Genomic DNA, 57671 nt, shown 5'->3' with positions numbered 1-57671 from the left:
CCGTTCTTTGCATCCCGCCAGGTCATCACGGGGTCCGGACGGGTCGGTCTCGGGCAGTCCGGCGACGAGGCCGGTTTCCAGCTGTCGCAGCGCGCCGACTACATCGAGGTCGAGGTGGGGCTCGAGACCACGCTGAAGCGCGGCATCATCAACACGCGCGACGAGCCGCACGCCGACGCGGACAAGTACCGCCGGCTGCACTGCATCATCGGCGACGCGAACCTCGCCGAGATGGCGACGTACCTGAAGGTGGGCACGACGGCTCTCGTCCTCGACATCATCGAGGCGGGCGTCGACCTGTCGGACCTGCAGCTGGCTCGTCCGGTCACGGCCGTCCATCAGATCAGCCACGACCCGACGCTGCGGCAGGCGGTTGCACTCGCCGACGGGCGGGAACTGACGGGTCTGGCCTTGCAGCGCATCTACCACCAGCGCGTCGCGAAGTTCGTGGCCAGTGAGGGCAACGACGACCCCCGTGTCGCCGACATCCTGGACAAGTGGGCCATGGTGCTCGATCTGCTCGAACGCGATCCCATGGAGTGTGCGAACCTGCTGGACTGGCCTGCGAAGCTGCGGTTGCTCGAGGGATTCCGCCAGCGCGAAGGGCTCGGCTGGTCGGCGCCCCGGCTACACCTCGTCGACCTGCAGTACTCCGACGTCCGCCTGGACAAGGGCCTGTACAACCGCCTCGTGGCGCGCGGCTCGATGGAGCGGCTCGTCACCGAACAGCAGGTTCTCGACGCCGTGTCGACGCCGCCCGCGGACACGCGCGCCTATTTCCGCGGAGAGGTTCTGCGCAAGTTCGGGGCCGACATCGCTGCTGCCAGTTGGGATTCGGTGATCTTCGACCTGGGCGGCGACTCGCTCGTCCGAATCCCGACGCTCGAGCCGCTGCGCGGCAGCAAGGCGCACGTCGGCGAACTTCTGGAGACCGCGGAAACGGCCGCCGAACTCGTCGAGCAACTGACCACCTGATCTGCGGCTGCGCCGCCGTCCCCGGTATTCGAAGTCGTCGGACGTTGTGTCTTGCCACCCCTGGCGCGTATCGAATCGGTAGGGTGAAGGTCCGAGCACATCGATGCGAATACGTAAGGAGGTCGGCGACTATGGCTACGGAGCAGACACGGCGCTCTGGCGGTGGCGACGGCGACGACGAGGTCCCAGGCGAGGCCGGTGGTGGTCAGGAACGTCGCGAGAAGCTGGCGGAGGAGACCGACGACCTTCTCGACGAGATCGACGACGTGCTCGAGGAGAACGCTGAAGATTTCGTTCGCGCCTACGTTCAGAAGGGCGGCCAGTGACGGAGGATCGCACAGCCGGACACGCCCCGCGTGATCTGTTGCCGTCGTTCGGCTCTCATCACTCGTCGTTCACCGATTACCTGCGCGACCATGCACCACATCTGCTCCCCGAGGGCCGTATGACGGCGGCCGGCCACGGTATGTCGGACGTTGCGCCGCACGGCACGACCATCGTCGCCGTGACCTTCGCCGGTGGCGTCCTCATCGCGGGAGATCGGCGCGCGACGCAGGGAAACCTGATCGCGAATCGGGACATGCAGAAGGTGTTCGTCACCGACGAGTACTCGGCGGCGGGCATCGCAGGCACAGCAGGTATCGCGATCGAACTGGTACGCCTGTTCGCGGTCGAACTGGAGCATTACGAGAAGATCGAGGGCGTTCCGCTCACGTTCAACGGCAAGGCCAACAAGCTGTCCTCGATGGTGCGCAGCAACCTGGGTGCCGCGATGCAAGGTCTGGCTGCCGTCCCGCTTCTCGTCGGTTTCGACATCGACGTCAACGAGCCGGAGAAAGCGGGCCGCATCGTCTCGTACGACATCGTGGGTGGACGGTACGAGGAGCAGTCGGGGTATCACGCAGTCGGGTCGGGCTCCCTGTTCGCCAAGGCGGCGCTCAAGAAGCTGTACACGCCCGGTGCCACCGAAGATGCAGCCCTCGCTGCCGTCGTCGAGGCATTGTTCGACGCCGCGGACGACGATTCGGCAACCGGTGGTCCCGACGTCACGCGGGGGATCTACCCCACGGCCGTGGCGGTCACCAGCGTCGGTGCCGCTCCGGTAGCGGAATCTCGCATCGCGGACGCGGCGCAGGCTGTCATCGCGCAGCGCGCGGCCGAAGCCCGAAATGCATCGCAAGGGGGGACCGCGTCATGACCATGCCGTACTACGCGTCGGCCGAGCAGATCATGCGCGATCGCTCGGAGCTCGCGCGCAAGGGCATCGCACGGGGCCGAAGCGTCATCGTTCTCACGTTCGCCGACGGCGTTCTGTTCGTTGCGGAGAACCGTTCGACGGCGCTGCACAAGGTCAGTGAGCTGTACGACCGTCTCGGTTTCGCGGCGGTCGGCAAGTACAACGAGTTCGAGAGCCTGCGCAAGGCAGGCATTCTGCACGCGGACACCAAGGGCTACACGTACGACCGGCGTGACGTCACCGGCCGCTCGCTCGCCAAGACGTATGCGCAGGCACTCGGCACGATCTTCACGGAGCAGTTGAAGCCGTACGAGGTCGAGATCTGCGTCGCCGAGGTCTCTCACTCCGACGAGGCCCCGTCGACGCAGCTGTATCGCATCACCTACGACGGGTCGATCGTCGACGAGCAGGATTTCGTCGTCATGGGCGGCACGACCGAGCCGATCGTGACGGCACTGCGCGAGTCCTACCGTCCCGGACTCGATCTCGCCTCTGCGGTGAAGATCGCCGTCGCGGCATTGTCCGACGGTGCAGGCACAGGTTCCGGAGCGACGGCAGGCGGTTCCGCCGACGGTGAGAAGAAGGTTCTCGAGGTCAGCTCGCTCGAGGTCGCCGTGCTCGATCAGGCACGCCCACGGCGTGCGTTCCGCAGGATCGCAGGCCCGGCGCTGGAAGATCTGCTTCCCGCATAACCCATCGGCAGTTCGGGCCGGCGTCGCGTCCTACCGATCGCGGTAGAGTGCGACGCCGGATCCGCTGGCGAACTCGAACACACGGCCGTCCGCGGTGACCTCGCCGTCGGTCGCGAGTGCCACCTCCGGTCCGACGACGGACACCGTCACGGACCGAACCCGTTCGCAGACGTACGTCGACGACGACCCGAGCGTGCCGGTCGCGGCCGCCAACAACAGACGCGTTCGAGACAGAAACGGCTTCGACGGCAGGTAGCGCACGTCGAGGGTTCCCGAGCCGATGGAGTCCCGCGACATCGGAACCTGGTCGGACGGTGAGTACCGACCGTTCCCGACGAACAGCATCCACACTGCCTTGCGCCGGCCGTCGATCGTGACCTCGAGCGGCTCGGCCGCGGCGAGGACGCGCGCCATGGCCACCGCTGCGGCAGGCCATTTCCCGATCCGCCCCTGCAGCTTCTCGCGGATGCGCACCGAGTCCGGGTAGCCGCCGAACGTCGAGGTGTTGACGAACGACACCGTACGCGCGTCGTCCACACGCACGGTCGCGACGTCGACCATGGCAGCACGTCCGTTCTCGATGGCCGACGCGGTCGCTTTCACGTCGACGATGCCCGCGTCGCGCGCGAAGTGGTTCAATGTTCCGCCGGGGAACACGGCCAGCGGAAGACCGTGCCGCACAGCGGAATCGGCGACTGCGACGATCGAACCGTCGCCGCCGCACACCCCGAGCGCCCGCGGCTGGGCCGCCGCGATGCGCCGTTCGAGTTGCTCACCGAAATCCAGATCGAGGTCAGGCTCGAACAGTTCGGCATCGGGGAGGTATCGACGAATGTCGTTCGTGATGCCGTCGTCGTCGGTGCCGGCCCCCGAATTCGTCAAGACCAACAACCCGCCGCCGCGGGGGAGTGCGGGAGCATCGCATTCTCCCCGTACGTCGGCAGGTTCCTCGGTACGCACCGCCCACCAACGGCGGGTGGAAAGAGCGAGCGCTGCGCCCAGTGCGGCACCGGCGACGACGTCGCTCGGCCAGTGAACGCCGGTGTGCACGCGTGAGTAGCAGACTGCCGCGGCGACCGGGGCGAGGACGGCCCCCGCCGCAGGCGATTCGAGCGCGACGCCGGTGACGAACGCCGCGGCGGACGCCGAGTGGCCGGAGGGGAACGACGACGACACCGGGGGCGACAGAAGACGACGAACGAGCGGCGTCAGTTCGGTGCCGGGACGCGTTCGCGGAAAGATCGGCTTGAGAAGTCCGTTCGCAACGGCGCTCGCCGCGCCGACGGCGAGGACGCCTCGGACGGCTCCGCGGCGTGTACGACCCGGACGCAACGCGAGAATGCCTGCGGACACTCCCCACAGGACGCTGTGGTTCGCTGCCGTGCTCAGCGCACGGAGTGCAGGATCGGCAACCGAAGCCCGCAGGGTCGCAGTTCGGTCGAACATCGCCTCGTCCCACGCGTGAACTCGGCTGGAACAGGAGTGATGCGTGCGGAACGACCCGGGTGCGAACGAAGCGGAACGGGATCTCATGCGTCGAGCCTAGGTGTGCAGGCCCGGCACTCGCCGAATGCGGTGTGTTGGGAGCCATCATCGGCGCCGTCTGCGTTGTACTGTCGAAGTGTGCAGCGACGAATTATGGGCATCGAGACCGAATTCGGTGTGACGTGTACGTTCCACGGGCACAGGCGACTCAGCCCCGACGAGGTAGCCCGCTACCTCTTCCGGCGTGTCGTGTCGTGGGGACGTAGCTCCAACGTCTTTCTCCGCAACGGCGCGCGCCTCTACCTCGACGTCGGTTCGCATCCCGAATACGCGACCGCCGAGTGCGACAGTCTGCTCCAACTCGTCACGCACGATCGTGCCGGCGAGCGCGTTCTCGAAGACCTCCTCATCGACGCCGAGCAGCGCCTCGCCGAGGAAGGCATCGGCGGCGACATCTATTTGTTCAAGAACAACACCGATTCGGCGGGCAATTCGTACGGCTGCCACGAAAACTACCTCGTGCAGCGAGCCGGTGAGTTCTCGCGCATCTCGGACGTGTTGCTGCCGTTTCTGGTCACCCGTCAGCTGATCTGCGGAGCGGGCAAGGTGCTGCAGACGCCCAAGGCCGCCACGTTCTGCCTGTCGCAGCGCGCCGAGCACATCTGGGAAGGCGTCTCGTCGGCGACGACTCGGTCGCGCCCGATCATCAACACCCGCGACGAGCCGCACGCGGACGCCGAAAAGTACCGTCGCCTGCACGTCATCGTCGGCGATTCGAACATGGCCGAGCCCACTACGATGCTCAAGGTCGGCACCGCCGCGCTCGTTCTCGAGATGATCGAAGCAGGTGTCGCGTTCCGAGACTTCGCTCTGGACAACCCGATTCGCGCGATCCGCGAAGTCAGTCACGACTTGACGGGTCGCAGGCCCGTCCGTCTGGCGGGCGGACGGCAGGCCAGTGCCCTGGAGATTCAGCGCGAGTACCACTCTCGCGCCGTCGAACATCTGAAGACCCGAGAGCACGACACCCAGGTCGAGCAGGTCGTCGACTTGTGGGGCCGCACCCTCGACGCCGTCGAAGCCCAGGACTTCGCCAAGGTGGACACCGAGATCGACTGGGTGATCAAGCGCAAGTTGTTCCAGCGCTACCAGGACCGGTATTCCATCGAACTGTCCGATCCCAAGATCGCTCAGCTGGATCTGGCCTACCACGACATCAAGCGGGGCCGAGGCGTCTTCGACGTACTGCAGCGCAAGGGTCTCGCCAAGCGCGTCACCGAGGACGATCAGATCGACGAGGCCGTCGACGTGCCGCCGCAGACGACGCGCGCGAAGCTTCGGGGCGAATTCATCACTGCCGCGCAGGAGGCAGGTCGTGACTTCACCGTGGACTGGGTGCATCTCAAGCTCAACGACCAGGCACAACGCACCGTTCTGTGCAAGGACCCGTTCCGCAGCGTCGACGAGCGTGTCGAGCGGTTGATCGCGTCGATGTAGCAGTCTTCGCTACGACCATTAGGCTTCTTCACGTGGCGATCAGCAAAGTCGAACGATTGATGAACTTGGTCATCTGTCTGTTGTCGACGCGTCAGTTCGTGACGGCGGAGCGGATCAGGGAAAGCGTCGCGGGATACGGGGATTCGGCAAGCGACGAGGCGTTCGGTCGGATGTTCGAGCGCGACAAGAACGAACTCCGCGACCTGGGCGTTCCTCTGGAGACGGGCGTGTCCGTCGGGAACAACGGTGTCGAGGGGTACCGCATCAACCGCGACGCCTACGAACTGCCCGACATCGATCTGAGTCGGGAGGAGGCAGCAGCCGTCGCCGTCGCCGTTCAGCTGTGGGAGTCGCCCGAACTCACCTCGGCTGCGCAGAGCGCTCTGCTGAAGCTTCGCGCCGCGGGCATCCAGGTGGACCAGGACGAGTCGGCTGCGTCCGTGACGGCTGTGCCCGCGCGTACACGGGGATCGGAACCTGCGCTCGGCGCGCTGCTGGCGGCCATCGACGCCGGCCGTTCGGTCAAGTTCGATCACCGGAGTTCGACGTCGGATCCGTTCACCACCCGAACGGTCGAGCCGTGGGGCGTCGTCACGTTCCGCGGGCGCTGGTACCTGGTGGGTCACGACCTCGATCGAGACGACGTTCGTACCTTCCGTCTGTCGCGCATCGGAGACGACGTGACGACGTTCGGAAGGGCGGGAAGCGTCGGAAAGCCGGACGACGTCGATCTGCAGGCGATCGTCGAGCGCGTCGCCGGGACCGCGGAGGTGAGTGGGACGGCCACCATCTGGGTCGCCGACGACCGTGCGCTCGAAATCAGACGCCTGGGCGACGTCGTCGAGCATCGCACCGTCGGCGGTCGAACGGGATCGGTGTTGCAGATTCCGGTGCGCTCGTGGGAATGGGTGACCCGGTTGGTCGCCGGACACGGTGCCGATGCGCTGGTGCTCGCACCGCTCGAACTGCGTCAGGACGTGCTCACCACGCTGCGATCCGTCGCCGGTGACGCCGGCGTCGAGTCGACCGCGAACATGACCACCGGAGTGTTCGGAATGCAACGATGAGCGCGCGTCTGTCGGTGCGGCTCGCTCGGTTGCTCAACATGGTTCCGTTCTTCCTCGCCAATCCGGGCATGAGCGCGGCCGAAGCGGCCGACGAACTCGGCGTGTCCACGAGCACTCTGATGGCCGACCTCAATCAGCTGTGGATGTGCGGACTGCCCGGCTACGGACCCGGTGATCTCATCGATCTGTCGTTCTCCGAGGAGAGCATCGAGGTGACGTTCTCGGCAGGTATCGATCGCCCGCTGCGGTTGACGTCCACGGAGGCGACCGCGTTGCTCGTGGCGCTTCGAACGTTGACGGCCATGCCGGGAATGGTGGATCCGTCGGCAGCGCAGCGTGCGATCGCGAAGATCGAGGACGCTGCCGGTACCGCGGCGGCGAACGTGCCGTCGTCCTCGGACGGTGGCGACGACGCTTCCGGAGTCGAGAACGAGGCGGCGGCGGCAGTGCGCTCCGCGTCGCGCAACCAGCACGCGCTCGATCTGACCTACTACTCGGCGTCTCGCGACGCAGTGTCCGAACGCGTCGTCGACCCGATCCGCACCGTCTTGATCGACGATCACAGTTACCTGCAGGCGTGGTGCCGTCGTGCGGAAGGTGTGCGGTTGTTCCGTTTCGACCGAATCGATCGCGCCGTGGAGCTAGACGAGCCGTCGCGGCCCCCGGAGGGTGTGCCGCAGGACGACAGTTTCGACATCTTCAACGACGACCCGACGCTGCCTCAGGCGCGGCTGCGTATCGCTCCCGGATACGCGTGGGTGATGGATTACTACCCGATGACGCAGGTCGGCGCCGACGCGGACGGCTCGCTGACGGTGACCATGCGTTTCGCGACCCTCGCCTGGATGACGCGTCTGACGTTGGGGTTCGGTGAAGGCGTGACCGTTCTCGGGCCCCCTGAGCTGCAGCGCAGCGTCGAGAACCGCGCGCGGTCGGCGCTGGCTGCGTACGCGGACCTGGAGTGACTCGGAGCCTGTTGTTTCGTTCGGCTCAATACAGATGAACGAACAGGAAACGACCGGTCCTCGGCGGCGTTCCCGCCGAAAACTCGGGTACGCTCGACACCATCTGATCTTGGGAGGTAAACATGGGAGCCATGAGCCCGTGGCACTGGGCGATCGTTGCGCTCGTTGTCGTCATTCTGTTCGGTTCGAAGAAGCTGCCCGACGCAGCTCGCGGACTCGGACGTTCGTTGCGCATCTTCAAGAGCGAAGTCAAGGAGATGCAGAACGACGGCAAGTCCGACGCTCCGGCCGCACCGACCGCAGCTCCGGCACAGCTCGATTCGACCCGTCCGGTCGACGCGCACGCTCACGTTCAGCCGGACTCCAAGTCCGCCTGACGTAACCCACACACTGGGGCAAACCGGGGTGCACGCCTGCACCCCGGTTCACTGCTGAGCGAAGACAGAGAATGCGAATCCCGTTCGATCCACGGCGAAGCAAGCGCCGCCTGAATCCCGACGGCACGATGTCGTTGGTCGATCATCTGTACGAACTGCGGACCCGACTGATGTGGTCGCTGCTGGCAATGGCGGTGACCACTGCGTTCGGGTTCTTCTGGTATTCACACACGATCGTCGGCATCGAGAGTCTCGGTGACCTGCTGCGTGGCCCGTACTGTTCGTTGGACCCGAGCTTGCGCGCGAACCTGAGCGGCGACGACGAGTGCAGGCTGCTCGCGACGGGGCCGTTCGATCAATTCCTGCTGCGATTCAAGGTTGCGTTCACCGCGGGCGTCGTGATGGCGTGCCCGGTCTGGCTGTACCAGATCTGGGCGTTCGTGACGCCCGGCCTGTACTCGCAGGAACGCAAGTACGCCATCGGTTTCGTGACGTCGGCGGCGACGCTGTTCGTCGCCGGTGCGGTGCTCGCGTACTTCATCGTCGCCAAGGGACTGCACTTCCTGCTGTCGATCGGTGACAACGTGCAGATCACCGCGCTCAGCGGTGAGCAGTATTTCGGCTTTCTCATCAATTTGCTGATCATCTTCGGAGTCAGTTTCGAGATTCCGCTGTTGGTGGTCGCGCTGAACTTCGTCGGCGTCTTGACGTACGAACGACTCAAGGCATGGCGCCGCGGACTGATCTTCGCCCTGTTCGTGTTCGCAGCCATCGCGACTCCGGGCCAGGACCCGTTCTCCATGCTGGCACTGGCTCTGGCGTTGACGCTGTTGTTCGAGATCGCGGTCCAGATCGCGCGTCTGAACGACAGGCGTAAATTGCGGAAGAGAAACGACGATTGGGGTGATGTGTCCGATGACGAGGCAACGTCGATCGACTCCGCGAGTTCCATCGAGTCTCCGGTTTCCGTCACGCCACCGGCAGCACGCGAGCAGATCGTTCGCCGCGACCAGGATTTCACCGACACGATCTGACGTGATCGAGTGACCGTCTCCACGTCGGAATTGCAAAGATTCGCCGGCGCTCTGAATTTCCCTCTCGACCGTTTCCAGGTCGACGCCTGCACCGCTCTGGAAGCCGGTCACGGCGTGCTGGTGTGTGCCCCGACGGGTGCGGGCAAGACGGTCATCGGCGAGTTCGCGGTTCATCTCGCGCTGTCCGCAGGTCGCAAGTGCTTCTACACGACGCCGATCAAGGCGCTCAGCAACCAGAAGTTCGCCGATCTGACCGCCCGCTACGGGCGCGAATCGGTCGGCTTGCTCACCGGTGATTCGAGCATCAATCCGGACGCGCCGGTCGTCGTCATGACCACCGAGGTGCTGCGGAACATGCTGTACGCGTCGTCCGACGCACTTCGCGGCTTGTCGCATGTCGTGATGGACGAGGTGCACTACCTCGCCGACCGCTTCCGCGGCGCGGTGTGGGAGGAAGTGATCCTGCACCTGTCGCAGGACGTTCGACTGGTCAGCTTGTCCGCGACGGTCAGCAACGCCGAGGAGTTCGGTGCGTGGATGGAGACGGTCCGGGGAGACACGACGGTGGTCGTGGACGAGAACCGGCCGGTTCCGCTGTCCCAGCACATCATGGTCGGTCGTCGCCTCTTCGATTTGTTCGACAGCAGGGCCAATGCAGACGGCGCATCGAAGGTCGTCGTCGACAAGGAACTCGTCCGACACGTCAAGCAGCGTCAGGCACTCGACCACGTCGATCGCTGGCAGGCCCCCCACAGTCGCGGCCGCGGCCGCTCCGGCGGCGGTGGCAGTTACAGCGGCAGCGTCAACAACCGACCGCTTCCGCGCCCCGAGGTCATCGCGCGCCTCGATCAGGAGGGACTGCTTCCGGCGATCACGTTCATCTTCTCCCGTGCGGGATGCGACGCCGCGCTGACGCAGTGTCTGCGATCGAGGTTGGCGCTGACGACCCCGGAACAGGCCGAGGAAATCCGCTACATCGTCGACAAGCACACGTCGGAGTTGCCGCGTCAGGATCTCGAGGTACTCGGGTTCTGGGAGTGGCGTGAGGCGCTCGAGCGCGGACTCGCCGCCCACCATGCCGGAATGCTGCCTGTGTTCCGGCACACCGTCGAGGAACTGTTCGTCAAGGGGCTGGTCCGCGCGGTGTTCGCGACCGAAACGCTCGCCCTCGGCATCAACATGCCCGCGCGCACCGTGGTGCTGGAGAAGCTCGTCAAGTACAACGGCGAGACGCACGCCGAGCTGACCCCTGGCGAGTACACGCAGTTGACGGGACGCGCCGGTCGGCGCGGAATCGACGTCGAGGGTCACGCCGTCGTGCTGTGGCAACCGGGAACCGAACCGACCGAGGTCGCCGGTCTCGCGTCCACGCGCACGTTCCCGCTCAGGAGTTCCTTTCGCCCCGGCTACAACATGTCGATCAACCTCGTCGAGCAGTTCGGGGCGGCGGATTCGCGCGCGCTCCTTGAGCGGTCGTTCGCCCAGTTCCAGGCCGACCGTTCGGTGGTGGGTCTCGTGCGCGGCATCGAACGGAACGAGACGACGCTGGCTCAGCTCGGTACGAAGCTGGGTGGACCCGAGGGCGAGTACTTCGAGTACGCCAGCCTCCGTGAACGGCTCAAGGCGCGTGAGAAGACGCTCGAACGCCAGGGGAGGCAGGACCGTCGCGACAAGGCCGTCGAGTCACTGCGTGCATTGAAGCGCGGCGACGTCGTCTCCATTCCGAGCGGCCGCCGCAGTGGCCTCGCCGTCGTACTGGAACCCGACGACGATCGCGGCGATCCGAGACCGCTGTTCCTCACCGAGGACAAGTGGGCCGGCCGACTCTCGGCCGCGGACTTCCCGTCGCCTGCCGACCCTCTCGGCCGTATGCGCCTGCCACGGCACGTCGACCACCGCACCGCTCGCACCCGTCGTGACTTGGCCGCGGCTCTCCGGTCCACGGGAATCACGGCCGGGTCGGACAGGCGGCGTCGCAAATCGACGGCGGCGGACGACCGCGAACTCGCGACGCTGCGGCGCAGCATCCGGTCGCATCCGGTTCACTCGCGTCCCGATCGCGACGAACTCGGGCGAGTCGGGGAGCGCTACAACCGAATTGCGCGAGAGACCGAGACGATGCGTCAGAAGGTGTCCGCGACGACCAACTCGCTCGCGCGAACTTTCGATCGCATCCTGGCCTTGCTCGCCGAGCGCGATTACATCACCACGGGCAAGTCGCCGACGGTGACCGAGAACGGCAGTCGCCTCGGCCGCATCTACTCGGAATCGGATCTTCTTGTCGCCGAATGCCTCCGGCAAGGGTTGTGGCGGGGGTTGTCGCCGGCCGAGCTCGCCGCGGTGGTGTCCGCGGTCGTCTATGAGTCACGTCAGGAAGGCGACCCGATCCCGCACGGCCCGACGGGTCCTGTTCGATTCGCACTCGGCGAAACAGTCCGCGTGTGGACGGAACTGCATGCCGACGAGATTCGCCACAAGCTGCCGCCGACGCGTGAGCCCGACATGGGATTCGTCAAGGCCGTGTACCGCTGGGCCAGCGACAATTCGCTCGTCGACGCGTTGCTCGCCGCCGGTGACCACGGAAAGGCCCTGTCGGGAGGCGATTTCGTCCGGTGGTGTCGGCAGGTCATCGATCTGCTGGATCAGGTACGCCTGGCAGCGCCCGATCCGGAGCTGTCGAAGACTGCAGCGCGGGCGATTTCGGCGCTGCGTCGTGGAGTGGTCGCCGTCGATGCCGCCTGAGTCGGCGCGGCGGGATACGGTATCGGTCGAGAAATCGAAACTCAGTGGAGGCGAGATGAGCGGCCCTTACGGTCCTGGCAATCCTGACGATCAGTGGTCCCGTACGCAGGGTGAATCGGGGAACGATGCACCCGACGCCGGGCAGTCCGGTGCGCAGGCGTGGGGCCAGTACTCGCAACAGCCGTACGGCCAGTACCCGCAGGGCCAGACTCCGCAGGCCGAGAATCCGCAGGCTCAGAATCCGCAGGGCGGCCAGTACCCGTACCCTCAGGGCCACTATCCGCAGGGTCAGTACCAGCAGGGGCAGTACCCGCAGGGCCAGTACCCACAGGGCTATCCGCAGGGGCAGTACCCGCAGGGTGGCTATCCGCAGGGCCAGTATCCCGGCCAGCAACCCGGTCAACAGCAGTACGGGCAGCAGCCCGGGCAGTACGGCCAGTATCCGCAGCAGGCCTACGGCCAGGGTCAGCCAGGTCAGGGTCAGCCGGGTCAAGGGCAGTATCCGCAGGGGCAGCAGCCGTGGAACCCGGGTCAGCAGCCGTCGCAGGGAAGCAGCTCGAAAACTCCGCTGTTCGTCATCCTCGGCCTGGTCCTGGCCATTGCCGTCATCGGTGGCGTTCTGTTCGCCACGCTCGGCGGGGGCAAGACCCTGGATCGGACGGCGGCCGAGTCCGGCGTCGAGGAAATCGTGACCGGCACCTACGGATCGTCGGGAGTGACCGACGTGTCGTGCCCGGACGGCCAGGATGTCAAGCGCGGCAACTCGTTCGACTGCTCGTTGAACGTCGACGGGATCTCGCGAACCGTGACGTTGACGTTCACCGACGACGACGGCACGTACGAGGTGTCGCGGCCGCGCTGACCGCGTTCCGATCGAGTCAGCGAGCGCCGTGAGTCGACATGGCAGTGGTCAGTCGATTCACGGCGTTGCCGATACCCAGTTCGGACGCCAACTCCGCCAGCCGTGCCCCGTCGGCCGGAACCGCGGGGATGACGTCCGAACGCGAGAACACGACGTCGGCGTCCCGGACGACGCGCACCACCGGCAGCGCGGCGTCGAGGTAGTCGCTCGCTGCGGCCAACTTTGCTCGAATGCCCTGTGCGAGATCGGATGTCGGATCGGACGCGGCCGCGCGGAGCGCCTCGATCGAGCCGAACCGCAGCATGAGCGTCGACGCGGTCTTCTCGCCCACACCCTTGACGCCCGGTAGCCCGTCGGACGCATCACCCCGAAGCAGAGCGAGTTCGGCATAGGCGTCGCCCGCACGGTGCAGGGGCACGCCGTACTTCTCGGCGACCTCGACGGGCCCGAACAATTCGGCCTTCGCGAGTCCGCGCCCCACGTACAGCACGCGTACCTCGTTGGGTTCGTCGGCGGCGACCTGGAGGAGATCTCGGTCGCCACTGACGACGACGACAGGGTCGGTGCGTTCGCGGGCAGCGAGCGTGCCCAGGACGTCGTCGGCTTCGAGTCCCTCGGCGCCCGCGGTCGCGACACCGGCCGCGGCCAGTACGTCCATGATCATGTCGACCTGGGGTGTCAACGTCTCGGGCACTTCTTCGCTGTCGGGGCTGCCGACGACTGCCTCGGCGACTCGGTGTGCCTTGTACGACGGGACCGCGTCGACGCGGAACTGCGGTCGCCAGTTCAGATCCAAGCAGACAGCCATGCGCGACGGCTCGGTGCGCGTCATCAGTGCGGCCACCATGTCGATGAAGCCGCGGACCGCGTTGACGGGTCTTCCGTCGGGAGCCGTAATCGATTCGGGCAGAGCGTAGTAGGCGCGAAACCACAGGCTGGCTCCGTCGAGAAGGAGCAAGGGCGACTTTCCCGGGGCTGTCATGGGCAACATCTTGCCAAACGCCGATAGCCTGGAGTCATGAGTTCCGATTCGACACATTCGGCTGCCCGTTTTCCGTCCGAGGTCTACGCCTCCCGCCTGTCCCGCGCCGCGGAGTACGCGCGGGAGGCCGGGCTCGCCGCACTGCTGATCACGCCCGGACCGGACCTGCAGTATCTCGTCGGCTCGAGAGCCAGTTCCTTCGAGCGACTGATCTGCCTCGTCGTGCCTGCCGACGGTGAAACGCCGACGGTCGTCGTACCCCGCTTGGAGCTGGCGGCATTGACCGACTCCGCGGTGGCGGAGCTGGGACTGCAGATCACCGACTGGGTCGACGGCGTCAGCCCCTACGATCTGGTGGCCGAGGCGCTGCACCCCGGCGCCGCAACAGCCGTCGACGACGCCATGCCCGCGCTGCACTTCGTTCCGTTGGCCGCGGCCGTCGGTCGGGTACCGGTGTTGGCAACGGACGTGCTGCGGCGCCTGCGCATGATCAAGGACGATGCGGAGATCGACGCACTTCGTCGGGCCGGTCAGGCCATCGACCGCGTACACGCACGCATGGGGGAGTTCTTGAAGGTGGGACGCACCGAGGCCGACGTCGCCACGGACATCGGCGCGGCCATCGTCGACGAAGGCCACACCGGAGCCGAGTTCATCATCGTCGGGTCCGGCCCTCACGGCGCCGACCCGCACCACGAAGTGTCCGACCGGGTCATCGAAGCAGGTGACGTCGTCGTCATCGACATCGGTGGGCCCGTCGCACCGGGCTACAACTCGGATTCGACGCGCACCTACGTGCTCGGTGAGCCGACGCCGGAGATCGCCTCGCAGTACGCGGTGCTCGAACGCGCACAGCAGGCCGCGGTCGACGCGGTGCGGCCCGGAGTGACAGCGCAGTCGATCGACGCAGCGGCTCGCGACATCCTGGCGGCCGAGGGGCTAGGAGAGGCGTTTTTGCACCGGACGGGCCACGGGATCGGACTCTCGGTGCACGAGGAGCCGTACATCGTCTCCGGCAACGACATCGAACTGACCGAAGGAATGGCCTTCAGTGTCGAACCAGGTATCTACTTCCGGGGCGAGTGGGGAGCCCGGATCGAGGACATCGTCGTCGTCACCGCCGACGGCTGCGAATCGGTCAATCTCCGTCCGCACGGCCTGACTGTTCTTCCCGTCGACTAGTCCCAGAGGGAACGAGCTGTCACCGCCCGAGCAAGGATTTTGAGCCCAGAACGCGCTGGACTGTGATTCGGATGACGACCCGTTCCGGATTCTCACGGGGGACGCGGTATCGCTCGGCGTAGCGCCGCTCGGCCTCGGCGACGTCCGGCCGCTCGGTCAGGACCTCGCTGGGGCCTTCGAGCGTCAGCCAGCGCGCCCCGTCGACCTGGCTTACTGCCGCGTATCCACCACGGGCTGCGTTGATCGCCTTCTGGGATCGACCGCTGGTGATGATGCGAGCGATGCAGGCGTCCGGATCCCAGGTGAACCCGACGGCGACGACGTGGGGTGTGGAATCCGGTCGCAGTGTCGCCAGCGTCGCGAGATGGCGGTCGGTGAGGAACTGCAGTGCCTCTTCGGTCAGGGACGAAGGGTCGGCGGGGGTGGTAGCCATGTACGAAACGTTAATCGGACAGACTGTGTGACGTGACGACCACTTACGACCACGAGACACTTCTGTTGCTCGGCGGCCGCAGCGAGATCGGCGTCGAGCTGGCCGTTCGGCTCGCGCAGGGACGAACCGTCGTACTGGCAGCGCGGCGGAAGGACGATCTGTCCGAGCAGGTGTCGCGGGTACGCGCTGCGGGCGCGCGAGACGTCGTCACCGTCGAGTTCGACGCCGACGACCTGAGTTCCCACCGCCCCTTGCTCGAAGCGGTGGCGAACGAACACGGGCCGCTCGGCACCGTCGTCCTCGCCTTCGGGATCCTCGGTGATCAAGCACGTGCCGAGGTCGACGCCGAGCATGCGGTGGCCGTCGTGCACACGGACTACGTGGCGCAGGTGTCCGTGCTGACGCACGCCGCGAACCTGCTGCGGGCGCAGGGACGCGGACAGCTCGTCGTGTTCTCCTCGATCGCGGGCAAGCGTGTGCGCAAGGCCAACTACGTCTACGGTTCCGCCAAGGCCGGCTTGGATGGATTCGCATCCGGCTTGACCGATGCGTTGCACGGATCCGGTGTGTCGTTGCTCCTGGTGCGCCCAGGGTTCGTCATCGGTTCGATGACCGAGGGCATGACTCCCGCGCCGTTCTCGAGCACGCCGGGGCAGGTCGCCGACGCGACCGCGCGGGCAGTAAAGGCCGGTAAGGCCCGCGTGTGGATTCCCGGAATCCTCGCGCCGATCAACATCGTCATGAATCTGCTTCCGGCGTGGATCTGGCGAAGGATGCCGCGCTGATGCCGGCCTCCGTGGACGTACCGATCGACGTCGTCGGTATCGGCGCCGACGGTTGGGACGGACTGTCCGATGCGACGCGTGCGATCGTGGAACGGGCCGACGTCGTGTTCGGGTCGGCCCGACAGTTGGATTCGGTGCCGGTGCCGGACGCGCGAAAACGGCAGTGGGCCAGTCCGATGCTGCCGACGCTGCGCGGTGCGATCGACGAGTTCGACGGCCGTTCGGTCTGCGTGCTGGGGAGCGGCGACCCGATGTTCCATGGGATCGGCGTCACGCTGGCGCGGGTGTTCGGCGCCGACCGACTGCACGTGACACCCGCCCCGTCCTCGCTGTCGTTGGCCTGCGCGCGGATGGGATGGGCAGTCCACACCACGACGACGGTCAGCCTGGTGAACACTCCAGTCGGGGCGCTCGGTCCTGCCCTCGCCGACGGAGTGAACGTGCTGGTGCTCTCGCGCGACGGCACCACTCCGGGCGCCGTCGCAGAGTTGTTGCGACAGAACGGGTTCGGCGAGTCGCGTGTCACCGTCCTGGAACAGCTGGGCGGCCCTGCGGAGCGCTCCGTTCGTTCCACCGCGAACACGTGGACCGAGGGGGTGACCGATGCGCTGAACGTCGTCGCGATCGAATGCATCTTCTCCGGAACGACCAGGCTCACGCGCGTTCCCGGTCTGCCCGACACCGCGTACGCCGGAGACGGGCAGCTGACCAAAGCGGAAGTGCGCGCGCTCACTCTCGGCGCACTCGCACCGTCACCGGGCGAGACGCTGTGGGACGTCGGCGGCGGCTCGGGATCCATTGCCATCGAATGGATGCGCACCGATCCGCGATGCCGTGCGGTCGTCTTCGAATCGGCGCCGCACAGGCGAACTCAGATCACGCAGAACGCGTCGACGCTCGGGGTGCCTGCGTTGCGATGCGTCGGAGCCGCACCGTCTGCGTTCGATGACCTGGCGGACGACGGCCCGGTCGACGCACTCTTCATCGGCGGTGGGCTCACCCAGGACGGCATGCTCGACGCGTGCTGGGCACGGGTGCGATCCGGTGGCCGCGTCGTCGCCAACGCCGTCACTGCCGAGTCGGAAGCGCTGTTGCTGCAGTGCGTTTCGCGTTACGGCGGGTCGCTGCGAAAGTTCCAGATCTATCGCGGTGAACCGTTGGGGTCGTTCACGAGCTGGCGTCCGCAACTGCCCGTCGCGCAGTGGGTTTCGGTCAAGCCGTGAAGGTTCTGATTCTGGGAGGCACGTCCGACGCGCGCGCCCTCGCGCAGTCTCTCGACGGCGACGGTCGATTCGATGTCGTGACGTCGCTGGCGGGCCGTGTGCGAGATCCGTTGCTGCCCGCCGGACGTGTCCGCGTCGGCGGTTTCGGTGGCGTCGACGGTCTCGCGTCCTGGATTCGAGAACACGACATCGGTGCCGTGGTCGACGCGACTCACCCGTTCGCCGCGCAGATCTCGGAGAACGCGGTCGCCGCCGGCGCCACGACGTCGATTCCCGTTGCGTCGCTGCGTCGTCGGGCGTGGGTTCCCGGACCCGGCGACCGCTGGACGGCCGCGGCGTCGGTGGAGGACGCGGCAACGATCGTCGGCGACAGACCTCGGCGGGTGTTTCTGACGATCGGACGTCAGGGCGTCGGCGCGTTCGGTGGCGATGCGGCATCGTGGTTCCTCGTCCGAAGCATCGATCCGCCCGACGCCGACTTGCCCCCGCAACACGAGTTGCTGCTGGCGCGTGGCCCGTTCACCGTCGACGCCGAACGTGACCTGATGCGGAGTCGACGCATCGACCTGATCGTGTCGAAGAACAGCGGGGGAGCGATGACCGAAGCCAAGCTGGTTGCCGCACGTGAACTCGGGCTGCCTGTCGTCATGATCGAACGACCGCGGCCTCCGCACGGCGACCTCGAGACGGATTCGGTCGCCGACGTCGTGACCTGGTTGGACGACCACCTATGACGGGTTGGCCGCCACCTCGGGATAACGCCGCGGCGTGAATATCCGCGCGCCGCTGCCGGTCTCGACGACCGTGGTCTGCGACGAGCCGATGATGAGCAGACACCGCATGTCGACGTCCGCGGGATCGAGGTCCGCGAGGCGCACCGTCCGCACCGTCTCGTCGTCGCTGCCGACCGCACGACCGATGATCACCGGTGTGTCCGGCCCACGATGCTCGAGCAGGAGATCGCGCATCGCCGCCACCTGCCAGGTGCGCGACTTCGACGCAGGGTTGTAGATCGCGATCGCCATGTCGGCGGCTGCCACGGCGGACAGCCTCTGCGCGACGACGTCCCACGGCTTCAGGCGATCCGACAACGAGATGACGGCGTAGTCGTGGCCGAGCGGTGCGCCGACTCGACTCGCCACGGCGTTCGCCGCGGTCATTCCCGGAACGACTCGGACGGGCACGCCGCACCACTGGGGTTCCGCTGCGACCTCGACGACGGCGGACGCCATCGCGAACACACCTGGATCGCCGGACGAGACGACGGCGACACGCTTGCCGCGCTTGGCCAGGTCGAGCGCGAACGCGGCACGCTCGGACTCGACCTTGTTGTCGCTGATGTGGCGAGTCTGCCCGGGGCGCACCGGCACTCGATCCACGTAGGTGACGTACCCGACCAGATCGGTCGCGGCCGCCAGTTCCCGGCGCACCTCGTCGGTGGTCCACCGATCCGCGCCAGGACCGAGTCCGACGACGACCACTTCACCGGTCGTGCTCCCGCTGCGTGCCGCCACCGGGTTGTTTACGGGGCTCGGAACGATCGCGATCGAGAAGTACGGCACCTCGGATGGGTCGACCTCGGCCGCGGCGAGAACACGCTGCGCGGGTGTGCTCGCCCGCTCGACGTATTTCGCCTCGTCCAAGCGTCCCGATTCCCGCAGCGCACGAACGACATTGGGGTAGGTGCGGCCCAGCTTCATGATCGCGGCCGCGTCGGTGGTGCGGAGGCGACGCGTCAGCTCCTCGACGGGCAGGGTTCCCGGCAGGACCGTGAAGACCTCGTCGCGTTCGACGAGCGGTGTGGCCAGTGCCGCCGACGCCGCGCTCACCGACGTCACGCCAGGAACGACCTCGACGTCGAACCGATCGCACAACCGCTTGTGCATGTGCATGTAGGAGCTGTAGAACAGCGGATCGCCCTCTGCCAGAAGAACTACCGACCGACCTGCGGACAGGTGGGCAGCGAGTCGGTCCGCGGATTCCTCGTAGAACTCGTCGATCGCGCCCTGGTATCCACCCGGGTGGTCCGTCGCCTCCGTCGTGACGGGGTAGACGAGGTGTTCCTCGATCTGGCCGTCGCGCATGTAGGTAGCAGCGACGCCCCGCGAGATGCTTCGGCCGTGCCGCGCACTGTGGAAGGCGACGACGTCGGCCTCGCCGATGACGCGGGCGGCCTTGACGGTCACCAGTTCCGGATCGCCCGGGCCGAGCCCGACGCCCCACAATTTCCCGTGTTGCACGCTCATTCTTTCTCGCTCGCAATGGCGTTGACGGCGGCCGCTGTGATGGCGCTTCCACCGCGCCGACCGCGGACGACGATGTAGTCGAGCCCGAGCTCGGACGCGATCAGGTCTTCCTTCGACTCGGCTGCACCGATGAATCCGACAGGGCCGCCGACGATCGCGGCCGGTCGGGGAGCACCTGCGGCGAGCATCTCGATCAGATGGAACAGAGCTGTCGGAGCGTTACCGATCGCGACGACCGCGCCGTCCAGCTTCTCGCCCCACAGCTCGAGCGCCGCCGCGGTGCGCGTGGTGCCGAGCTTCTCGGCGAGAGAGGGAACCGCTGGATCGGACAACGTGCAGAGCACGTCGTTGTCGGCAGGCAATCTCCGACGCGTGACGCCTGCGGCCACCATGTTGGCGTCGCACAGAATCGGCGCGCCTGCCCTCAGCGCGGCGCGGGCCTTCGAGACGACGTCGTCGGTGGCGGCGACGACCTCGGTCAGATCGACTTCACCGCATGCGTGGATCATCCGGACGACCACCTGCGCGACGTCGGGTGCGAACGCCGACAGGTCGGCCTCCGCCCGAATGGTCGCGAAGGACTGCCGGTAGATCTCCGCACCGTCGCGGATGTAGTCGTACATGAAGTTCACGATAGGGGAGTGCTACGAGGCGTCAGGACACCCGGTAGCCGGTGGGTCCGGCGACGACGTCGACGACGTCGCCTTTCGGTTTACCGCATCGCCGCTCGCATCCGGACCAGTGCTGGCGACGTCCGGCCTCGACGGCGCCTCTCTCGACCGCCTGCGTGAGGTCGCCGCGCACATCGGCGTGGGACTTCTCGCACCCCGGTGATCCGGTACATGCACTGACCTGCGCCCACGGCGAGGACGCGTCGAAGATCAATCCCATCGGTGCGAGCACTCGGACGACGGTGTCGGCGGCACCTTCGTCGAGATCGCACACGACGATGCCGCGCCAGGGCGTCACGACGAGCGGCCGTTCGATCGCGGCCAGGAACTCCCCGAGACGGGCGTCGAGCACCCCCATCGCGAGCACGCCGCCGAGCGCGACACGGCCGTCGTCCTGCGTCATCCAACCGATCGGCGCCTCGTCCGCCCCGGACGAGTCGAGTTCTCGGGGTTCTCCGGCACCGAGCCCCAGCTGGTCGAGCACTAGGGCCGGTCCGTCGGACAGCTCGGACAGCCGCCATTGCGTGTCCCGAAGGTCGACGAATACCTGTGCGGCGTCGAGCAGGACGTCCACCACGTCCTCCGCATCGATGCGCACACCGGTGTCGGCCCCCGCGAGTATCAGCGCGAACTCCTCGGGCGTGATCGCCTGGACGCCGAAGTCGGGCTGCAAGGCGGTGACGTCTCCTCGGCCGTCGTCGAGCGCGAACTGCGTCCGACCAGGCAGCTCCGCCAACGTATCGCGGGAGCACAGCGACTCGTCGAGACGCCGGACGAGAGCCCGCACGTCTGCGAGTCCGCCGACACGGCCGGACAGTGGTGACGCGAGGATGTTGCGCACGCGCTCGTGCGTCGCGGACGGAAGCAGTCCCGCCGACGCGAGACGCTCCGCCAGCGCGTCGCCGTCGGCGATGCCGCGGAACTGCACGTTCGCGCGTGACGTGAGTTCGAGCTTGCCGTCGCCGAGCTCGGAGGCCGCATGCGCGAGCTGCACCATCGCATCGGGCGTGAGCCGGCCACCGGGCAGGCGGACACGCGCGAGGCCGCCGTCGGCAGCCTGATGCATCGTCAGCGCACCGGGGCAGCGGTCCGGGTGCTCACGCGGGTCGGTCGAACTCATGTCGTCGAGGCTACAAGCGGTATCGACGGCGTCCACGTCGGCATCGAACACACCCGGGTAGCATTCCGTCCCGACAAGGCTTCGTCCGAGAGGAAACCCGGTGCAATCCCGGTGCGGTCGCGCCACTGTGAAAGCCAGACCCTCTCGGATCGCAGCACGAGACTCTCGTTCGACACTCTCGTTCGACGCTGTCGATCGACGTAGAAGGGCGCGAAACCCTTCAGGAGGGCTTTACCCGTGATCTTGCTGCTGTCGACGTCCGACACCGATCTGCTCAGTGCGCGCGCCAGCGGCGCCGACTACCGGTGGGGCAACCCGTCCCGACTGCTCGCCGACGACGTTCCCGCGCTGGCCGACGGCGTCGATCTGATCGTCCTGCGCATCCTCGGTTCGAGGCGATCCTGGGAAGAGGGCGCCGACGCCGTCCTCGCATCCGGACTTCCCGTCGTCGTGCTGGGTGGCGAACAGGCACCGGACGCCGAGTTGATGCAGCTGTCGACGGTTCCGGCCAACGTCGCGGCCCAGGCGCACAACTACCTCGCCGAGGGCGGCCCCGAGAACCTGGTGCAGCTGCACGCGTTCCTGTCCGACACGGTCCTGCTGACCGGCAACGGATTCTCGGCACCACTGCACACCCCGACGTGGGGGATTCTGGAGCGCCAACCGACTCGAACCACCGATTCCGCCCCTGTGCCATCGGGTCACTCCGCAGGCTCCGCTCCTGTCGTCGCCGTTTTGTATTACCGTGCCCAGCACCTCGCCGGAAACACGACCTACATCGATGCGCTGTGCACGGCCGTGGAAAATGCAGGGGGACAAGCGCTTCCGATCTTCTGTGCGTCGTTGCGCACCGCGGAGCCCGAACTTCTCGAGACCCTGAAACAAGCCGACGCGATGGTCGTGACGGTCCTGGCCGCCGGTGGTACCAAGCCGGCGAGCGCATCGGCAGGCGGTGACGACGAGGCATGGGACGTCGCCGAACTCGCCGCGCTCGACGTGCCCATACTGCAGGGTCTGTGCTTGACCAGCAGCCGCGAGACCTGGGAAGCCAACGACGACGGACTCTCTCCGCTCGATGTGGCAACCCAGGTCGCGGTCCCGGAGTTCGACGGCCGCCTGATCACGGTTCCGTTCTCGTTCAAGGAGATCGACGGCGACGGACTGACCACCTACGTGCCCGATCACGAGCGGGCAGCCCGCGTCGCGGGAATCGCCGTGCGGCACGCGAAACTTCGTCGCATCCCGACGCCGGAACGCCGCATCGCGTTGATGTTCTCGGCGTACCCGACCAAGCACGCGCGCATCGGCAATGCCGTCGGACTCGATACGCCTGCCAGTGCGATCGCATTGATGACCGAGATGCGTTCCGCTGGATACGATCTCGGACCCGTCGACGGACCGGACGCCATTCCGGGGCTGGCGGCCCGTGACGGTGACGCGCTGATCCACGCCCTGATCGCACGCGGCGGTCAGGACCCGGACTGGCTCACCGACGAGCAACTCGAGGGTAATCCGATTCGCATCTCGGCAGCGCGGTACCGATCGTGGTTCGCCCAGCTGCCCGATGAGCTGACCTCGGCCGTCGAGGAGCACTGGGGCCCGGCACCCGGCGACATGTACGTCGACCGATCGTCCGACAAGGACGGCGAAATCGTCATCGCAGCAATGCAATTCGGCAACGTCGTGATCATGGTTCAGCCTCCGCGCGGGTTCGGCGAGAAGCCCGTCGCGATCTACCACGATCCCGATCTCCCGCCGAGTCACCACTACCTCGCCGCGTACCGCTGGATTCAAGCGTCGCAGGACGACGGTGGATTCGGCGCCGACGCGATGGTGCATCTCGGCAAGCACGGCAACCTCGAATGGCTGCCGGGTAAGACCCTCGGTATGTCCGCCTCGTGCGGCACCGACGCGGCACTCGGCGACCTCCCGCTGATCTACCCCTTCCTCGTCAACGACCCCGGCGAGGGCACCCAGGCAAAGCGTCGTGCGCACGCGACCCTCGTCGACCATCTCATCCCGCCGATGGCGCGAGCGGAAAGCTACGGCGACATCTCGCGCCTCGAACAACTGCTCGACGAACACGCGAACATCTCGGCACTCGACCCCGCGAAGCTCCCGGCGATCCGCCAGCAGATCTGGACGCTGATGACGGCGGCGCAGATGCACCACGATCTCGGTCTCGAAGAACGCCCCGACGAGGACGTGTTCGACGACATGCTGCTGCACGTCGACGGGTGGTTGTGCGAGATCAAGGACGTTCAGATCCGCGACGGACTCCACGTTCTCGGGCAGGCGCCCGCCGGTGACAGTGAGGTCGAACTGGTGCTCGCGATGCTGCGCGCGCGGCAGATGTGGGGTGGTGAACAGTCGGTTCCCGGTCTGCGCGAGGCGCTCGGTCTGAGCGAGGACGGCGACGAGGCGCGCACACGCGTCGACGACATCGAGTCCGTCGCGCACGGTCTCGTCGCGGCGATGCAAGCGGCAGGATGGGATCCGGCAGCAGCGGACACGGTTGCCGGGGAGCACGGATCCGTCGTCGCCGACATTCTTCGGTTCGCCGCGTCCGAGGTCGTTCCGCGACTGCGCGGTACGTCCGAAGAGATCGAGCAGGTTCTGCACGCCCTCGACGGCGGTTTCGTCTCCGCGGGGCCGAGCGGTTCGCCGCTGCGCGGACTGATCAACGTTTTGCCCACCGGCCGCAACTTCTACTCCGTCGATCCCAAGGCCGTCCCGTCGAAGCTCGCGTGGGAGACCGGGCAGGCGATGGCCGACTCTCTGCTCGAGCGGTATCGGAAGGATCACGGTGAGTGGCCGAAATCGGTCGGCCTGTCCGTGTGGGGCACGTCCGCGATGCGCACGTCCGGTGACGACGTCGCGGAAGTGTTCGCGCTGCTCGGAGTCCGGCCGGTGTGGGACGAGGCGTCGCGGCGCGTCACGACGCTCGAGGTCATCGACCTGGGAGAACTGGGACGCCCGCGCATCGACGTCACCGTGCGCATCAGCGGATTCTTCCGAGACGCGTTCCCGCACGTCCTCGCGTTGCTCGACGACGCGGTGCGTCTGGTCGCCGCGCTCGACGAGCCTGCGGACCGAAACTTCGTCCGCGCGCACGCGCAGGCCGATCTCGCCGAGCACGGCGACGAACGACGCTCCACGACGCGTATTTTCGGGTCCAAACCAGGAACGTACGGGGCCGGCCTGCTGCAGCTGATCGACAGCAAGACCTGGCGTAGCGACGAGGATCTCGCGCAGGTCTACACGACGTGGGGCGGTTTCGCATACGGCCGCGGCCTGGACGGTGTGCCCGCGTCGGACGACATGCGCACGGCGTACCGCCGAATTGCCGTGGCGGCCAAGAACACCGACACGCGCGAGCACGACATCGCCGACTCGGACGACTACTTCCAGTTCCACGGCGGCATGATCGCTACGGTGCGCGCGCTGACGGGCACGTCACCGGAGGCCTACATCGGTGACAGTACGAGGCCGGACACCGTCCGCACCCGTACGTTGTCGGAGGAGACCACCCGGGTGTTCCGCGCCCGCGTCGTCAATCCGCGTTGGCTGGAGGCGATGCGCAGGCACGGGTACAAGGGCGCGTTCGAGATGGCGGCCACCGTCGACTATCTGTTCGGGTACGACGCGACGACCGACGTCGTCGCCGACTGGATGTACGAGAAGCTGGCCGAGACATACGTTCTCGACGAGCAGAACCAGAAGTTCATGCAACAGTCGAACCCCTGGGCACTGCACGGCATCGCCGAACGGCTGCTCGAGGCGACCGAACGCGGCATGTGGGCGGAACCGGATCCGGAGATTCTCGCCGAACTTCGCCAGGTGTATCTGCAGACGGAAGGCGATCTGGAGGGGGAGTAGCCGTACGCTGGTCGTATGCCACGTTTCAGGAGATCGCCGACGGAAAGTACGTCTCGCTGACCACGTTCAAGAAGGACGGCACGCCCGTCGCGACGCCACTGTGGGGTGTTCGTGAGGGCGACCGCCTACTGGTGTGGACGACCTCCGATTCGTGGAAGGTCAAGAGGATCCGGCGCAACGGCCGTGTGACGGTAGCGCCCTGCACGGCGCGCGGGAAGATCCAGGGCGAGGCGCAGAACGGCTTCGCCGAAATACTGGACGGTCCCGCCACCGACAAGGTTCGCCGCGCGATCGCACGGAAGTACGGCATACTCGGCTGGCTGACCGTCACCGGCAGCACGCTTCGGCGCGGCAAGACCGGCACCGTCGGCATATCGGTGGCGCCCGCCTGACGCGACCTGCATACTTCCTTTTCGGGAGGTAAGGATGTCGTCGTACGCCGATCTTGTCCTTGTCGGAACCGTGCTGACCGTGGACGCGAGTCGCCCCACCGCAGAAGGCGTCGCGGTGCGGGACGGCCGTATCTGCGCGGTGGGCACCAGAGCGGAACTCGACTCCGAGATCGGCCCGAGCACACACGTCGTCGACGTCGGCGACGGATGCGTGATGCCCGGTCTGGTCGAGGCGCACGGCCATCCGCTGATGGAGGCGGTGGTGCTGTCCGATCGGATGGTCGACATCCGTCCGGTGACCGTTCGCGACGCCGACGCCGTCGCGGCGGCCGTGCGTGACGAGGTCAAGCGTCGCGGTGACGACGGCGCTTTCCTCAGCGGGTGGGACGCGTTGCTGCAGAAGGGCCTTCCGGAGCCGACCTTGGCGTGGCTCGACTCCGTCGCACCGGATACGCCGCTCGTGATCCTGCACAACTCGGGCCACCTCGCGTTCTTCAACTCCGTGGCGGCCCGTCTGCACGGATTGGACCGCAACACACCCGACCCGAAGGGCGCGGCCTACGGGCGTGATGCGAACGGCGAGCTCGACGGTACGGCCCGAGAAACTGCGGCGGTGTTTCCGCTCGTCTCGTCCGCGATGAATGCCGGCTCCTATCCGAAAATGTTGGCCGAGGAGTGCGCACGGCTCAACCGCGCCGGGCTGACGACGTGTTCCGAGATGGCGTACGACCCGAAGTTCGGCCCTCTCGTCGAGGCGTTGAACGCGCAGGGAGCGCTGACGGTTCGCCTTCGTACCTACGAGATGTCCAACCCGACGATGACCGCGCGATCCACCCCTGGTGCGGGCGACGACATGGTGCGCGCTACGGGAATCAAGATCTGGGTGGACGGTTCGCCGTGGATCGGCAACATCGACCTGACGTTCCCGTACCTCGACACCGACGCCACCGCGGCCATCGGCGTCGAGCCGGGATCGTGCGGGCACGCGAACTACACCCGCGAACAGCTGACCGAAATCGTCGACGCCTACTTTCCGCTGGGATGGCCGTTGGCGTGTCACGTCATGGGCGACAACGGGATCGACACGATTCTGGATGTGTACGACAGCGTCCTCACTCGCCACCCCCGTCCGGACCACCGGCTGCGCCTCGAACACGTCGGCGCGATCCGCGACGATCAGATCGCACGCGCGGTATCGCTCGGCGTGACGTGCAGCCTGTTCGTCGACCAGATCCATTACTGGGGTGACGTTCTCGTCGACGGACTCTTCGGGCCCGAGCATGGATCGAGGTGGATGCCCGCCGGGTCGGCCGTAGCGGCAGGCATGAGGGTTTCCCTGCACAACGATCCTCCCGTCACTCCGGAGGAACCGCTGCGCAACATCGCCGTCGCGGTCACGAGAACGACACCGAACGGGCACGTCTCCGGTCCGGAACAACGGCTGACCGTCGAACAGGCCATTCGCGCTCAGACCATCGACGCGGCCTGGCAACTGTTCTCCGAGAACGAGATCGGCTCCATCGAAGTCGGCAAGTACGCGGACTTCGTCGTGCTGTCCGCCGATCCGCGCACCGTCCCGCCGGAAGACATCGCCGACCTCGACGTCCGCGCCACCTACCTCGCGGGCACCCGGGTGTTCGACGGCTCAGCGTGACGCGGCACCGACCCACGGAGCACTGGCCCGGCCGGACCAATTGACGAGGCGTTCGGTCGGGCCGGCGTCGGCGGCGGGTTCGACGACCTCGTCGAAAGGCATGACGTCGCGAGGCTCGGCGGGAATCGCGCGTGCTGCGGCGGCCAGCACGGGTTCCACGAGCCGGGGTTCGGCCTCGGACGGTCGACCCGTCGACACCGCCAGATCCCATCCGTGAACGAGGGTTTCGTTGATGTAGGCCCACACCGCTGCGCGGCCGGGCACGGTTCCCCAGGGCGCCGTGACCGTCATGTCAAGCGTGTTCTCACCCGCCCATGCCTCGAGCGCCAGTCGGGCCTGAACTCGATACGCGGCAGTCGCGTCGTCGAACCCGGTGAGCACCACCGGCACGGTCGTGGGGTCGCCGCCCAGTGCCATCGTCCTGGCGCGTCGCACACCCGCGATCTGGTGCCCCAACAGCGCTCGGACGTCGAAGTCCGGGCACGGCGTCGGCAGCGTCATCTGGTCGTCGCGAGTTGCTTCCATCAGGTCGGCGACCCAGGCCAGCGCGTCGCGGTAGAGGGGCCGGGGATCGAGCGCGATGTCGGTCATGATGCTCTCGTTTCGTCGTGGTTCGAACGGTACGAGATGAAGTCAACATCGAATACATGACATCTTCTGTCGTGTATTCGTGCAACGATCGGCGAGTGCGCGCGGACAGATTGATCTCGTTGGTTCTTCTGCTGAGACATCGTGGGCGCATGTCCGCGTCGCAGCTGGCTGCAGAGCTAGAAGTCTCGGAGCGCACGGTGCTGCGGGACATCGACGCCTTGTCCACCTCGGGCTTCCCGGTGTTCGCCGAACGCGGTCGTCACGGAGGGTTCGAGCTTCTTCCCGGCTTCACGACGGACCTCACCGGCTTGACCGCGGAGGAGGCGACAGCGCTCATGTCCGCGGACGCGTCGGCGTCGCTCGGCATGGGGTCGGCTTTCGCGTCCGCTATGCGCAAGGTCGCGGCGTCGTTGCCCGACGAGCAGCGACGCGTCGCGACGTCGGTGGCCGACCGCGTACTGGTCCGGCCCGAAGGCTGGCTCCGAGACCCCGAACGCGACGAGTATCTCGACGTCGTCCAGCGCGGGGTCTTTCTCGGGCGCCGACTACGGCTCGACTACGAGGGCCGTAGCGGTACGCCGAGCGTGCGGACGGTGGACCCGATCGGACTCGTGTACGCCGCCGGGCACTGGTACCTGATGGCGACGGTGGACGGGGACGAACGGACCTATCGAGTGTCTCGGATTCGCCGTGCGGAACTACTGGACGACGACGCCCGCAGAAGTCCGAAGGTCGATCTCGGTGCGCTGTGGGATGCCGGTCGCCGACGGTTCAGGTCGAGTCGGGACACCGTGTCCGTTCGACTGCGTGTGCGGCCCGATCAGCTGGACCACGTCGCCGCCACCGCGATCCGAGTGGACGAGACATCGGTCCCGCACGACGGGTGGATCGAACTCGACGCACTGTTCGGCGGTGTGGCACATGCCTGTTCGACGGTATGGATGCTCGGAGACGACTGTGAACTGCTCGGCCCCGCGGACGTGCGGGCCGCGGTGTTCGACCGCGCTCAGCGGATGATGACGCGTCATGCACCCCATGTGCGCGCGAATACATAGAGGGCTATGTATTCGCGCGCACGAGGGTTAACGCCCCACGTACGCCGCGAGATGCTCGCCCGTCAGCGTGGACCGATCGGCGACGAGATCGGTCGGCGTGCCCTCGAAGACGACGCGACCGCCGTCGTGACCAGCGCCGGGGCCGAGGTCGATGATCCAGTCCGCGTGTGCCATGACCGCTTGATGATGTTCGATCACGATGACCGACTTGCCCGCATCGACGAGACGATCCAACAGACCGAGCAGCTGTTCGACGTCGGCCAGGTGGAGGCCGGTCGTCGGCTCGTCGAGAACGTAGATTCCGACCTTCTCGCCCATGTGGGTCGCGAGCTTGAGGCGCTGACGCTCACCGCCGGAGAGGGTGGTCAGCGGTTGACCCAGTTTGATGTAGCCGAGGCCGACGTCGACGAATCGCGTCAGGATCTTGTGCGCCGCAGCCAGTTTCGACGTCTCACCGAAGAACTCGTGCGCTTCCGCCGCCGACATCTCGAGCACCTCGCTGATGTCCTTGCCGCCGAGGTGGTATTCGAGTACCGATCCCTGGAAGCGCTTGCCCTCGCATTCTTCGCACGGGGTTGCGACGCCTGCCATCATCGCCAGGTCCGAGTAGATGACACCGTTGCCGTTGCACGTGGGGCAGGCGCCTTCCGAATTCGCGCTGAACAAAGCAGGCTTGACGCCGTTCGCCTTCGCGAACGCCTTGCGGATCGGCTCGAGCAGCCCGGTGTACGTCGCAGGATTGCTACGACGCGACCCGCGGATCGCACCCTGATCGATTGCGACGACGTCGTCCAACCCGGACAGCGACCCGTGGATGAGCGAGCTCTTGCCGGAGCCCGCGACGCCCGTGACGACGGTCAGCACCCCGAGCGGCACGTCGACGTCGACGTTCTGCAGGTTGTGCGTATCGGCGCCGCGGATCTCGACGACCTCGGTGAACTCCCGGACGGACTCCTTCAGCGTCGCTCGGTCGTCGAAGTGCCGTCCGGTGATCGTGTCGCTCGAGCGCAGGCCGTCGACCGTGCCCTCGAAACATACTGTGCCACCGGCGGATCCGGCCCCGGGCCCGAGATCGACGATGTGATCGGCGATCACGATCGTCTCGGGTTTGTGTTCCACGACGAGAACGGTGTTGCCCTTGTCCCGCAGTTGCAGCAGAAGGTCGTTCATGTTCTGGATGTCGTGCGGATGCAGACCGGTGGTCGGCTCGTCGAACACGTAGGTGACGTCGGTGAGCGACGAACCCAGGTGCCGAATCATCTTGGTGCGCTGAGCTTCACCACCGGAGAGCGTGCCTGCGGGACGCTCGAGCGACAAGTAGCCAAGTCCGATCTGCACGAACGAGTCGAGCGTCTCGCCGAGCGACTCGAGCAGGGGTGCGACGGACGGTTCCTTCAGCCCGCCCACCCATTTCGCGAGGTCGCTGATCTGCATCGCGCACGCGTCGGCGATGGAGATTCCCTTGATCTTCGACGACCTCGCGCCCTCGTTGAGACGGGTCCCGTCGCACTCCGGACACGTCTGGAACGTCACCGCACGCTCGACGAACGCGCGGATGTGCGGCTGCATCGCGTCGACGTCCTTGGACAGGAACGACTTCTGGATCTGGGGAACGAGTCCCGAGTAGGTGAGGTTGATGCCCTCGACCTTGATCTTGGTCGGCTCGCGGTAGAGGAGATCGTTCAGTTCCCGCTTGGTGAACTCGGCGATCGGCTTGTCGGGGTCGAAGTAGCCGCAGCCACGGAAGATTCGGCCGTACCACCCCTCCATGCTGTATCCGGGGATCGTGATCGCACTCTCGTTGAGGGACTTGCTGTCGTCGTACAGCGCCGTCAGGTCGATGTCGCTGACCGACCCGCGTCCCTCGCAACGCGGACACATGCCGCCGGTGATCGAGAAGGTCCGCTTCTCCTTGGTTTCACGCCCGCCCTTCTGCACGGTGACGGCTCCGGCGCCGGAGATCGACGCGACGTTGAACGAGAACGCCTGAGGCGACCCGATGTGCGGCGTACCGAGGCGGCTGAACAGGATGCGCAGCATCGCGTTGGCGTCGGTGGCGGTGCCGACCGTCGAGTGCGGATTGGCACCCATCCGCTGCTGATCGACGATGATCGCCGTGGTCAGGCCGTCGAGCACGTCGACGTCGGGCCGCGCGAGCGTCGGCATGAAGCCCTGGACGAACGCGCTGTACGTCTCGTTGATCATGCGCTGCGACTCGGCGGCGATCGTGCTGAACACGAGAGAGCTCTTGCCCGAACCGGACACGCCGGTGAACACGGTCAGTCGGCGTTTGGGGATCTCGACACTGATGTCCTGCAGGTTGTTGACCCGCGCGCCCTGGACTCGAATTAGATCGTGGCTGTCGGCCACGTGCATCTCGGGTGACCGTGTGCTCGCACTCGCTGCCATCCGTTGTCGCCTCTCCCTCGGTGGGTTCACGCGGAATACGTTAGTTCCAGCGCCGCCGTGATACTTCTCGAATCCTGACCGGAGTGGGTTTCGCGCGTTTCGACTCACGCGCGGCGGTGCACTCTCCGGCGGGGTGGCACGCGGGCAGCGCGACGGCGACAGGTCTTCGACGAGGAGAGACACACCATGGCGATAGCAGCTACCGATTTCCACCACGTGCGCATCACCGTCAGCGACATCGACGTCTCGCGGAAGTTCTACGACGACGTGTTCGGCTTCGACGTCGCGTACGAGTGGGATCCGAACGCCGACGAGCAGACCAAGAAGGCGCTGTGGTTTCTGTTCGGGGGAGTGATCTACTCGTTCGCCGGGGGACTGTTCGGCCTTCGTCCGGTTGCGCCGGGCGAGGATCGGTTCGACGAAGACCGCGCAGGCCTCGACCACCTGAGCTTCGCCGTCGCGACCTACGACGATCTCGAGAACGCCGTGGCGACCCTCGACGAACTGGGAATTCGTCACGAGGGCATCAAGTCGGCCGGCGAAGGCCTGAGCATCCTGGAATTCCGTGACCCGGACAACATCGCGCTGGAGATCTCCGGACCGGAGAAGTAGTCCTACTGTGCTTTGCTCACCGAGGACATGTGGAAATCAGGAATACGTAACGGCGGCATCGCCGTTCGCGTGAACCAGTCCTTCCACTCCCGGGGCAGCGTCTTCTCCGTCGCCCCGGCCTCGGTGACGCGGCGCAGCAAATCCAGTGGGCTCTCGTTGAAGCGGAAATTGTTGACGGATCCGGTGACCGTTCCGTCCTCGACGAGGTAGACGCCGTCACGGGTCAGTCCGGTGAGCAGCAACGTGGCGGGATCGACCTCTCGGATGTACCACAGCGTCGTCAGCAGCAGTCCACGCTCGGTGCGTGCGATCATCGCGTCCAGGTCGGCGTCGCTGCCGCCCGTCAGGACGAGGTTGTCGCCGGGGATCACGGGGTCGGTGTCGTACTTGTCGGCGAAGAACCGCGGGTACGCCAGCGCTCCGACGGCACCGTCACGTACCCAGTCGACGCGCGAGGTGGCCATTCCGTTGTCGAACACCGAGACCGAATCGTTGGACGCACCGGTCGCGACGAAGGGCGAGTACTCGAGCCCGGTGTAGTTCGGATCGGAGAACAGCGTCAGGGGAATCGAACCGAGCTTCTCGCCGACGCGTGTGCCGCCCGGCCGTGACAACGCCGTGTGACCTTCCTGCGCTCCGCGGCCTTCCATCGTCCACATCAGGTAGATCATCAGATCGGCGACGGCCGACGGCGGAAGCAACGTCTCGTATCGTCCTGCTGGAAGATCGAGTTGCGTCGACGCCCACCCCAGCCGCGTCGACAGGTCACTCAGCAACGAGGCAACGTTCACGTCGTCGAAATGCTTGGTGCTCGCGCCGACCCAGGCACTCGCGTCGTCGCGTTTGCCGTTGATCTCGATCGAGCCGGTGGGCTGCGTGAAGCGGCGCCGGATCCCCGACGTCGATCCGAGCCAGACCGTGTCGAGGCGGTGATGGGCGAAGCCGTACAGCTGGTCCCGACCGGCGAAGCCCGCGGCGAGGTCCTCGGTGAAACCGCCGAACACGCCGATGCTCGTGAGCGCAGTATCGGCGTCCCAATCGTCCGGATCGCCGGTGCCGGTGACGAGTGGCATCGCATCCTCGGCGGGTTCGGCTGCGCGAGCGGTGTTCTCGCACGCTGCGACGATCGACGCGATCTCGTCCGGGTCGACGCTCGTCGACGACATCGTCGCGACCTTCGTGTCGCTGGATCCACGGACGACGGAGACGACGGTCCAGTGTCGCGAAATCCCGATTCCGTTGGTGGTCATCGAATTTCCGGCCCAGCGCAACGACGCCTCGCTGGAGTCGATGACGATGACGAACGTGTCGTCGACCGTGGCGAGTGCGAGCACCCGCTCGACGACCTCGTGGCCGGGAATCACTGGCCTGCCTCCGATCGCGTGTTGAGAACGTTCACTCCACGGAAGACGGCAGCGGGACATCCGTGACTGACGGCCGCGACCTGACCGGGCTGCGCCTTTCCGCAGTTGAACGCGCCACCGAGGCGTCGCGTCGACACGCCGCCGACGAGATCCATCGATCCCCAGAAGTCGGTCGTCGTCGCTTGATAGGCGACATCGCGCACCTGGCCGTCGAGCACGCCGTTCCTGATGCGGAAGAACCGCTGTCCGGTGAACTGGAAGTTGTAGCGCTGCATGTCGATCGACCAGCTCTTGTCGCCGACGACGTAGATCCCGTCGTCGACCGAGGCGACCAGATCGTCGATGGTGCGATCGACGACGGGATCCGGTTGCAGAGACACGTTCGCCATCCGTTGAATCGGAACGTGCTGCGCCGAGTCGGCGTACGAGCACCCGTTGGAGCGGGGAAGTCCCAGCCTCGGCGCGAACACGCGGTCGAGTTGATAGCCGACGAGCACGCCGTCACGGATCAGATCCCACTGCTGCGCGGCCACGCCGTCGTCGTCGTAGCCGATGGTGGAGAGCCCGCCCACCTCCGTGCGGTCGGCCGTCACGTGCATGATGTCGGTGCCGTACTTCAGTGTGCCGAGTTGGTCCGGGGTCGCGAACGACGTACCGGCGTATGCCGCCTCGTACCCGATTGCGCGGTCGTACTCGGTTGCGTGACCGATGGATTCGTGGATCGTGAGCCACAGATTGGTCGGGTCGATCACCAGGTCGGTCGGACCCGGAACGACGGACGGCGACTTCACCTTCTCGGCGAGCCATCCGGGGATGCGCGTCAACTCGTCCGACCAGTCCCACGTGCTGTCGGCACCGAGGTACTCCCATCCGCGGCTGACCGGCGGGGCGAGAGTGCGCATCGTCTCGAAGGCGCCCGCGGCCGTGTCGACCGTCGTCGCTTCGAGCTGGGGGTGGAGCCGGACTCGTTGCTGCGTGATCGAACTGCCGGCCAGATCGGCGTAGTACGTCTGTTCCTTGACCTGCAGTACCGAAGCGGTCACGTGATCGACGCCGTCCGACGCGCGAAGGCGGGCGGAGTAGTCGGTGAGCAGTTCGACCTTGTCGCGGGTCGGAACGTGAAACGGATCGACGTCGTACTCCGACACCCATGTCGCGTTCGCGTACACGGGCTCGTCGGCGAGCTCGACGCGTTCGCGGTTCAGCGACCGGAGTGCCTGCGCGACGTCGACGGCCGTGCGTGCCGTCGCCGCGGCCGCGTCGACCGACAGATCGCTGTGCGACGCGAAACCCCACGTACCGTCCACGACGACGCGCACTGCGAGGCCGATTTCGGAGCCGTCCACGGCCGACTGGACGACGCCGTCGCGCAGGTTCAGCGATTGCGTGGTGAGGCGCTGCACTCGGAAGTCCGCGTGCGACGCACCGGCGCGCCGCGCGACGTCCAGGGCAGCAGCGGCCAGTTCACCGCACGACAACGCACGGAAGTCCGGATCGACATCGCGGTGGGGCGGCTGGGTCACAGACACGGAGATTAGCCGAATTGTTGCCAGCCGAGGCGGACAACCATGCCGATGACGACGACGAGCAGTACGACGCGCACGAATCCGGCGCCGCGTGCGAGCGCCGCACGCGATCCCAGCACGGCACCGATCACGTTGCACACCGCCATCGCTGCGCCCAACTGCCACAGCACGTGTCCGGTCACGGCGAAGAACGTCAGAGCCCCGACGTTGGATCCGAGATTGAGCACCTTGGCCATCGCGGCGCTGCGCACGAACTCGGTGCCGAGCAGCGTCGCGAACGCGATGATGAAGAACGTTCCCGTGCCGGGGCCGAGAATGCCGTCGTAGAAGCCGAAGCAGCCGGCGGCGAGAAGCACGACGACGAGAATCTTCCGCGTCGTCGGCGGGCGAGCTGCGGCGACGGTTCCGATGGTCGGGCGCGTCGTCACGAGCACCGCGACACCGACGAGCGCGACCATGATGATCGGGATGAACAGGTCGCGGTCGATCAGCGACACCGCCGCGGCGCCGCCGGCAGCCGCGACCGCGGCGAGCACCGCGGCCGGCACGAGAATCTTCCAGTCGAGAGCCACCTTGCGTGCGAATGTCACGACGGCCGCGGCCGTACCGAACACGGCTGTCACCTTGTTGGTCGCGAGCGCTGCCTGAGGACTCAGCTGCGGGGCGACCAGCAGAATCGCGGGTAGCAGGATCAATCCGCCGCCGCCGACGACCGCGTCGACCCAGCCGGCGGCAGTGGCCGCCACCATCAACAATCCCCAGTCCGCCGCGGTCATATGGCCCTTGCTTGCATACGGCAAACTCAATCACATGCGGAGATTCAGCCTGTGGCTCAGGGGCAAGCCCTTCGTCGCGGACTCGCTGCTCGCAGCAATGCTCGTCGTGCTCGACGTCGTCGCGCTGGTCGCCAACGCCGAGTCGACGAATTGGGTGCTGTTCGGTGTGGTCACCTCGGCGGTCTGCACCCCGATCGCATGGCGTCGTCGGCACCCTCGAACGGTCGCGGTCGCGGTGCTCGTGGTGTCGTTGTTCGGCACGACGACCGGCGCGGCACTGGGGGAGACGACCAACCTTCATCCCTCGCTGCTCGCGCTGCCGATCATGCTGTACACGTTGGTGGCCTACGTGGGTCGGCGTGACGCGCTGTTCTATCTGATCGCGGTGATCCTGGATTCGATCCTGGCGCTGCTTCTGTTCGACGAGGACCTCATCACCAGCGTCGTGTTCGGCGCCATGATGTATGCGCTGGCGTGGATCGCGGCCGAATTCCTCGGCGCCCGGCGCGCGTACGACGAGGCCGTCGAAGCGCGCCTCGTCGTCGCCGAGTACGACCGAGATCGCCGCGCCGAGGAGGCGGTCGCCCTCGAACGGACACGCATCGCACGCGAACTGCACGACGTCATCGCCCACGGGGTGAGCGTCATGGTCGTGCAGGCCGACGGTGCGTCCTACGCGATACGCAAGGATCCCGAGCGGGCCGAACAAGCCGTCGCGAACATCTCGGCGACCGGCAGGCAGGCGCTCGCCGAACTGCGCCGGACCGTTGCCTTGCTCCGAACGACACCCCACACCGACGACATGCCGCAGTACGGCACCGCGGGTCTGGCGAAGGTGGTGGACATGATGTCCAAGGCCGGCCTCTACGTCGAACTCGAGCAGACGGGAAACCTCGACGACATCAGCCCCGCGATCAGCTTGGGAGTACATCGTGTCGTCCAGGAGTCGCTGACCAACGTGCTGCGACACGGCGGTCATGCGCCGAGAGCTCGCGTGTCGGTCGTCCGACGGGACAGCGGTGTCCACGTCGAGGTGATCAATCGCGACGTCGGACCGACTGCGAGCACGGTGCAGGGAACCGGAAACGGGCTCCTCGGCATGCGCGAACGCGTCGCCGTCCTGCAGGGGACGCTGGACGCGGGCCGTACCGACGACGGCCAGTGGGTGGTGCGTGCGGTGCTCCCACTCGAATAGACGGGAGTGGAGCCTGCGGAACTTTTCGGCCGCGGGGGATAGGTTGTCCCCTGTGCCGATCACCGTTCTCATCGTCGACGACCAGGAATTGATGCGGATGGGCCTGACGATGGTCCTCGACGCCCAGGACGACCTGTCCGTCGTGGGCGAGGCGTCGGACGGTGCGTCGGCGCTCGCGAAGGTCGACGAGTTGAAGCCGGATGTCGTGCTGATGGATGTCCGCATGCCGGGCATCGACGGCGTGACGGCGACGTCGCGCATCGTCGAGTCGAATTCCGAGGCACGTGTTCTGGTGATGACGACGTTCGATCTCGACGAGCACGTCCTCGGTGCGTTGAAGGCGGGCGCGAGCGGGTTTCTGCTCAAGGACACCCCACCGGAGGATCTCGTCTCCGCCATCCGGAGCATCGCGGGTGGCGACGCCGTCGTGTCGCCGAAAGTCACGCGGCGCCTGCTGGGACGGTTCATCTCCGGCGACACGACGCCGACTCGCGATCCGGCGATGCTCGACGCGCTGACCGACCGTGAGCGCGAGGTGCTCGGACTGCTCGCCACAGGATTGTCGAACGCCGAGATCGCCGGCAGCCTGGTGTTGTCCGAGGCGACGGTGAAGACACATGTCGGGCGTGTACTGACAAAGCTCGGTCTACGCGACCGCGTCCAGGCCGTCGTTCTGGCCTACGAAACGGGACTGGTTCGGCCGGGGGCCTAGCTGCTCGACCGAATGTCGTCCGATCCGGGAGAAAATCGGAACCTCGGTTCGTTGTCGATACAGGCAACGAAAGGAACTACCGTGTTTGCGCTCTTTCTCCTCTATGTCGTCGTCGAGGTGGCCGCACTCGTCGCGGTCGGCAGCGCGATCGGTGTGCTGTGGACCGTGCTGCTGTTGATCGCAGGTTCGGTCGTCGGGCTCGTCCTCGTACGGTCGCAGGGCCGCCGGGTCATGGAGGGTCTGCGCGCCGCCAGTCGCGGTGAACGGACGCCGGCGGGAGCGGTCGCCGACGGTGTTCTGTTCGCGGTCGGGTCGGTCGCGATGTTCGTACCAGGTCTGGTGACGACGGTGTTCGGCATCCTGTTGCTGCTGCCGGTCTCGCGGTGGGCCCTGCGGCCGCTGGTGCTGGCCGCTGCTGCCCGCTGGATGCCGAGCGTCGCGGTCGCGACGCGCAGAATGCGACCGACCGTCATCGACGGCGAGGTGATCGGTGAGACGTACGCGGGGCAGTACCCGAGCACCAGCGGGCGCATCATCGAGATCGACGGACGGGATTTCGATAAGCCGACCCGCTGAGGGCAGACTGGTCAGCCGTGAGCACCCAACTGTTTCTCGGCGGGCGGATCTACAGCGCTTCCGCTCCCGACGCCACGGCGATGGCCGTCACCGATGGAATCGTCACGTGGACAGGCGAAGACCGTACCGGCCGCGCACTTCATCCGGGTGCCGAGGAGTTCGACCTCGCGGGGGCCTTCGTCGCTCCCGCCTTCGTCGACGCACATGTTCATACGACGGCACACGGGCTGCTGCTCGGCGGGTTGGACCTGTCGGCGTCCCGGTCCCATGCTCAGTGTCTGGACGAACTCCGCCGTCACGCCGCGCGAACCGACGACGCGGTGATCTGGGGTCACGGCTTCGACGAGTCACACTGGCCGGACGGGGGAGCACCCACCACCTCCGAGCTCGACGCCATCGCCCCCGGCCGCGCCGTGTATCTGACGCGCGTCGACTCGCATTCCGCCGCGTGCTCGACGGCCCTGCGCGCGGCGTGCCCGGACCTGGCGAACGCGATCGGCTTCCACCCGGAGCTGCCGGTGACCGCTGCGGCTCATCACGTGGTTCGCGCCGCCGCTCGATCCCTGCTGACCCCCGCCGCACGTGACGCGGCCCGTCGGCGGATGCTCGACGCGGCGGCCGCAGCCGGGATCTGCGCAGTGCACGAGTGCGGTGGCCCCGACGTATCGGGTCTGGGTGACTTCACCGAACTCCTGGCCACCGAGCACGGGGTGGAGGTCCGCGGCTACTGGGGCGAAGCGGTCACCGGCGCCGCGGAGGCCCGGGACCTGCTCGCACGGACGGGTGCGCACGGACTGGCGGGCGACGTGTTCGTCGACGGTTCCCTCGGATCGCACACCGCGTGGCTCACCGACGACTACACCGACGTCCCCGGCCGAGGCACGTCGTACCTCGACGTCGACGCGATCGCTGCGCACGTCGCCGCGTGCACCGAAGTCGGTGTTCAGGCGGGATTTCACGCGATCGGAGACGCTGCGGTGACAGCCGTCGTCGACGGCTTCGCGCGTGTCGCCGCCTCGGTGGGTGGTCCAGCGCTGGCCGCGCGCGGCCACCGCGTCGAACACCTGGAGATGGTTTCCGTCGACCACGCCGCGTCGCTCGCGGCGTGGGGCGTCATCGCGAGCATGCAACCGCGGTTCGACCATCTCTGGGGAGGTGACGACGGCATGTACGCACAACGCCTCGGCGCGGACCGCGCGCGTGCACTGAATCCGCTGGCACCGTTGGCCTCCGCAGGCGTATCCCTGGCATTCGGATCCGACGCGCCGGCGACGTCGATGGACCCGTGGGCGGTACTACGCGCCGCGGTCGGTCACCACACAGCCGGTAGCGGAGTCTCGCCGCGCGCAGCGTTCGCCGCTGCCACCAGGGGCGCGTGGCGAGCAGGCGGTGTGCGCGACGGGCTGGCAGGGACGTTGACGCCGGGAGCGCCTGCCAGTTTCGCGATGTGGGACGCGCCCGAACTCGTCGTGAAGGCCCCGAAGGACGGCGTTCAGCGGTGGTCCACCGATCCGAGAGCGGGAGTGCCGCCTCTGCCGCCGCTCGAGCTGGACTCGCCGAGCCCGCGTTGCCTGCGCACCGTTCATCGCGGGCGCGTGATCCATGAAGCGTGACCCTCGGGCGATCACGAGGGTCGCCGCGTCGAGTGCTGTCTCCGTGGCGTCGGGTCTGCTGCTCTATCTGAGCTTCCCACCCCGCACGCTGTGGTTCCTGGCACCGTTTTCGATCGCATTGCTGGTCCTGGTTCTCGTCAGAGGGCGGGGAGACGGTCCACAATCGAAGAAGGCCGGTTTCGGATACGGACTGCTCGCCGGCTTGGGCTTCTTCGTTCCGTTGTTGCCGTGGATCGGTGTGTACGTCGGACCACTTCCGTGGCTCGCGCTGGCGACGGCGGAATCGGTCTTCACCGGACTGTTCGGCGTGCTCGCCGTCGTCGCGGCACGGACCCGGTGGTGGCCTCTGGCTCTCGCTCTCGTCTGGAGCCTCGTGGAGTGGGCTCGATCCAGTTTCCCGTTCGGTGGTTTTCCGTGGGGTCGCCTCGCGTTCGGACAGCCCGACGGGTGGCTTCTGCCTCTCGCGGGCGTCGGTGGCGCCCCGCTCCTGAGCTTCGGTGTCGCACTGACGGGGACCGGACTGGCCGCGGTGGCTGTCGCGCTGCTCGAGAAACGCCTTCGCGGAATCATCGTCGGCGTCTCCGTCGCCGCGAGTGCGTCGATCGTCGCCCTTGCCGTGGCACCGATGCTCATCGGGGACTCGCACGATCCGGATTCGCGCACCATCACCGTCGCGGCGATTCAGGGAAGCGTCCCGCGCCTCGGGCTCGACTTCAACGCGCAGCGTCGCGCGGTGCTGGACAACCACGTTCGCGAAACGCTGAGTCTTGCCGACGACGTGCGTGCCGGCCGCACGCCCGCGCCCGACCTCGTGGTGTGGCCGGAGAACGCGTCGGACATCGATCCGCTCCGCAACGCAGATGCGGCCACCGAGATCACCGCGGCGTCCGAGGCGGTCGGCGCGCCCATCCTCGTCGGATCCGTTCTGGTCAACGAGGATCGCACGACCACCAACTCGGTCATCGTGTGGGACGGCGCAGCAGGGCCGGGGGAGCGCCACGACAAGAAGATCATTCAGCCGTTCGGCGAATACTTGCCGTGGCGTAGCTTCTTCCGGTTGTTCTCCGAGTACGCCGATCGTGCCGGTTACTTCGTGCCGGGGACCGGCAACGGTGTCGTTCACGCGGACGGAATCACCGCCGGCATCGCGACGTGTTACGAGGTGGCATTCGATCGTGCGTTGAACGAATCCGTCCGCTCCGGTGCGGAATTCATCGCGATACCGACCAACAACGCAACCTTCGGCGATACCGAGATGACCTATCAACAACTGGCGATGTCGCGCGTACGAGCCGTGGAGCACGGCAGGTCGGTCGTCGTGGCGGCGACGAGTGGTGTCAGCGCGATCGTGTCGCCCAGCGGGGCTGTGACGCAACGGACGGAGCTGTTCGTTCCCGATGCGCTGGTCTCGGAGATCGAGCTGCGTCACGACACGACGGTCGCCACCGATCTCGGGGCGATCCCGGAGTACGTTCTCTGTTCGCTTGCAGCGATATTCGTCGTTGTCGGAGTTGCACGATCGCGCAGAACAATCCACACGACCGGTTCGGTCGGAAAAATCGACCACTAACCCCGTAACGACCGATTCGTATGGATTCGGGGTCGATTTATTCGCCGATTTTCGTATGACCACTTGGGTTGCGCGCCAGCCATTGTCGAGATCTGTAACGGTCTCCGACGTAGGCTCGATTCCTCAATAGTGATCGGCCATAAAGGGGGCGGCGCATTATTGTATGTTCTAGTTCGCGGTGTGTGTAAGCGCACATGTCCGTCGTAGGGAATGAACAGCTTCGGCCTCGGTCGGCGATTCGTTCGGTCGATCGTGGTGGAGACCTGTCGTGCACGACGCAGGTCGCGCGGTTCGTCCCGGTCGTCGATGTGCGGTCGGTGGCTCGGACACTCGGGAGGGATCTTCGGTGGAAGATTGGGTGCTCGTCGACAAGCCTGCAGAATCGCTCGTGAAACAATCCGCGAGTACGGTCATGCGACCATTGCCGTACCGAACTTCGGCGTCGCCCCGTCGGTGCGGGCCAATCCACGCCTTTGCGCGCAACGAACCACACTAAAGGCCACGTCGGGCGGACAGCCACCGCGCGACACCGGCCTCCCGGGGTGGATCTTTCAGCGCCCGTCGTCGCACGTTCGAGAACGGATCTTGCATTGACCGACCCTGCCCCGACTCCCCCTTCCTCGACCTCGCTCCAGAAAGGCGAATGAATGCGGGCCGCAGTTTCAGGCGAATCTCACAGCTCTCCACTGCACGAACAGGGTGACGCAGGTTCCGGTTTCCCGTTGTCGTCGGCGCAGCGAGGAATGTGGTTCGCGCAGCAGCTGGCTCCGTCCGTTCCGGTCTGCATCGCGCAGTACGTGGATCTGCGGGGAGATCTGGACGTGGACGTCCTGCGCCGGGCGTCGCGGGTGGCCGGGCACGAGTTCCAATCGGGATTTCTACGGTTGGTCGAGGTGGACGGCGAGCCGATCCAGATCGTCGACCATTCCATCGACGACACGATTGCAATCGTCGACTTCCGGGGCGAAACGGACCCGATGGCGTCGGCGCGTCGCTGGATCGACGAAAACTACACCGCACCAGTCGATCTGACACGTGATCGACTGGTTGCCATGTCGTTGCTGCAGGTCGAAGAAGATCGATACCTGTGGTACAGCAAGATTCACCATGTCGCGCTCGACGGCTACGGCGCCATGACGATGGTCAACCGAACCGCCGAGCTCTACACCGCCGAGGTCGAGGGCCGCGAGCCTGCACCGGCCAAAGCGGCCGATCTCCGCACGTTGTACGAGGTGGATCAGGCATACCGCTCGTCGGCACGCTTCGAAACGGATCGGCAGTACTGGGCCGATCACGTCCGCGACGTACACGACGGTGCGACGCTGGCCAACAACCCCGGCGCGACGGTTGCGGCCAGCAAGCTCGAGAGCGCGTCGCTGCCCGACGACGTGGTCGCAGCATTGGAGAACTCCGACGCGTCCAAGGGTGCCACGGCTGCGGCCGTCGTCATCGCGGCCTTCGCGTGTTATCTCTCCCGCATGACCGGGCGGGAGAACGTTCTCGTCAACATGCCTGTGTCCGCGAGAACGACTGCGACACTGCGCCGTTCGGGCGGAATGCTCGTGAACGTCGCGCCCATTGCGGTGACCGTGCCGACGCACGGGACAGTCGGCGATCTCGTCGCCCAGGTGCAGCTCGAACTGATGGGTGCGCTCCGCCACCAGCGGTTCAGCATCGAGGACATCCGCCGTGACCTGAAAAGCAACGGTATCGACAAGGCGCTGGTTGCCCCGATGGTCAACGTGATGCTGTTCCATCAGCAGATCCATCTCGGTTCGATCGTCGGCGAATTCAACATCGTCACGTCCGGCCCGGTCGACGACCTCCTGGTCAACATCTACCAGAGTGGCCATCCCGCAAAGACATTCGTCGATTTCCGCGGTAACCCGAACCGTTACGTCGACGAAGACCTTGCGCAACACCACCGTTCGTTCGTGGAGGTAGTCGCCGCCTTCGTGGCCGCGAGCCCTCACGACGACATCGACGACGTACATCCCGAGAGTGCAGCGATCGGAGCACGCCGGCGTGTCGAGCGGCAGGAGTTGCTGTACTGGCACTCCGAGCTCGCCGACCGGCCCGAGCCTGCGGGGCTTCCACTGTCCCGACCGCGTACCGCGGACGCTACGCGGGAACCACGAACACTGAGCGTGCAGCTCGGGGCCGAGTCTCACCGGGCGTTGCTGGCCTCGGCAGCACGACAGGGTTCGAGTGTCCTGGTGTCCTTGCACACCGCGGTCGCCACCGTGCTCGCACGCGTCTCCGGCGAGAACGACGTCTCGATCGGCGCGCGAACCCCGTACACAGCAGGGAACACCGTGGTTCTGCGGAGTTCCGTCGACCCGAGCGAGTCGTTCTCGTCTCTGTCGCAGCGGCTGCGCGGCATCGATTCCGCGGCGCTCGCTCACAGCCACGTGACCTTCGCCGACGTCGCCCGCGAGGTCGCCACCGACGACGCCGCACTGTTCCGCATCGTCCTCGCGCACTCCTGCACTGCTCGGCTGACCGACTTCGACGGCGTCGATCTCGTAGTCGAAACCACCGAGAACGTCGATGCACTCGGAGCGCCGGCAGGCATCTCCGTCGACGTGCAGTACGACGCGGCTGTTCTGGACGAGGAGGTCGTGCGCGGCCACGCCGAACGGCTTCTCCGCATCCTGAATGTGGCCGCCGAGAACAGCGACGCCGTCGTCGGCGACATCGACGTGCTGTCGGAGTCCGAGCGCGCGGCGTTGGTGCCGGTGCGTGGTGGAGCGTCGGTCGGCGAGCGATTGTTGCCGGAGATTCTGTGCGGTGCGGTCGATGGCGCGGGCGTCGACGCGGCGGCGCTCGTGTCGAGTGACAGGACGATGTCGTACGGGGAGTTGGATGCGGCGTCGACGCGGTTGGCGCGTCTGTTGATTTCGCGTGGTGTGGGTCCCGGTTCGTTCGTGGCGTTGGCGTTGTCGCGCTCGGTCGAGTCGGTCGTGTCGGTGTGGGCGGTGGCGAAGGCCGGTGCTGCGTTCCTGCCGGTGGATCCGTCGTATCCGGTGGACCGGATCGCGCACATGCTCACCGATTCGGGTGCGGCGTTCGGCATTACCATCGACGCTCACCGCACTACCCTGACCGAGGTCGGTCCGTCCGTAAGTTGGACGATTCTCGACGATGAGCAGGTCGTATCCGCGCTCGCCACCCATTCCGACAGCCCGATCACCGACACGGAACGGGTACATCCGCTCACGCTTCACGACGCCGCCTACCTGATCTACACGTCCGGTTCGACGGGCGTGCCGAAGGGCGTCGTCGTGACGCACCGCGGCCTCTCCGACATGGCCGAACTCGAGCGCGTCCGATTCGAGGTGTCGCCGCGTTCTCGGACGCTCGCGTTCGCTTCGACGAGTTTCGACGCCTCGGTTCTGGAACTTCTTCTCGCCTTCTCCGGTGCCGCGACGATGGTGATCGCGCCGACGGATGTGTACGGCGGCCCCGAGTTGGCGTCGTTGCTGCTCGAACAGCATGTGACGCACGCGTTCATCACGCCGGCCGCGTTGGCGTCTGTGGATCCGACGGGCCTGGACGAGCTGAGAGTTGTCGCGACCGGTGGTGAAGCGTGCGGTCCCGAACTGGTCGAGCGGTGGGCGCCGGGCCGACAGATGTTCAACGCCTACGGCCCGACCGAAGCGACCGTGTTCTCGTCGGTGAGTTCCGCGCTCGAACCGGGGAAGCAGGTCGACATCGGCTCGCCGATCACGGGCTCGGTACAGCTGGTTCTGGACGAGCGTCTGCAGCCCGTTCCGGTGGGTGTCGCGGGTGAGCTCTATCTGAGCGGGCCTGCTCTGGCGCGTGGCTATCATGCGCGGGCCGGATTGACGTCGGAGCGGTTCGTCGCTGCGCCGTTCGGTGTGGGCGGCGAGCGGATGTACCGCACCGGAGACGTGGTGCGGTGGAACGCCTCCGGTGCACTCGAGTACGTCGGGCGCTCCGACTTCCAGGTCAAGGTGCGCGGGTTCCGCATCGAGCTGGGCGAGATCGATGCGGTCATCGCATCGGCCGCCGACGTGGAATTCGTTGCGACGCTCGGTGTTTCGGGACCCGCAGGGTCGACGGCGTTGGCGTCCTACCTCGTTCCGATCCCGGGCTCGACGATCGACGTCGAAAGCCTACGCGCACAGATGGTCTCGGCATTGCCGTCGCACATGGTGCCGTCGGCCTTCGTGCTGCTCGATTCCATTCCACTCACGCCGGCAGGCAAGCTCGATCGCCGTGCACTCCCGGAACCGGAGTTCGGACGAACCACCGAGTTCCGCGCCCCGGTGACCGACACGCAACGACGCATCGCCGACGTGTTCGCCGAACTCCTGGACGGCAGGCGCGTCGGAATCGACGACAGCTTCTTCGACCTGGGCGGAAACTCCCTGGTCGCCACCCGCGTCGTCGCCAGGTTGAACGCCGAACTGGGCACCGGACTGCGCGTTCTCGACCTGTTCGAAGCTCCGACCATCGAGGCCCTGTCCGCCCGCGCGGAGACCTCGGTCGGCCACGATGCACGCCCCGCGTTGGTGCGGATGGACCGCCCGGATCGAGTTCCGTTGTCGCAGGCGCAGCAGCGGATGTGGTTCATCAACCAGTTCGACACGTCGTCACCCGCCTACAACATTCCGCTCGCGGTCCGCATGAAGGGCGCGGTCGACGTGTCCGCGTTGGAAACGGCCGTCGCCGACGTGGTCGCTCGACACGAGTCGCTGAGAACCGTGTTCCCGGTGGCCGACGAGATCCCGCATCAGAACGTTCTTCCCGTCGACTCGCCCGAAGTCGTCGCCGCGGCAGGATCGTTGTCCGTGACCGACGTGGACGTTGCACAGGTGGCCGATCGCATCGCGGCCGATGCGGGTCTCGGTTTCGATGTGACGGTGGATGTTCCGTTCCGCGCTCGGTTGTATCGGGTTGCGGTGGACGAGTTCGTGTTGGCGATCGTGGTGCATCACATTGCTGCCGACGGTGCGTCGATGGCGCCGTTGGCTGCCGATGTGATGGTGGCGTATTCGGCTCGGGTGAACGGTGAGTCGCCGTATTGGGAGCCGTTGCCGGTGCAGTATGCCGATTACACGTTGTGGCAGCGTGCGTTGCTCGGTGACGAGGACGATCCGGCGTCGGTGATGTCGTCGCAGTTGGCGTTCTGGTCGCGTGAGCTGTCCGATCTTCCGGATCTGCTGCCGCTGCCGATCGACCGCCCGCGCCCGCCTCAGCAATCGGTACTCGGTGCCACCACCGAGTTCGAGATTCCGAGCGATCTCCGACATGCGTTGGCGCAGTTGGCATCGGAGCACGACGCCACCCTGTTCATGGTCGTTCATTCGGCTCTTGCGCTGCTGCTGTCGCGGCTCAGTGGTACCGACGACATCGCCATCGGCACTCCGATCGCCGGTCGCGGAGAAGCAGGACTGGACAAGCTCGTCGGCATGTTCGTCGGCACCCTCGTGCTGCGCACGGAGGTCTCACCGCACGTGAGCTTCACCGACCTGCTCGCACGCACGCGTGCCGCCGATCTCGCCGCGTTCGACAACACCGACGTACCGTTCGAGAAGTTGGTAGACACAGTGGCGACCACACGGTCGACCGACCATTCGCCGCTGTTCCAGGTACTGCTCGAGTTCCAGAACAACGAACGCGCGCATCTCGAATTACCCGGCTTGGCAGTGTCTTTCGAGGAGATCCCGACGGGGACGACGAAGTTCGACCTGCAGTTGCGCGTCGACGAAGCGCCGACCGAAACCGGTGCTTCGCGCGCGAACTTCACGTACTCGACGGAACTGTTCGACGCGTCCACCGTCGACAGCTTCGTCGACAGGTTCCTGCGCCTTCTCCGATCGATCTGCGAGGCGCCGACGGCGTCGCTGCACGAACTCGAGATGCTGTCGGCAGCCGAACGCACCACCGTGCTCGAGGCTTGGAACGCCACCGATCATCCGCTGCCCGCCGCCGTCGGTGACGATCCGACGCTCGTGAGCCTCTTCGATCTGCAGGTCGCGCGAAGCCCGTACTCGATCGCTCTGGTGTTCGACGACGAGCACGTCACGTACCGCGAATTCGACGATCGCTCGAATCAACTTGCGCGCCACCTAGTGTCGTTGGGCGTCGGCCCCGAGACGCACGTCGGTCTCGCTGTTCGCCGCTCGACCGATCTGCTCGTCGGAATGTATGCCATCCTCAAAGCCGGTGGTGCCTACGTCCCGATCGACCCCGACCACCCGGTCGATCGTTCCGCGTACGTCATCGACAGCGCGGATCCGATCTGCATCGTCACGACCAGCCGTGACTGGATCAACGTTCCCGTCGAGACCCCCGTTCTCGCGCTGGACCTGATCGATGTCTCCGATCGCGACACAGCTGCACTGACGAATCGAGACCGCACCGCCGACCTCACCGGCGCCAACACCGCGTACGTCATCTACACGTCGGGGTCGACGGGCCGCCCGAAGGGCGTCGCCGTCACGCACGGCGCGATTGCCAACCGTTTGCTGTGGATGCAGAACGAGTATCACCTCGAGCCGTCGGACAACGTGCTGCAGAAGACGCCTGCGACGTTCGACGTGTCGGTGTGGGAATTCTTCTGGCCGCTCCAGGTAGGCGCCAAGCTGGTCATCGCCGAGCCCGACGGCCACCGAGATCCGGGCTACCTGTCGCGGACGATCTCTCGCGAGCGCATCACGACCGTGCACTTCGTGCCGTCGATGCTGTCGGTCTTCACCGAGGGGGCAGACGCCGACGACTGCGCATCGCTGCGCTTGGTCTTCTGCAGTGGCGAAGCTTTGCCGCCCGCGACGGTGGCAGCGTTCTCGCAGTTCGCGAGCGCCGAGCTCCACAACCTCTACGGCCCGACCGAGGCAGCCGTCGACGTCACTCACTATCATTGCGCCGCAGACGATCTCACAGTCGTTCCGATCGGTTCACCGGTGTGGAACACGCAGGTGTACGTGCTCGACGGTTCGCTGAAGCCCGCACCGGTCGGATCGCCGGGAGAGTTGTATCTCGCCGGTGTCCAGCTCGCGCGTGGCTACGTCGGACGCGGCGACCTCACCGCGGACCGGTTCGTCGCCGATCCGTTCGGCAGCAGCGGATCTCGACTCTATCGAACCGGCGACCTCGTGCGGTGGCGTGCGGACGGCAACCTCGAGTACATCGGGCGTACCGATTTCCAAGTGAAGCTACGCGGGCTCCGCATCGAACTGCCCGAGATCGAGGCCGCTCTGCTGCGGCACGATACCGTGGCGCAGGCCGTCGCTCTGGTGCACAGCGATGCGGTGACGGGGGAGCACCTGCTCGCCTACGTCGTTCCGACCCGCGACACCGAGTTCGACGCCTCCGCGGTCACGGCAGCAGTCGCGACGTCGCTTCCGGCGTACATGGTCCCGTCGATCGTCGTCGAACTCGACGCATTCCCGCTCAATGCGAGCGGCAAGCTCGATCGTAAGTTGCTGCCGGAGCCCGAGTTCGGGACTCTCGACACCGACGTCGTCTCACCCGAGAATCCGATCGAGGAAATCATCGCGGCCGAGGTCGCCGACCTGCTCGGCGTGCCGATGGTGGGTGTGACGCACAACTTCTTCGAGGCCGGTGGCAACTCACTGGTCGCGATGAGGCTCGTCGCCCGAATCAATGCGTCGCTCGGATCGAATCTGACGGTGCGCGATCTGTTCGATGCGCCGACAGTGCGTGGTCTCGCTGCCGTCGTCGAGTCGCAGGAACATCGGACCGAAGCCCGTCCGGCGCTGGTGCCGATGGAACGAGGCGATACGGTTCCGCTTTCCCTTGCACAGCAACGTATGTGGTTCATCAACCAGTACGACACGTCCTCGTCCGCGTACAACGTCGCCTTCGCGATGCGAATGACGGGAGCGCTGGACGTCGACGCGGTACGCGCGGCCGTTGCCGACGTCGTCGAGCGGCACGAATCGCTGCGTACGGTGTTCCCGCTGACCGACGACGGACCGGTTCAGTCGATTCTCGAAGCGCAGCAGGTGCTTTCGGACCTCGAGCCGGTGGACGCCGAGTCCGAGGGCGACGCGCTGCGCATCGTAGCCGAGGTCACGAGCGAGGGCTTCGACGTCGCGGCGGCCGTTCCGGTGCGCGCACAGTTGCTGCGCCTCGGTCCCGACGAACACGTGTTGGCCTTCGTCGTCCACCATATTTCGTCCGACGGCTTCTCCACCGCGCCGCTCGCGCGCGACCTCATCGTCGCGTACAGCGCCCGGGTACACGGCCATGCGCCGAACATCGAACCGCTCCCGGTCCAGTACGCCGACTACGCACTGTGGCAGCGCGCCTTCCTGGGGTCCGAGGAGGACCCGGAGTCGTTGATGTCGACTCAGTTGGCGTTCTGGGTGGACACGTTGTCCGGGGCGCCCGAGGTGCTCGAATTGCCGCTGGATCGTCCGCGGCCGAGTGACCCGTCGTTCCGTGGCGCGAAGCTCGGGTTCGATTTCGATGCCGAACTGCACGGTCGGATGGCGTCGCTCGCGTCGTCGCGTGACTCCAGCGTGTTCATGATCGTGCATGCGGCACTGGGCATTCTGTTGTCCGCGCTGTCGGGATCCGAGGATATCTCGGTCGGAACGCCGATCTCCGGTCGCGGCGACGCGGCGCTCGACGACGTCGTCGGTATGTTCGTCAACACGCTGGTGTTGCGCACCCGGATCGAGTCGTCCACCTCGTTCCAGGACCTGCTCGACGCCGTGCGCAGTACGGACCTCGAGGCGTTCACGCACGCCGACGTACCGTTCGAGCGCGTCGTGGACCGCCTCGATCCGGTGCGTACGCCTGCGTACACACCGCTGTTCCAGGTGATGCTCGAGTTCCAGCACACCGCACGCCCCAACATCACCCTGCCGAATCTCGATGTCGAAGCCATGGATCTCGTCGACGACATCGCGAACTTCGATCTGCAGCTGACCATTTCGGAGGCGTTCGACGTCTCGGGTCAGCCGGCGGGAATCACGGCGTCGTTCCGTTACGCGACGGACCTGTTCGACGAGGCTTCGGTCGCCGAGTTCGCGACCCGATACGAGGCAGTACTCCGCGCTGTCACCGCCGACCCCACCGTGGCCGTGGGCGACATCGACATGTTGACCGCCACCGAGCGCACCGCGCTGGCTCCCGTACGCGGTGCGGCGGCGTTGCCCGAGCGGTTGCTCCCCGACATCCTGTCCGACGCCGTTTCTGCGGCCGGGACGGATTCTGCAGCAATCGAATTCGAGGACGTCGTCGTGTCCTACGGCGAACTCGACGCTCGCTCCTCACAACTGGCCCGCCTTCTGATCGATCGCGGCGTCGGTCCGGATACTTTCGTCGCACTCGCGCTGCCGCGCTCGGTCGACACCATCGTCGCGATGTGGGCGACGGCGAAAGCAGGCGCCGCCTTCCTGCCCGTCGACCCGACGTATCCGACGGACCGTATCCGTCACATGCTCGTCGACTCCGCGGCGCCCATCGGACTCACGACACCCGAACATGCCGACGCGCTCGGTGAACTGACGTCGGCCGACGACACGCACCGCACCACGTGGCTCGTCCTCGGCGACGACGAGTCGACCGCCGACGTCTCGGCCCGGTCGACGGCGCCCGTCGTCGACGCGGACCGCACGAGACCACTCCGACTCGACGACGCCGCGTACCTCATCTACACCTCGGGATCGACCGGCGTGCCCAAGGGCGTCGTCGTCACTCACCGTGGACTCGCCAACCTCGCGGCAGAGGAGAACCGGCGATTTCGCGTCGTTCCCGGTTCTCGGACGCTCGCGTTCGCATCGCCGAGTTTCGACGCGTCGATTCTCGAATTCATGCTGGCCTTCGGTAGCGCCGCAACGATGGTCGTCGCACCGCCGAGTCTCTACGGTGGACCCGAACTGTCACGGTTGTTGGACGACAAGAGGGTCACACACGCGTTCGTCACGCCTGCCGCCCTCGCGTCGGTCGATCCGACCGGCCTCCGGCATCTCGACGTCATCGCCACGGGCGGCGACGCGTGCTCACCGGAACTGGTGGAGCGGTGGGCGCCCGGCCGGTCGATGTTCAACGCGTACGGGCCGACCGAGGGCACGATCTTCTCGTCGATCTCCGACGAGCTGCATCCCGGTATGCCCGTCGACATCGGCGCTCCGACCATCGGATTCGCCGAGGTGGTGCTCGATCGGCGGATGAATCCGGTTCCGGTCGGGGTGCCCGGCGAGCTGTACCTCGCCGGGCCTGCGCTGGCACGCGGCTATCACGGCCGACAGGTGTTGACGAGCGAGCGGTTCGTCGCGAATCCGTTCGCGACCGACGGCTCTCGGATGTACCGGACGGGCGACGTCGTGCGGTGGACGCGATCCGGCGCGCTCGAATTCGTCGGTCGCAGCGACTCCCAGGTCAAGGTGCGCGGATTCCGCATCGAACTCGGAGAGATCGACAGCGTGCTGGCTACGCATCCGACGGTCGATTTCGTGACGACGGTCGGAGCGACGGGCCCGGCGGGCAACACCATTCTGGTGGCGTACGTCCTGCCTATCGCCGGTTCGTCGGTCGACACCCGCGTTCTGCGCGATCACGTCGCCGAATCACTTCCGAGCCACATGATTCCGGCCGCATTCGTCGAACTCGAATCGATTCCGCTGACGCCCGCGGGCAAGTTGGATCGGCGGGCACTGCCCGCGCCGACGTTCGACACGCGTTCCGAATCCTCACGTGAGGCAAGCACTCCCGTCGAGAAGCATCTCGCCGAACTGTTCGCAGAGGTGCTGCGTCTCGATCACGTGGGCATCGACGAGTCGTTCTTCGCACTCGGCGGCGACAGCATCATGTCGATCCAGCTGGTCTCGCGTGCGAAAGCTGCGGGCATCGTCCTGTCTCCGCGAGACGTGTTCGAGCGCAAGACAGTTGCTGCGCTCGCCGAAGTCGCTCTGTCCGGTGCGGACGAGGCCGTCGCGGTCCTCGAGGAGCTCCCCGGCGGAGGCGTCGGCGACGTACCGCTCACACCGATCGTCTCCTGGATGATCGAACGCACACCGGTTTTCGACCGACACACCCAGACTGCGTTGCTGACGCTGCCTCGAGGAATCGATCGCGTCACGCTCGAAGGAACGATCCAGGCGATCGTCGACCACCACGACATGCTGCGCGGCCGCCTCCGTGAGATCGACGGTGCGTGGACCATGGACGTGCAGCCGGTGGGATCGGTGACCGCCGCGGACATTCTGCACCATGCGGACGTGGAATCGACAACGCCTGCAGCCGAACTGGATCGGGCGGCACACCTGCTCGATCCGGCCGCCGGTTCGATGATTCGTTTCGTCTGGTTGGATTCCGCCGAACCCCGGCTGCTGATCGTCGCGCATCACCTCGTCGTTGACGGTGTGTCGTGGCGAATCCTGGTGCCCGACATGGGGACTGCGTGGTCGCAGATCGTTGCGGGCGAGACGCCGACGCTTCTACCGGTGGGAACGTCGATGCGCCGGTGGGCGCACGGCCTCGTCGAGGTCAGCGTCGATCGTCGACGCGAGCTCGACCTGTGGCAGCACACGCTGTCGGGCCAGGATCCGCTCGTCGGATCGCGTCCGTTGGACTCCACGGTCGACGTCCACGACACGGTCGACAAGGTCGAAGTCGAACTTCCGACCGACGTCACCGACGACCTGCTGACGACCATCCCCGAAGCGTTCCACGGCAGCGTCAACGACGGGCTGATGGCGGCGCTCGCGCTCGCGGTGGCCGCATGGCGTCGAGATCGCGGCATCGAGACACCCGATTCGCTGATCAGCCTCGAGGGCCACGGCCGTGAGGATCAGGTCGTGCCCGGTGCGGACCTGGCCAGGACCGTCGGCTGGTTCACCACGATCTTCCCGGTCCGAATCGCGATGACGGACATCGACATCGACGACGCGTTGGACGGAGGCGCGGATGCGGGCCGACTGATCAAGGCCGTCAAGGAGAGGCTGCTCGCCGTACCCGATCACGGAATCGGATACGGCATGCTTCGCTACCTCGACGAGGAGTCCGCCGCGGCCCTGTCCAGTTACGCGGCGCCGCAGATCAGCTTCAACTATCTCGGCCGCTACAGCTCGGCGGTCCCCGAGAACCTGCGCGACGTCGGTTGGTTGCCGGTGGACAGCGACGAGATCGGCGACGTCCAGAATCCCGAATTGCCCGTCGCCGCGGCCCTGGACATCAACGCGGTCACGACGACGACCCACGACGGCGAGGCACGCCTGAAGGCAACGTTCGCCTTCCCGACCGGGGTGTTGGAACGCGACGACGTCGACAGCCTCGGTGCGCTGTGGGTGCGTGCGCTGACGGCGTTCGCGCACCACGCGCGTCGTACGGGTTCCGGCGGATTCACGCCGTCCGATCTCGACCTCGTCCAGCTCGACCAGGCTGCCATCGACGACGTGGAGGCGCGCTATCCGGGAGCGGTCGACATCTGGTCGATGTCCCCGCTGCAGGCAGGTCTGCTGTTCCACGCCGAACTGTCCGACCAGTCCGTGGATGCCTACCTGGTGCAGTTGATCATGACGCTGACGGGGTCGGTCGACGAGGCACGCTTCCGTGCGGCGACGCGGAAGCTTCTCGATCGGCACGCGAACCTGCGTACTGCGTTCGTGCACAACATCGAGGGCGATTCGGTGCAGGTCGTCTCCGGACGCGTCGACGTGCCGTGGACGTCGATCGATCTGACCTCGTTGCCCGACGACGAACGCGACGCCGAACTCGATCGCCTTCTGGCGGCCGATCGCGGACGGCGTTTCAACATGGCCGAAGCACCGCTCCTGCGGTTCATGCTCATCGCGGTCACCGAGACGGAGTGGCGTCTGGTTCTCACCAACCACCACATTCTGATCGACGGCTGGTCGACGCCGCTGCTGGTGCGAGAACTGTTGACGCTGTACGCAACCGACGGCGACGACTCCGTGCTTCCGAGGGTGCCCGCGTACCGCGAGTATCTGACGTGGATGAGCCGCCGGAACACCGAGGCCGCCCGTGACGCATGGCGTTCCGCGTTGGCAGGGCTGTCCGAGCCGACGCTGCTCACCCCCGTCGAGAGCCGCAGGCAGGAATCGACTCTCGCCGCGCGCAAGCTGACCTCCCTGACGACGGAGGACACCGAACGACTCAGGACGTTCGCGCGAGTCCACGGTGTCACCCTGAACACCCTGGTCCAGGCGGCATGGGGAACCGTCCTCGCGTCGCTGACGGGGCGCGACGACGTCCTCTTCGGCGCGACGGTCTCGGGCCGGCCGCCGGAAATCAACGACATCGAGTCCATGGTCGGTCTCTTCATCAACACGCTGCCGGTCCGCGTCACGATCGATCCGCGAGAAAGCCTTGGAGACTTCATCTCTCGGCTGCAGAGCGAACAGGCGAGCCTGCTCGATCACCACTATCTCGGCCTGACCGAGATTCAGCGCATCGTCGGACCCGTCGTCGCATTCGATTCGCTGACGGTGTTCGAGTCCTACCCGATGGACCGCGCGGGCCTGACGACCGAGACCGACATCGTCGGGATGCGCGTCGCGAACATCGTCGACGGCAGCGATACCGCGCAGTATCCGATGACGCTCGTGGCGATGGTGGACGATCGTCTGCACATCGAGGCGAAGTATCTGCCGGAATTGTTCGCATCGTCGGCAGTCGACGCCATCGTCGGTCGCATCGGACGCGTGATGCATGCGTTCGCCACGACACCCGACCTGCTGATGGGCAAGCTCGATCTGCTGTCGGAGTCCGAGCGTGCGGCGTTGGTGCCGGTGCGGGGTGGCCTGCCGGTCACGGAGCGGTTGTTGCCGGAGATTCTGTCCGGTGCGGTCGATGTCGCGGGCGTCGACGCGGCGGCGCTCGTGTCGAGCGACAGGACCATGTCGTACGGGGAGTTGGATGCGGCGTCGACGCGGTTGGCGCGTCTGCTGATCTCGCGTGGTGTGGGTCCCGGATCGTTCGTGGCGTTGGCGGTGTCTCGGTCGGTCGAGTCGGTCGTGTCGGTGTGGGCGGTGGCGAAGGCCGGTGCTGCGTTCCTGCCGGTGGATCCGTCGTATCCGGTGGACCGGATCGCGCACATGCTCACCGACTCCGGTGTCGGCGTGGGCGTTACCGTGTCGGCACATCGCTCCGTGTTGGGCGACGCCGCGACAACAGTCGACTGGGTACTCCTCGACGACAACGAGATCGGGGCGACGCTCGCAGCGTTGCCCGACACCCCGGTCACCGACGCCGACAGGACCTGCCGACTCCGGCCGTCCCACGCCGCGTATCTCATCTACACGTCCGGTTCGACGGGTGTGCCGAAGGGCGTCGTGGTGACGCACACGGGCCTGAAGAACTTCGCCGAGGAGGAGCGCAGGCGCTTCGAGGTCACGGCCGATTCTCGGGTGCTGGCGTTCGCGTCTCCGAGCTTCGACGCCAGTGTGCTCGAGCTGCTGTTCGCCTACGGCAGCGGAGCGACGCTGGTCGTCGCGCCGACCGACGTGTACGGCGGCGCGGAACTGGCGTCGTTCGTGGCGGAACACCGTGTGACGCATGCGTTCATCACGCCTGCCGCGTTGGCGTCGGTGGATCCGACGGGTCTGGACGAGCTGAGAGTCGTCGCGACCGGTGGTGAAGCGTGCGGTCCCGAACTGGTCGAGCGGTGGGCGCCGGGCCGAAAGATGTTCAACGCCTACGGACCAACCGAGGCGACGGTCGTCGCTGTTCTCAGCAACGAGATGCACCCCGGTGTCCCGGTGGAGATCGGAAGCCCCGTCCTCGGGTCCGCGGTCGTCGTCCTCGATGCGCGACTGCAGCCGGTTCCGGTCGGAGTCGCGGGTGAGTTGTACCTCGCCGGACCAGGATTGGCTCGCGGGTATCACGATCGCGCCGTACTCACATCCGAACGATTCGTCGCGGCACCGTTCGGTGTACCGGGCGAACGGATGTACCGCACCGGAGACGTGGTGCGGTGGAACGATTCCGGCGCGCTCGAATACGTCGGCCGCTCCGACTTTCAGGTCAAGATTCGCGGATTCCGCATCGAGCTGGGCGAGATCGATGCGGTCATCGCCACGGTTCCCGGCGTGGAATTCGTTGCCACACTCGGCGTTCCGGGGCCCGCCGGTTCGACCGTGCTCGTGTCGTACCTGATGCCGGTGCCGGGTGCCGTGATCGACGTCGACGACGTGCGTCTGAAGGCCGCCTCGGCGTTGCCGTCGCACATGGTTCCGGCGGCGTTCGTGCTGCTCGACTCCATTCCACTGACCCCTGCCGGCAAGCTCGATCGCCGGGCGCTGCCCACACCGGATCTCCGCAGCGGGGGAGAGCGTCGCGAACCTGTCTCCGACGCAGAGATCACCGTCGCTCAGGTGTTCGGCGAGGTGCTGGGTATCGACGACGTCGGACTCGACGACAACTTCTTCGAACTCGGCGGTGATTCGCTGAGTGCGACGCGTGTGACGGCGCGAGTCAACAGTGCGCTCGGCACGAACATCAGCGTGCGCGCGCTGTTCGAGACCCCGACCGTCGAGATGTTGGCCGCACGGACGGGCCGACTCGCCGCGGTCGACTCTCGGCCGGCGCTGGTTCCGATGACCCGCCCGGATCGAATTCCGTTGTCGCAGGCGCAGCAGCGGATGTGGTTCATCAACCAGTTCGACACGTCGTCGCCTGCGTACAACATTCCGCTTGCGGTGCGACTGACAGGCGTCGTGGATGTCGACGCCTTGAACGCGGCCATCGCCGATGTCCTCGTGCGTCACGAGTCGTTGCGCACGACGTTCCCGTCGGACGGCGAGGCTCCGCGTCAATCGATCCACGACGCGCGGTCGACGCTCGTGTCGCTCGTGCCCGTGGACGTGGAGGCGTCGACGTTGTTCGAGCGCATCGCGTCCGATGCGGGTCTCGGTTTCGATGTGACGGTGGATGTTCCGTTCCGTGGTCGGTTGTATCGGGTTGCGGTGGACGAGTTCGTGTTGGCGATCGTGGTGCATCACATTGCTGCCGACGGTGCGTCGATGGCGCCGTTGGCTGCCGATGTGATGGTGGCGTATTCGGCTCGGGTGAACGGTGAGTCGCCGTATTGGGAGCCGTTGCCGGTGCAGTATGCCGATTACACGTTGTGGCAGCGTGCGTTGCTCGGTGACGAGGACGATCCGGCGTCGGTGATGTCGTCGCAGTTGGCGTTCTGGTCGCGTGAGCTG

Annotated in this window: 36 protein-coding genes and 1 pseudogene (1 of these 37 running past the window's edge); 26 read left to right on the top strand and 11 right to left on the bottom strand. The window is 66.4% G+C overall.

Annotated features, from left to right (window positions below):
- From dop to prcA, 4 genes are all read left to right on the top strand, one after another.
- Positions 1-975: the 3' portion of a depupylase/deamidase Dop gene (gene dop, locus DK926_RS05380; RefSeq protein ID WP_068424139.1), read on the top strand. The gene continues 525 nt to the left of window position 1, outside the view; the window shows 975 of its 1500 coding nt (coding positions 526-1500); its start codon lies beyond the left edge, outside the window; its stop codon occupies positions 973-975.
- A 131-nt stretch (positions 976-1106) separates the two neighbouring features.
- Positions 1107-1301, top strand: a complete 195-nt coding sequence (locus tag DK926_RS05375; RefSeq protein WP_068424137.1) for a ubiquitin-like protein Pup — start codon at positions 1107-1109, stop codon at positions 1299-1301.
- On the top strand, positions 1298-2173 hold the full coding sequence (gene prcB / locus DK926_RS05370; RefSeq protein ID WP_114329451.1) for a proteasome subunit beta: 876 nt from the start codon (positions 1298-1300) through the stop codon (positions 2171-2173). Before DK926_RS05375 ends, prcB begins: the two co-directional genes overlap by 4 nt.
- The gene (gene prcA, locus DK926_RS05365; RefSeq protein ID WP_114329449.1) at positions 2170-2904 is read left to right on the top strand and encodes a proteasome subunit alpha; all 735 of its coding nucleotides are present in this window, start codon (positions 2170-2172) and stop codon (positions 2902-2904) included. The genes prcB and prcA overlap by 4 nt, the downstream gene beginning before the upstream one ends.
- 30 nt (positions 2905-2934) lie before the next feature.
- Here prcA and DK926_RS05360 read toward each other — a convergent pair whose 3' ends face one another.
- Positions 2935-4350, bottom strand: a complete 1416-nt coding sequence (locus tag DK926_RS05360) for a bifunctional phosphatase PAP2/diacylglycerol kinase family protein (protein ID WP_243636677.1) — start codon at positions 4348-4350, stop codon at positions 2935-2937.
- A 177-nt stretch (positions 4351-4527) separates the two neighbouring features.
- On the opposite strand from DK926_RS05360, the gene pafA reads away from it, so the two are divergent.
- The 7 genes from pafA to DK926_RS05325 all read left to right on the top strand — a co-directional run bounded on the left by pafA (position 4528) and on the right by DK926_RS05325 (position 12933).
- On the top strand, positions 4528-5886 hold the full coding sequence (gene pafA / locus DK926_RS05355; protein ID WP_174551392.1) for a Pup--protein ligase: 1359 nt from the start codon (positions 4528-4530) through the stop codon (positions 5884-5886).
- A 32-nt stretch (positions 5887-5918) separates the two neighbouring features.
- A complete protein-coding gene (locus DK926_RS05350) occupies positions 5919-6953 on the top strand; it encodes a YafY family protein (RefSeq protein ID WP_084423673.1) in 1035 nt (344 codons plus the stop codon).
- Positions 6950-7918, top strand: a complete 969-nt coding sequence (locus tag DK926_RS05345) for a YafY family protein (protein WP_114329445.1) — start codon at positions 6950-6952, stop codon at positions 7916-7918. Before DK926_RS05350 ends, DK926_RS05345 begins: the two co-directional genes overlap by 4 nt.
- 122 nt (positions 7919-8040) lie before the next feature.
- Complete coding sequence (tatA, locus tag DK926_RS05340) at positions 8041-8295, top strand: Sec-independent protein translocase subunit TatA (RefSeq protein ID WP_068424127.1); 255 nt, start codon at positions 8041-8043, stop codon at positions 8293-8295.
- Positions 8296-8366: 71 nt separating this feature from the next.
- Positions 8367-9329, top strand: coding sequence for a twin-arginine translocase subunit TatC (gene tatC, locus DK926_RS05335; protein WP_068424125.1), 963 nt, complete (start codon positions 8367-8369; stop codon positions 9327-9329).
- Between the two features lie 9 nt (positions 9330-9338).
- A complete protein-coding gene (locus DK926_RS05330; protein WP_114329443.1) occupies positions 9339-12071 on the top strand; it encodes a DEAD/DEAH box helicase in 2733 nt (910 codons plus the stop codon).
- 55 nt (positions 12072-12126) lie between these two features.
- The gene (locus DK926_RS05325) at positions 12127-12933 is read left to right on the top strand and encodes a DUF4333 domain-containing protein (RefSeq protein WP_114329705.1); all 807 of its coding nucleotides are present in this window, start codon (positions 12127-12129) and stop codon (positions 12931-12933) included.
- A 16-nt stretch (positions 12934-12949) separates the two neighbouring features.
- Here the strand turns inward: DK926_RS05325 and DK926_RS05320 are convergent, their stop codons facing one another.
- Positions 12950-13924 carry a 5'-3' exonuclease gene (locus DK926_RS05320; RefSeq protein ID WP_114329441.1) on the bottom strand — a complete coding sequence of 325 codons (975 nt, stop codon included), beginning with the start codon at positions 13922-13924 and terminating at the stop codon, positions 12950-12952.
- A gap of 27 nt (positions 13925-13951) precedes the next feature.
- On the opposite strand from DK926_RS05320, the gene DK926_RS05315 reads away from it, so the two are divergent.
- Positions 13952-15097 (top strand): Xaa-Pro peptidase family protein, encoded by a 1146-nt coding sequence (locus DK926_RS05315; RefSeq protein WP_114329440.1) that lies wholly within the window; start codon positions 13952-13954, stop codon positions 15095-15097.
- 19 nt (positions 15098-15116) lie between these two features.
- Here DK926_RS05315 and DK926_RS05310 read toward each other — a convergent pair whose 3' ends face one another.
- Positions 15117-15530 carry a PPOX class F420-dependent oxidoreductase gene (locus DK926_RS05310; RefSeq protein WP_114329438.1) on the bottom strand — a complete coding sequence of 138 codons (414 nt, stop codon included), beginning with the start codon at positions 15528-15530 and terminating at the stop codon, positions 15117-15119.
- A gap of 23 nt (positions 15531-15553) precedes the next feature.
- On the opposite strand from DK926_RS05310, the gene DK926_RS05305 reads away from it, so the two are divergent.
- From DK926_RS05305 to DK926_RS05295, 3 genes are read left to right on the top strand one after another with little or no spacing between them, the layout of a single operon-like run.
- Positions 15554-16315: an SDR family NAD(P)-dependent oxidoreductase gene (locus tag DK926_RS05305; protein WP_114329436.1), complete on the top strand. Its 762-nt coding sequence runs from the start codon at positions 15554-15556 to the stop codon at positions 16313-16315.
- A complete protein-coding gene (cbiE, locus tag DK926_RS05300) occupies positions 16315-17538 on the top strand; it encodes a precorrin-6y C5,15-methyltransferase (decarboxylating) subunit CbiE (protein ID WP_114329704.1) in 1224 nt (407 codons plus the stop codon). The genes DK926_RS05305 and cbiE overlap by 1 nt, the downstream gene beginning before the upstream one ends.
- Positions 17535-18272 carry a cobalt-precorrin-6A reductase gene (locus tag DK926_RS05295; RefSeq protein ID WP_114329703.1) on the top strand — a complete coding sequence of 246 codons (738 nt, stop codon included), beginning with the start codon at positions 17535-17537 and terminating at the stop codon, positions 18270-18272. The genes cbiE and DK926_RS05295 overlap by 4 nt, the downstream gene beginning before the upstream one ends.
- On the opposite strand, the gene cobJ is transcribed toward DK926_RS05295, so the two are convergent.
- The 3 genes from cobJ to cobG are packed head-to-tail and all read right to left on the bottom strand — an operon-like array spanning position 18267 to position 21575.
- The gene (gene cobJ, locus DK926_RS05290) at positions 18267-19784 is read right to left on the bottom strand and encodes a precorrin-3B C(17)-methyltransferase (protein WP_114329434.1); all 1518 of its coding nucleotides are present in this window, start codon (positions 19782-19784) and stop codon (positions 18267-18269) included. The genes DK926_RS05295 and cobJ overlap by 6 nt on opposite strands.
- Entirely contained in the window at positions 19781-20407 is a 627-nt protein-coding gene (locus tag DK926_RS05285) for a precorrin-8X methylmutase (RefSeq protein WP_114329702.1), read from the bottom strand. Before DK926_RS05285 ends, cobJ begins: the two co-directional genes overlap by 4 nt.
- 31 nt (positions 20408-20438) lie before the next feature.
- Entirely contained in the window at positions 20439-21575 is a 1137-nt protein-coding gene (cobG, locus tag DK926_RS05280; RefSeq protein ID WP_114329701.1) for a precorrin-3B synthase, read from the bottom strand.
- Positions 21576-21812: 237 nt separating this feature from the next.
- On the opposite strand from cobG, the gene cobN reads away from it, so the two are divergent.
- The 3 genes and pseudogenes from cobN (at position 21813) to DK926_RS05265 (ending at position 27500) form a co-directional block, all read left to right on the top strand.
- Entirely contained in the window at positions 21813-25454 is a 3642-nt protein-coding gene (gene cobN, locus DK926_RS05275; protein ID WP_114329432.1) for a cobaltochelatase subunit CobN, read from the top strand.
- 23 nt (positions 25455-25477) lie between these two features.
- Positions 25478-25846 (top strand): annotated as a pseudogene (locus DK926_RS05270) (PPOX class F420-dependent oxidoreductase); the annotation flags it as partial.
- 34 nt (positions 25847-25880) lie between these two features.
- The gene (locus tag DK926_RS05265) at positions 25881-27500 is read left to right on the top strand and encodes an amidohydrolase (RefSeq protein ID WP_114329430.1); all 1620 of its coding nucleotides are present in this window, start codon (positions 25881-25883) and stop codon (positions 27498-27500) included.
- On the opposite strand, the gene DK926_RS05260 is transcribed toward DK926_RS05265, so the two are convergent.
- Positions 27492-28091, bottom strand: coding sequence for a TIGR03086 family metal-binding protein (locus DK926_RS05260; protein ID WP_114329428.1), 600 nt, complete (start codon positions 28089-28091; stop codon positions 27492-27494). The two genes, DK926_RS05265 and DK926_RS05260, sit on opposite strands and share 9 nt — an antisense overlap.
- Before the next feature lie 95 nt (positions 28092-28186).
- On the opposite strand from DK926_RS05260, the gene DK926_RS05255 reads away from it, so the two are divergent.
- Positions 28187-29146 (top strand): YafY family protein, encoded by a 960-nt coding sequence (locus DK926_RS05255; protein WP_114329699.1) that lies wholly within the window; start codon positions 28187-28189, stop codon positions 29144-29146.
- A 27-nt stretch (positions 29147-29173) separates the two neighbouring features.
- On the opposite strand, the gene DK926_RS05250 is transcribed toward DK926_RS05255, so the two are convergent.
- On the bottom strand, positions 29174-31555 hold the full coding sequence (locus tag DK926_RS05250) for an excinuclease ABC subunit UvrA (protein WP_114329426.1): 2382 nt from the start codon (positions 31553-31555) through the stop codon (positions 29174-29176).
- Positions 31556-31741: 186 nt separating this feature from the next.
- Between DK926_RS05250 and DK926_RS05245 the strand changes: the two genes are divergently transcribed.
- The gene (locus tag DK926_RS05245) at positions 31742-32167 is read left to right on the top strand and encodes a VOC family protein (RefSeq protein ID WP_114329424.1); all 426 of its coding nucleotides are present in this window, start codon (positions 31742-31744) and stop codon (positions 32165-32167) included.
- A 2-nt stretch (positions 32168-32169) separates the two neighbouring features.
- On the opposite strand, the gene DK926_RS05240 is transcribed toward DK926_RS05245, so the two are convergent.
- Genes DK926_RS05240 through DK926_RS05230 form a run of 3 tightly spaced genes read right to left on the bottom strand, consistent with a single transcriptional unit; the run spans position 32170 to position 35833 of the window.
- Positions 32170-33531, bottom strand: coding sequence for a metallopeptidase TldD-related protein (locus DK926_RS05240; RefSeq protein WP_114329422.1), 1362 nt, complete (start codon positions 33529-33531; stop codon positions 32170-32172).
- Positions 33528-35054, bottom strand: a complete 1527-nt coding sequence (locus tag DK926_RS05235) for a TldD/PmbA family protein (protein WP_114329420.1) — start codon at positions 35052-35054, stop codon at positions 33528-33530. The genes DK926_RS05240 and DK926_RS05235 overlap by 4 nt, the downstream gene beginning before the upstream one ends.
- An 11-nt stretch (positions 35055-35065) precedes the next feature.
- Positions 35066-35833 carry a TSUP family transporter gene (locus tag DK926_RS05230; RefSeq protein WP_114329418.1) on the bottom strand — a complete coding sequence of 256 codons (768 nt, stop codon included), beginning with the start codon at positions 35831-35833 and terminating at the stop codon, positions 35066-35068.
- A 34-nt stretch (positions 35834-35867) separates the two neighbouring features.
- Here DK926_RS05230 and DK926_RS05225 point away from each other — a divergent pair, with 34 nt between their 5' ends.
- The 6 genes from DK926_RS05225 to DK926_RS05200 form a co-directional block, all read left to right on the top strand.
- Positions 35868-37028 carry a histidine kinase gene (locus DK926_RS05225; RefSeq protein ID WP_114329698.1) on the top strand — a complete coding sequence of 387 codons (1161 nt, stop codon included), beginning with the start codon at positions 35868-35870 and terminating at the stop codon, positions 37026-37028.
- Between the two features lie 52 nt (positions 37029-37080).
- Positions 37081-37740, top strand: a complete 660-nt coding sequence (locus tag DK926_RS05220) for a response regulator transcription factor (RefSeq protein WP_068424091.1) — start codon at positions 37081-37083, stop codon at positions 37738-37740.
- 81 nt (positions 37741-37821) lie between these two features.
- Positions 37822-38316 (top strand): FxsA family protein, encoded by a 495-nt coding sequence (locus DK926_RS05215; protein WP_068425850.1) that lies wholly within the window; start codon positions 37822-37824, stop codon positions 38314-38316.
- A gap of 17 nt (positions 38317-38333) precedes the next feature.
- Positions 38334-39929, top strand: coding sequence for an amidohydrolase family protein (locus DK926_RS05210; protein WP_243636661.1), 1596 nt, complete (start codon positions 38334-38336; stop codon positions 39927-39929).
- Positions 39919-41499, top strand: a complete 1581-nt coding sequence (gene lnt / locus DK926_RS05205; protein ID WP_114329414.1) for an apolipoprotein N-acyltransferase — start codon at positions 39919-39921, stop codon at positions 41497-41499. Before DK926_RS05210 ends, lnt begins: the two co-directional genes overlap by 11 nt.
- A gap of 647 nt (positions 41500-42146) precedes the next feature.
- On the top strand, positions 42147-57671 hold a 15525-nt coding region (locus tag DK926_RS05200), incomplete at its 3' end, for a non-ribosomal peptide synthetase (RefSeq protein WP_114329412.1).

This window comes from Rhodococcus sp. Eu-32, from assembly GCF_003336925.1.
GTDB classification, from domain to species: Bacteria; Actinomycetota; Actinomycetes; order Mycobacteriales; family Mycobacteriaceae; genus Rhodococcoides; species Rhodococcoides kyotonensis_B.
Note: the sequence above shows the minus strand (reverse complement) of the source record. Positions and strands in the feature narration are given on the sequence as shown.

What these genes read in the sequence shown, in the direction of transcription:
- DK926_RS05375 (WP_068424137.1), top strand. Translation starts at nt 1,107, where the DNA reads ATGGCTACGGAGCAGACACGGCGCTCTGGCGGTGGCGACGGCGACGAC.
- prcA (WP_114329449.1), top strand. Translation starts at nt 2,170, where the DNA reads ATGACCATGCCGTACTACGCGTCGGCCGAGCAGATCATGCGCGATCGC.
- DK926_RS05360 (WP_243636677.1), bottom strand. Translation starts at nt 4,350, where the DNA reads ATGTTCGACCGAACTGCGACCCTGCGGGCTTCGGTTGCCGATCCTGCA.
- DK926_RS05345 (WP_114329445.1), top strand. Translation starts at nt 6,950, where the DNA reads ATGAGCGCGCGTCTGTCGGTGCGGCTCGCTCGGTTGCTCAACATGGTT.
- tatA (WP_068424127.1), top strand. Translation starts at nt 8,041, where the DNA reads ATGGGAGCCATGAGCCCGTGGCACTGGGCGATCGTTGCGCTCGTTGTC.
- tatC (WP_068424125.1), top strand. Translation starts at nt 8,367, where the DNA reads ATGCGAATCCCGTTCGATCCACGGCGAAGCAAGCGCCGCCTGAATCCC.
- DK926_RS05325 (WP_114329705.1), top strand. Translation starts at nt 12,127, where the DNA reads ATGAGCGGCCCTTACGGTCCTGGCAATCCTGACGATCAGTGGTCCCGT.
- DK926_RS05320 (WP_114329441.1), bottom strand. Translation starts at nt 13,924, where the DNA reads ATGTTGCCCATGACAGCCCCGGGAAAGTCGCCCTTGCTCCTTCTCGAC.
- DK926_RS05315 (WP_114329440.1), top strand. Translation starts at nt 13,952, where the DNA reads ATGAGTTCCGATTCGACACATTCGGCTGCCCGTTTTCCGTCCGAGGTC.
- DK926_RS05310 (WP_114329438.1), bottom strand. Translation starts at nt 15,530, where the DNA reads ATGGCTACCACCCCCGCCGACCCTTCGTCCCTGACCGAAGAGGCACTG.
- cbiE (WP_114329704.1), top strand. Translation starts at nt 16,315, where the DNA reads ATGCCGGCCTCCGTGGACGTACCGATCGACGTCGTCGGTATCGGCGCC.
- cobJ (WP_114329434.1), bottom strand. Translation starts at nt 19,784, where the DNA reads ATGAGCGTGCAACACGGGAAATTGTGGGGCGTCGGGCTCGGCCCGGGC.
- DK926_RS05285 (WP_114329702.1), bottom strand. Translation starts at nt 20,407, where the DNA reads ATGTACGACTACATCCGCGACGGTGCGGAGATCTACCGGCAGTCCTTC.
- cobG (WP_114329701.1), bottom strand. Translation starts at nt 21,575, where the DNA reads ATGAGTTCGACCGACCCGCGTGAGCACCCGGACCGCTGCCCCGGTGCG.
- DK926_RS05265 (WP_114329430.1), top strand. Translation starts at nt 25,881, where the DNA reads ATGTCGTCGTACGCCGATCTTGTCCTTGTCGGAACCGTGCTGACCGTG.
- DK926_RS05260 (WP_114329428.1), bottom strand. Translation starts at nt 28,091, where the DNA reads ATGACCGACATCGCGCTCGATCCCCGGCCCCTCTACCGCGACGCGCTG.
- DK926_RS05250 (WP_114329426.1), bottom strand. Translation starts at nt 31,555, where the DNA reads ATGGCAGCGAGTGCGAGCACACGGTCACCCGAGATGCACGTGGCCGAC.
- DK926_RS05245 (WP_114329424.1), top strand. Translation starts at nt 31,742, where the DNA reads ATGGCGATAGCAGCTACCGATTTCCACCACGTGCGCATCACCGTCAGC.
- DK926_RS05230 (WP_114329418.1), bottom strand. Translation starts at nt 35,833, where the DNA reads ATGACCGCGGCGGACTGGGGATTGTTGATGGTGGCGGCCACTGCCGCC.
- DK926_RS05225 (WP_114329698.1), top strand. Translation starts at nt 35,868, where the DNA reads ATGCGGAGATTCAGCCTGTGGCTCAGGGGCAAGCCCTTCGTCGCGGAC.
- lnt (WP_114329414.1), top strand. Translation starts at nt 39,919, where the DNA reads ATGAAGCGTGACCCTCGGGCGATCACGAGGGTCGCCGCGTCGAGTGCT.